This window comes from Providencia sp. PROV268, assembly GCF_028477805.1.
Taxonomy (GTDB): Bacteria; Pseudomonadota; Gammaproteobacteria; order Enterobacterales; family Enterobacteriaceae; genus Providencia; species Providencia stuartii.
In genome coordinates, this window is the sequence record NZ_JAMPLW010000001.1 from 57,672 (window position 1) to 115,342 (window position 57,671).

Here is a 57,671-nt window from a genome sequence, read left to right on the forward strand (position 1 = left end):
GTCTGAGATATCAACCAATGATACTCCTGTAAGTTTTACCCCATAATGCTTTCAAGCTGGCCATTCTGACTTGTTCGATAAAATATGAAGTTAGCCTCTAAAACTTCAGTTCACCCTATAAAACATCCAAATATACGTTGAAAGTTTAGAACGGTTTTGCGGGATTCTGAGTACGTTTTTAACATCATGCAAACTAACAGGTAAAACGATGCGAAATCGCTAAAAGGCACAAACTTGTTTTGTGGCAAGAAACGATTTGACCAACCGAGTCAAACGAGGGCGGTAGGCTTTTGTTTTTCTCCTGATGAGCGTTCAGCCGAAGAAAATAGCCAGAGGGCGGAGCCTCATGTTATTTATTTTCTTCCAGAAAATGAGCGGCATTGATATTGAAAGTATGATAGTTGTAGGTTCGTAATACTATGATTCTATCCGTTATACATGAATCGGATAAAATAATAGACAGAACGAACGTCAGCTCACCTTTTCCTCAAGCGGTTTTAGCATCGAAACATCACCTAACAACCGTTGATTTTTACCCGTAAAAAAGATGATTGGACTGACATTTGCATTATCAATACTTCGGCTTAACTGAATCCCCATCGCCTGATAGTCATCATCGTTCGTACAATGATATAACGCTAAAACAAGCAATAAGTTATTTTTGATAAAACGCTTTGCGATCAGCTTCCCAAAATCACCATGTACTCTTTACAAACAATGGATAGCTATAGACAACACTTAAGTTAAACTGTATTTAAATAGTCATATGATTTAACCAAGTCAATGGAAGGCTAATTCAACATGGATGACTTTTCTCCCGCTGATTTAAAAACTATCCTTCATTCCAAGCGCGCTAATATGTACTATTTAGAGCATTGCCGCGTTATGCAAAAAGATGGTCGAGTTCTCTACTTCACCGAAGCGAAAAATGAAAACCTCTATTTCAATATTCCCATTGCGAATACAACAGTTTTGCTATTAGGCACTGGCACCTCTATTACTCAAGCTGCGATGAGAATGCTTTCACAGGCTGGGGTACTGGTTGGTTTTTGTGGTGGCGGTGGCACACCTTTATATATGTCAACGGAAGTAGAATGGTTAACACCACAAAGTGAATATCGGCCAACCGAATATTTGCAAGGTTGGATGCGTTTTTGGTTCGATGATAAAAAGCGTTTAGCTGCCGCTAAAACGTTACAACGATCTCGCATCAGCTATTTACAGAAGACTTGGCAAAGCTCCCGAGAGTTGCAGAATGAAGGGTTTATTTATAATGATACGTTGATCCAAAATGCCTTAGAAACCTTTCATACACGAACTGAGGCGGCGGATGACCCTCAGACGCTATTACTCACAGAAGCCCAATTAACGAAGGCACTTTATAAATATGCAGCAAATAACACGGGGCAAAAAAATTTCACACGTCAACATCAAGCCATGGATAAAGCGAATGCCTTTTTAAACCACGGTAATTATTTGGCATATGGTTTGGCAGCGAGTTGCTTATGGGTACTCGGGATCCCTCACGGTTTTGCGGTTATGCATGGCAAAACCCGACGCGGCGCGCTGGTATTTGATGTCGCAGATTTAATTAAAGATGCCATCGTTCTCCCTTGGTCCTTTATTTGCGCTAAAGAGGGAGCCTCAGAGCAAGAGTTCCGCCAGCAAATCTTACAATCTTTCATCGATAATCACGCCTTAGACTTTCTTTTTGATACCGTTAAAACGATTGCGTTACAAACCGGCTCAGAGCAACAAATTCAGGAGCCTAAATTATGATGGTCACTTTTGTTTCGCAATGTGAAAAACATGCACTAAAAAGAACACGACGTGTATTGGATGCATTTGCTAACCGTATTGGTGATAACACATGGCAAACCCTCATCACTGAAGACGGCTTACAAACAGTCAAAAAAATGCTGAGGCAAAGCGCCAGTCGCAATACTGCTGTAAGCTGTCATTGGATACGCTCTCGATCACGCTCTCAACTTTTATGGGTCGTCGGGAATCGCAATAAATTTAATTCACAGGGGCATGTTCCGGTGAACCGTACTGAAAAATCATTTTTAGGCAGCGAATTTGAAAATGATTGGAAATATCTCTCTTTAATTGCCGCTGTTGCTAGGTTAGCAGCCTTATTCCATGACTGGGGGAAAGCATCCCGCTTATTTCAAGATAAACTGAATCCAGCCGTTAAAATGCCTTTTAAAGGTGACCCTGTTCGGCATGAGTGGGTGTCCTCAATATTGTTTAGTTCATTGGTTAAAATCCATTCAGCGGAAGAGAGTGAGGAAAAATGGCTTGATGCGCTCATTCACCAAGAATGGGATGAATCACAGCTACAGCAATGCGTAAACGATAATTGTTTAGCATCAAATCCACTCGCTGAATTACCCGATGCGGCAGCGTTGTTGACTTGGCTAATTTTAACTCACCATAAGTTACCTTTCTTAGATGAGCAAGAGCTTTGTAATTGGCAGGACAAAGCCATTAATTTGCATACTCAATTATTGGCTAAGATAAAACAAAGTTGGGGCTATAGAAACGGGAATGACGATGCTCAATTTCAACAACGCATCAAGATGTGTTTTGAATTCCCTAATGGCTTATTGAGTAACTCCAAAGCGTGGGTCCAAGCGGTTCAACAAGCGGCAACTGATTTAAAAAATCAACTCCCTTTGTTCCAACAAGCAATGGCAGATGGGAGTTGGCGAGTTATCGCTCACTATGCTCGCCTTTGCTTAATGCTAGGAGATCATAATTACTCATCTCAAGGGAATGACCCACAATGGCACAGTGATATTGCACTTTATGCCAACACACACAAAATCCGCAATATTAACAATATTCCGCAAGTTACATTTAAACAGAAACTTGATGAACATCTCGTCAAGGTCGCTGAAACTGCTCGAGATATTGCAGAAACATTACCTTATTTTGAAAGTGAACCGCCGTTTGCTAGTGATGTTCCAAAGCTTGCATATGATAAAAACAGCACAGGGAAATTTAGTTGGCAAGAAGATGCGGTTAATTCAATTTATCAATACCGCAAAGAGCGTAATGATGACATTAAAGGTTATTTTATTGTCAATATGGCGAGTACTGGCTGCGGTAAAACGCGGGCTAATGCCAAAATCATGCAAGCATTATCTGAAGATAAGCAGAGTCTACGTTATATTTTAGCGTTAGGGTTACGCACATTAACGTTACAAACAGGGGATGAGTATAAAGATCAAAACAAGATTGGGCTAGGCGAAAGGGATCTTGCGGTTTTAATTGGCTCTAAAGCGGTGGCTCAACTGCATCAGAATGCAAAAGAGAATGAAAATGCATCAGAAGCCTCGAATGACACCTCTTCACATCAGACTAATAGCGAATCAAATGATTTGAAGCCTCACCAAACTGGCTCTGAATCACAAGAAATGTTATTTGATGAAAATGAAGAAATGCTCAGATGGGATGAGAATAAATGGTCAGGTATTCTGCCAGAAGAAGTATTATCCACCGTACTGACAAGGGAGAAAGATAGGGCTTTACTCTATGCTCCTGTATTAGCTTGTACTATCGACCATATTATAGGGGCTACTGAAACCATTCGTGGCGGCCGTTATATTCTGCCTTGTTTACGTTTAATGTCTTCAGATCTTGTGATTGATGAGGTCGATGACTTTATTGAGGCTGACTCGGCAGCCATCGCGCGTCTGATCCATATGGTTGGGTTACTTGGGCGTAAAGTGATGATCTCTTCCGCTACAATAACCCCAGATACTGCTTTGGCTTACTTTCATGCTTATCAATCTGGGTGGCATGCTCATGCAAAAAGCCGTCAACAGTCTTTAGAGATTGGTTGTATGTGGATTGATGAGGGGGAATATGACCCCGTAAAAGAGAAATGTAAATCTTCAACGCTAGCTGCTACGCTTGTGGCTAATGATGAAAATACCCCTTACTTTTATCAGCAGTACCATGGCAAGTTTATTGATAAAAGAGCCAAAGTGTTAGGGCAGCAACCTGCACGCCGTAAGGCATTAATAGTTCCTACACCAAAGGATAATACGCAAGAGAGTCAGCAATGTTATTTTAATCACATCCTCAATGCTGTATTAACCCAACATCATTACCATGCTTTTCTTGATAAACGCACGGGTATCCAAGTTTCATTTGGCGTAATCCGTGTTGCCAATATTTTACCTTGTATTGATCTAACGCGTTTCTTACTTGAGTGTGAGTGCCCTGATGAGGTTGAGATCCGCACTATGGCTTACCATAGCCAGCAAGTTCTATTGCTACGGCATGAACAGGAACAACATTTAGATAGTGTTTTAAAACGTAAGGAAAAATCAGGAGAAGAACCTGATGCGCTAAATGATGCAATCATTCGCCAACATATCGCACAAGTCAGTGCAGAGGGGAAAGCTAAGCATCTGATATTTATTCTAGTTGCTACACCAGTAGAAGAAGTAGGGCGCGATCATGATTTTGATTGGGCGGTGGTAGAGCCTTCATCCTGGCGTTCTATTATTCAAATCGCTGGGCGTGTTCGTCGTCATCGAGAAGGGGAAGTGGCACAACCTAATATGGCGTTATTGCAATACAACTTAAAAGGGTTTGAAGAAGGCAATGATAATCCATTTTCTCGACCCGGCTATGAAAATAGATATATTAATTTAGGGTTATCGACTCATGATCTTTACGAACTGGTTGATGAACAACAATTGAACAAATCAGTTGATGCGATCCCTCGAATACAAAAGCAAGCAAGTTATGAAAGTAAAAAACACACTAATTTGGCCTGTTTAGAGCATGCAGCGATAAAGTATACATTTAAAATTGAGCATATTTTCCCGCCTAAACGGGCAGAAAACTCAGCAACATCATCAAGAAGAACCACTCGACGTTCAAATCATCAAACAATACCCAGTAATGCAGCATCTCATATTTGGGGTTATACCCATGGTAATTGGTGGATGACAGCAATATCTCAACAGATAGCATCTTTTCGTAGCGGCGCCCCTTCTTTTCGATTGGTGTTGGAAATCTTACCAAGAGGGGAAATGCAATTTAGTGAATATCATCGCGAAAATGGTTGGGTTAATGTGGGGGCTCAGAATGGAATTCATTTCATAGAGTTCCCTGAGTCAATGAAAAAGAGGCTTTGGTTAGTTCGGGATTATGCGAAATCTCTCGAATCCCAGACAGAGGAAGCAGAGCAAATCACTTCACTTTCACGGTTTTATGGCGAGATAACGTTTTTAAAATGTTTAAATGTACATGATGGATATCGTTATGATGACCAGATGGGGGTATACCCAATAAAAAGGTAGTTTGCATCACTTAGCAAAAAAGGAGTATTTCTACTTATTTTTGAACGTGATGTTTATCAGATGGGGAAATAGGATATAGCTTGAGATAAGTGGGGAGCTATCTGTGTATAAGCTAGATTAATAGATAAGTTAAGTCACAAGGGCCAAAATATGTTAGATCCAGCAATAGAAGCCTTTTTTGCTGAGCGCAAAGAAGGCTGGCTTAAAAAGAATCTAAAAGCTTCTATGAGTGAAGCAGAAGTGCATCAAATAGAGCAACAGTGTGAAGATACTTTTGCTTTATCGCAATGGTTACCGAATGCGGCAAAACGAGCAGGGCAAATATCGCTTTCGACTCACCCGTGTACCTTTAGCCATCCTAGCGCACGTAAAAATAAAAATGGCTATGTTAGTGCAATTATCGCTAATGCAAAGCAAGCGAATGATGGCTTTTTACGCTCAAGCAATGTTGCTGTAGAGCCTGATGCATTAGGTAATGCAGCGGCATTAGATGTCTATAAATTTCTTACATTACAGATGCAAGATGGGGCAACGTTATTAGCGCATATTGAAGCGGAAACGCAACTTGCAAAAACGTTATTAACTCTGAATAACGAGTCTTATCAAGAGATAAGAAATGGTTTTTTGGCAATGAGCGCAACGGATGATTCGGTGGTGACGAGTTCAAAAATCAAACAAGTCTATTTTCCGGTGTGGCTTGATGACGAAGACTATCACTTATTGTCTATTTTAACCCCTTCAGGATTGTTGTTTGAAATGCGCCGCCGCATTGATGATATTCGTTTTTCTGAACAGACTAAGACATTACGTGATCTAAAACGTAAAGGGGAATATAGCGAGGTAGGTTTTAAAGAGATTTATGGGCTCACAACCATTGGTTTTGGTGGCACTAAACCACAAAATATTTCAGTTTTAAATAATCAAAATGCAGGGAAAGCCCATTTATTGCTTTCTTTGCCCCCAGTGTTGAATATTCGAGAAACACGTTTACCAAAAACGAATTTTTTTACTGATACGATAAATCCATGGCACACCAAGGAAACATTTCAAGCTTTCCATGGATTAATTAACTTACCGAAAGATAAACGAGGTAACCGCTTTATTGAATACCGAGATAACCGAATTCAAGAATATGTGGATTATATTATCGTCATGATGTGGAAAGTTCGCCGTGCTTTGGAACAGGAAAATATCACATTACCAAATAAGATTTCCAACTATCAAAAAACATGGTTATTTCCAGATAATCAAGAACAACGAGATAATACGGATGACTGGCTCGAAATATTAATTCCAGAAATTGCTCGTCAATTTATTGCAGGCTATAAGGTAGTTAATGGCAAAAAAGCATTATTTTTAGGTAACGATGAGTTTAATGCCATTGTTGATGTTGTTGCGAGATATAAGGAATTATTGAGATGAACAATTCAATGAATCTAATAAAGCTCTCACATCTGAAAGTTCATAATGCTAATGCGCTATCAAGTCCATTCACTATCGGTTTTCCTGCCATGACAGCATGGCTAGGGTTTATGCATGCGCTAGAGCTTAAATTAAGAAAGATAGGCTTTTTAGAATTACAACTCGAGTCAATCGCGGTTATCAGCCACGAATGTAATTTACAAACGTATAAAGGTCCTAGTGATTTTGTAAGTTCAATCGTCGGTACGGGTAACCCACTCGATAAAGAGGGTAACCGTTCAGCGTTTATTGAAGAAGCCCGGTGTCATTTAGACGTTTCATTACTGATTGAATTTTCAGATAGAAATGATGAGTACGGTAATGTGTTAACGGATAAATCAATCGTTGACCGGATTTATGAGCTAATCCCAATGATGAAACTGGCTGGTGGCGATATTTTGTCTGTGGATCTGCCTCAGATGCATTATTTGCCTGCCAATGATGATATGGGGAAATATAGACGTAGCTTATTCAATAGTTTAATGCCCGGCTACGCTTTGATTGAGCGTAGAGACTTAATGGTATCTGCAATGGAAGATGGTCAAGATGCCATGGATGCGCTTTTAGACTATGTGACTGTCCATAATCAATGCGTTGAAGTAGACAGTCAAAATGAATCAAAAAATAAACACTATGAGTGGAAAGTTCAGCGTAAAACAGCGGGCTGGATTGTACCAATAGCGACAGGTTACCAAGGTATTTCCCCATTAGGTCAGGCTAAAAATCAACGAGACCCAAACGTTCCCCATCGGTTTGCGGAAAGTCTTGTGACGCTTGGTCAATTTGTCATGGTCAATAAGATAGGCCATCCCAATGAAATATTATGGAAATACAGTAATAACTTAGAAAATAGTCTCTATTTATGCCAACAAGTTGAATCAAAATATTTTACGAGCGGAGAGTAACAATGGCGAAGAATAATGATGTAGCATCAGTACTGGCATTTGAAAAAAAATTAGTTCCTTCAGATGGTTATTTTTATGGTACGAGTTGGGATCATAAATCACAATGTACACCGCTCGTGCTACAAGAAAAGTCAGTCCGAGGTACCATTTCAAATCGTTTAAAAGGTCCGGTTAAAAACGACCCATTAAAATTGAACGCTGAAGTAGAAAAAGCCAACTTACAAACAGTTGATGCTTGTGCATTAGGCACTCAACAAGATACGTTAAAGCATCAATTTACACTCAAAATTTTGGGGGGTGTAGAGACGCCATCTGCTTGTAATAATGCCTCTTTTAAAGAAAGTTATACTAAAGCGGCAAAAGAATATATTGCTAGGGAAGGTTTCCGTGAGCTTGGTCGCCGTTATGCGCATAATATTGCTAATGCACGCTTCTTATGGCGCAACCGCGTGGGCGCTGAAAAAATTGAAGTTGAAGTGAAAGTATTAAATAAAGGGCAAGAGCAGCAATGGACATTTGATGCGACACAATACAGCATTCGTAGTTTTGAAAAGCAAGATGATAAAGTGAATGAGTTAGGCGCTAAAATTGCTGCTGCACTGGCAAACAGTGAAGGGGCACTACTTCTTGAAATTACCACCTATGCCCAACTCGGGCAGTCTCAGGAAGTTTATCCTAGTGAAGAGTTGGTATTGGATAAAGGTAAAGGTGATAAAAGTAAGATCCTTTATCATGTGAACGGTCATGCGGCGATGCATTCACAAAAAATAGGCAATGCTCTACGCTCTATCGATACTTGGTATCCTGATTATAACGATGAAGTTAATAGTGCGGGGGCAATTGCTATTGAACCTTATGGAGCCGTGACTAACCTTGGTCGTGCATATCGAACTCCTAGCGATAAACAGGACTTTTATACGCATTTTGATAAATGGGCTCGTGGTGAAAAATTGGCACGACTCGAAGATGAACACTATGTTATGGCGGTCTTGGTGCGTGGTGGTGTCTTTGGGGAAAGTGACAAATAAGGTGAACTATGGACTATTATCAGGAGATCACATTACTGCCTGATTCGACGATACCGTTGGACTTTTTATGGCAAAAGGTCTATCAGCAAATACATATTGCGTTGGTAGAAAATAAGTCTGAGGCCGGTGATAGCGAAGTTGCGGTTGCATTTCCTGAATATGGAAGTGTTGGCTTCCGGTTAGGAAAAAAATTGCGTTTGCTCGCAAAGACTGAAAAAACGCTGACTCAGTTAAATATCAGTCACTGGCTAATGAGGTTAGCGGATTATGTGCATATTAAGTCGATTCAAGCGGTGCCAGAGCATGCCACGCCAATTAGTTATGTGCGTCAACATGTAAAAGGTGCAAAGCGTCTTGAACTGGATAGGTATAAGAAAGCTCAACTGTATTCAGTAAAATCAGGGCAGCCTATTGAAGTCTGTTTAAGCGCAATAAAAGAGCCTCAAACGCGTAGTCGTTTACCTTTTATTTGGATGGAAAGTCAGCAAACAAAGTCTAAAACAGAAGGCGATGGGCATCGTCCATTTCCACTCTTTATTCGGTGTGTTGCTGCGAAGGAAGCAAAGGCAGGCACGTTTAATTGTTATGGGTTAAGTCAGTCTATGGGGAAAGGCGAAGAGGTTGCCACCGTTCCACATTTTTGACCTTTTTTACCCTTGTTTTTTTGCTCTTTAAAAATTAAACATAAAAACAATAAGTTGCAGCAGACTGTAAAAAAGAAGGTATTTTGATAAAAATAGCTTTAACTGTTTGTTGTGACTTATTTTTTATTTGATACGCTATAGTTCACTGCCGCATAGGCAGCTTAGAAATTTAACATTGCATCTGCCGTGGTGGAGTTATTGTTCACTGCCGCATAGGCAGCTTAGAAATTTTGAGAAGCAAGAATGTAGTCCTTTTTAGCGTTCACTGCCGCATAGGCAGCTTAGAAAAAAAGCCTGAACACATCTAGCCTCAAAGTCTTGTTCACTGCCGCATAGGCAGCTTAGAAAACCTTGCGTTTCGTCTAATTGAATAATACTGAGTTCACTGCCGCATAGGCAGCTTAGAAAGAAGTTAAAAAGTGGCAAAACATGGCTGAAATGTTCACTGCCGCATAGGCAGCTTAGAAAATCAAGCAAGTTGCCCGTCCTTTTATTCGTCCGTTCACTGCCGCATAGGCAGCTTAGAAAAATGAAACATCTGCTTGATTTTATAATATTTTTCAAGGTGACCATTTTGGCTTGTTCTATAAAATACAAAGGTAGCTTCTAATTCTTTATTTTCGTCCAAAGTCACCGCTAATAGAGGCGAGGATTTATCAATCGGCTTTGTAAATACAACTGGTTTATATGAGGTACTTTGCTCACGAAAAGAACCATATTAGTTAGCCTCAATCACTTAGACTTCATCTTTATGACCAATTTGATAACGATTATCAATTGAGTTCTGAGATAAGCATCCTACTGAAATAAAACAAATATTTCCTCAGTGCGAGTTTGAAGTTGAGTTAAGGCTTCAAGTATATCATCATGATTGAGTATGCGTTTAGGCTTCTTTTCCGTCCGTTAGATGGCCCATTATCCGGAGGAACACCTTGAGAACGCGTATTACCATTTATCCTGAACCAATTTTATCAATTCTAATGTGCGGCCTAAGCGTTTATTATCAACAATAGTCCCTTGGTCAACTTCGGACAGCCGATCATAAATAGAATAGGGCAAAATTCCACCTTTTAAGCGGAGCTCTTTTTTCGAATTAACTCGAAACACCTCAATATCGCCATTAGCGTTTTTCGGCTCTATCTCTGAATCACGCCGTAGTATCGAAAGATTACAACGTGTACCTGATAAGAGCATCAATCAACGGACTAGGGATATTTTGGATTGCACCGTCAAAAGAAGCCCAACCTAACCAGGCTTAGCTAAGTTAATGGGCTAAAAAGCCATCATCGATAACTGACCTCGGAGAAAAGCAGACGCTGTCGCTTCACTTTTTTTGATTACAAGTCAGTAGGCTACCTATATTGTTGTATAGGTGGTTTGAAAATTAAATATATCCTAAATATAGATTAACAAATTATGATAATTCTCTGATGAGTTTTTTTTAAATAAAGATTTTACTTTTTTGTTTTTAATACTAAATTAGAGAATAGACTGAGATAGCCATAAATATACATTTTGATGCTTAGGTTGAATTATTGGGGAATAACATAGTTACTGACGTAGGTCAGCTTAGAAATCGGTAATTTTACTGTTATTTATATATGTTCACTGCTATATGAGCAGCTTTTAGAATAACCATTATTAGATTTTTATTGTCTTAATAGTATTTAAGACTAGTTAAAATTCAATTATGATTTTTATCTCTGTGTGTTATTTTTTGTGAATAATACCTCGGTAATTTTACTGTTACTATTTTCCCTTGTCTGGTGCAGTGTATAAAACGAGGGATAATTATGATGATTGAAATTTTTATAATATTTTATTTAAAAGAGATGTTATTGCGGATAATGTTATCATTCTTTTGAAAATGTATTTTTTGATAACTCAATAAAAGAACATAAGTAGGATGTTTCTATCCTACTTAATTATTTATGACCATGAATATTTCAATAATTCGCATCTTCTGAATCACCCCCCAAGTAACCCAAACATCAAGGATAGCTGCTCAAAAGCTTGATGAATCAGTCGTTCACTGTAACGAGGAAGAATCGAAATAATTAACCCAAGCATACTGATACCGATAGTTAGAGTCAGTGGAAAACCGACCACAAACACCGATAACTGCGGAGTCATTCGGTTAAGAATACCGAGAGCAAGGTTAAGTATCAGAAACAGCGTGATAAATGGTAATGCCAACATTAATCCATTAATAAAAATGCTACTCGCAAATTGAGCCAATGACCAAAAGCCATCTCGACTAAGAGGGGAAACTTGAATTGGGATCAATTCAAATGAGTGAATAAGAATATAAATTAACCATAAATGCCCATCAAATGAGAGAAAAAGCAGCAACATAATTAAATTTAGAATACGCCCCAAAATAGGCATATTTGGCCCACCGGTTGGGTCGAAGAACGTTGCAAAAGATAGCCCCATCTGTAAACCAATCACTTCACCGGCATGGCGCACAGCCGCAAATGCCATCTGCATGGTCAGTCCAATAGCCACGCCAATCACGATCTGTTGTACGATGACCCATAACCCCATCGCTGAAAATAAGGGAATGTTAACGACAGGAAGTTGCGGAGAAACTATTAAGATTATAAAAAACGCTAAGATAACTCGTACCTTAGTAATGGATTGCTTTTCATTAAAAAAGGGCGCTGTACCAAACAGCGCTAAAAGGCGTATAAAAGGATAGAAACCTTGGCTTAACCAGAGTGTGAGTGTCTCACTGGTAATCGTTAACATGATTAGCCAATAATAAAGGGCAGATTACTGAATAGCGTACGCATATAATCCAGTAATAGGTTGAGCATCCAAGGCCCTGCAATAATAATTACCGCGATGACCGACAAAATTTTAGGGATAAATGACAGCGTCATCTCATTCACTTGGGTTGCAGCCTGCAACAAACTGATCGTCAATCCTGCAACGAGTGCCGCCAACAATAGTGGGGCCGCTAACATTAAGGCAATTTTCATTGCTTCAGTGCCCAGGGCCATAACCGATTCGGGTGTCATTGTGATCCCTTAATTAAAAAAACTTTGTGATAAAGAGCCGAGTAATAATTGCCATCCATCAACCAGAACAAAAAGCATTAATTTGAACGGTAAAGAGACAGTTGCGGGTGGTACCATCATCATCCCAAGCGCCATCAAGACACTGGCAACCACTAAGTCAATGATCAGAAATGGAATGAAAATAGTGAAACCAATTTGGAATGCGGTTTTTAGTTCGCTAGTGATAAATGCAGGTACTAAAATCCGCATTGGAACATCTTTTGCCTCTTGGATCTCACCGACTTTGGCAATGCGTGCAAAAAGAGCCAAATCACTTTCTCGAGTTTGCCCTAACATAAAAGTACGAAAGGGGGCTGTGCCGCGTTCTAAAGCGGTTTCTAAACTGATTTTATCTTCACTAAATGGCTGATAAGCTTCACGATAGGCTTGGTCGGCAACAGGCGACATCACAAAAAATGTGAGAAATAACGCAAGGCCTAATAGTACTTGGTTTGGTGGTGCAGAAGGGGTTCCAAGCGCATTACGCAGCAAACCTAGCACAATGATAATGCGCGTAAAACTTGTCATCATCAATAACAGTGCAGGGATAAAACCCAGCAATGTTAGAAAAAGTAAGGTTTGGACAGGTAACGACCAACTTTGCCCACCATCGGGTAATGTTCGACTGATTACAGGTGGTAATGATGCTAGAGCTTGCATAGGCAGCATCAATAATAACGAAGCGATCATTGCTGGGGATTTCACAGAAAACATGAGCGCTTCCAGTTAGTTATAATTAGAGAGATTTGAAGCCGCATGGTTGGCGGCATCTTGTTTTTTCTTTAGGATAGACTGAAATGTGAGTGGCTCAGTCACTGAAGTGAGTGCAGTTTCATTTTTAGCTGGGCATTGATGGAGTAAATTAACAGATTGTGCCGTGACACCAAGCACCAGCCATTCGTTATTCATTTCAACCACAACAACACGCTCTTTATTGCCTAGTGAGCAACTCGATTTGACTTTTATTAATGAGGGTTTACCTAAATTTCTAGGCGCAAAACCAAGTTTTTTCACTAGCCAAGCACCGGCCAATATCAACAAAATGATGCCACCTAACGCCCCTGAAACTTGCACTAAACTATCGCTATTGCTAATCGCAGGGGATATTTGGCTGCTAGGTTGTTCGGTCTGGCTGATAAAAGGTGTTGTTTTCATTTCAGTCTAGTCTCCGCTGTCTTATTAACGACTTAAACGGCGCATACGCTCTGAAGGTGTAATGATGTCCGTGATACGGATACCGTAATTATCAGAAACGACTACAACTTCACCTTGTGCAATTAAGTAACCATTAATGAGAATATCCAATGGCTCACCGGCTAATCCATCGAGAGAAACGACAGAGCCTTGTGACAAACTTAATAGCTTTTTAATCGTCATTTTTGTGCGCCCCAGTTCGACAGAGAGGCGAACGGGGATATCCATAATAAGATTGATATCAGAAAGCTGATTGAGTGCATTTTGCCCATCAAGATTTGCAAACGCCTGTGCACCGGCAGAGGCGGATTCCGCTTTCTTTTGTTGCTCCAGTGCCTCAGCCCATAAGTCCTCACTGTCGTGATTGGTTGATGCATCAGGAGAATTCTTCGCCTCACTCATTGGTACTTTCCTCATCTAGAGTGTTTAAAACAGGGTTAATCAAATGTTCTACACGCAATGCATATTGGCCATTTTGGGTTCCGTATTGACTGGTCAACACAGGCACGCCATCAACACTAACGATGAGGCGATCTGGCTTCTCAATAGGGATAACATCCCCTTTTTGCAATTGCAGTAAGCGAGATATCCGCAGTGGAATATCGACAAAATTTGCGACTAGCTCTAACTCTGAGCGCTTGACTTGGGTGACTAAATTACTCACCCAAGCTTCATTTTCTTGATGTCCTTGCTCCACAGGTGGGTTAATCAACCGTTCACGTAACGGTTCAATCATGGCAATAGGGATACAGATACTGAATTCACCAATGGTATTTCCTATCTCGACTAAGAAAGGTGTCGTGACCACGATGTCATTAGGCGATGTCGTAATATTGGTAAACTTCACCTGCATTTCGGAACGAACATATTCCACATCAATATCAGCGATAGGCCTCCAAGCATCACGGTAAGCGCTTAATGCCAATTTCAGCATACGATGAATAATGCGCTGCTCGGTATTGGTAAATTCCTTGCCTTCTGAGCGAACAGGAAAACGTCCATCGCCACCAAATAAGTTATCGACCGCGATATACACCAGCGCAGGTTCGAATGTGAATAATGCCGTACCGCGTAACGGTGGCATATGAATAAGGTTCAAGTTTGTAGGAACAGGTAAGTTACGAGCAAATTCATGATAAGGCTCGATTTTTATGCCACCAACAGTAATGTCAGGGCTACGGCGTAACATATTAAACAACCCCATACGGAATTGGCGTGCAAACCGCTCGTTAATAATTTCGAGTGATTGCATCCGCTCCCGAATAACACGACGTTGGGTATTCGGGTCGTAAGGGCGAACCTGCTCTTTGTCTTTAGGTTGTGTCGCTGATTCATTTGACGATGGTGCGTCATCATTGAGCAACGCATCGATTTCAGCCTGAGATAAAATATTATCGCTCATCTGAATTACCGCAAAATAAATGTCGTAAATAACACGTCGGTGATCTCCTGATCGTTTTCGCCGGGGATCACAGTTGGAGACAAAGTTTTTTTAATGGCTTGCATTAATTGCAATTTACCGTCATGAGTACTGAGTGCTTTCGGCTTCTGCTCTGATAGCAATAACAACAAACGGCTACGGACTTCAGGTAGAAAATCATGCAGTTGCTTGCGTGATTTCTCATTTGCTAATCGTAACGTGATATTGATATACAGAACCCGATCGGGGGATTCGTTCAGTCCCGGAAGGTTGACGGTAAAAGGTTCTAAATCCATAAAAATAGGTTGGGATAGCTTAGGTGATTTCTCTTCCTCATTAACTGAATTTGCCGTCTGTTGCGTTGTCCACCATGTATAACCACCAAAACCCGCACCGGCAATGGCGAGAAGGGCGAACAGCACGAGCAACCCTTTGTTTGAATTCTTAGATGTATTGCTTGAAGACGACATGTTAGCAAAATTCCTATTTATGAAGACCAAACCCACCTCGGGGTTTTTTACTTTGTTATCTTTAGCATTATGGCTTGATTGAGCCAGACTAAAGGGGGGAAAAACGAAACAAAAAGGGGGTAACTCGGCGCTTTAATTACGAAATCACCACCTCTCGTTTAAAAATTAAGCGAATGTATCGATCCCACCTCGTGTGCGAATGGTGGAAGTCGTCGGTGACACTGCCGCCATCTCAGTACTTGTCACGCTGCTAAGCGTTTGTCCGCCATACAGATTTTTTTCGTGACCTTGCTCTGAGTGCGTATCCGCATTCGATTGATCACTAAAGTTATCTTGCCCAACCGAGCCTTGAGCCAAATGGATGCCACTTTCTTGTAACGCATTACGTAAGATTGGCATCATGGTTTCCATCGCGGCACGTACTTGACTGTGAGGCGACACAAAATGCATAACGGCTTGGTTATCTTCAATGCGTAGGTGAACATTTAACGAGCCAAGCTCTTCCGGATGTAAGCGAATTTGTGCATGTGAGACTCCTTGGCGTGAGAAAAACAGCATATGTTGGTTCAATTGCTGTTGCCAGGCTTCACTGCCTAATGGTACTCCCGGCTGCATGGGGATAACGGGCACATTCGTCGAAACTATTTGAGAACTGTTAGGCAGCGGCGTTAAGCTGACCGTTTGAGTGGGTGATGAAGGTGCCATTTGAATGGCATCACTGCCCGTTGTCGGGGTAAATGCCCCTTTAATTAGGGCGCCGTTATCTGCCGCCGCAAAGGTAGGCACGATGGAGTTTGGTGCCTCTTTATCCGCCAGTTTTTTATTTAATGGCATAAAGTCTGAGGATAAGTTTTTGGTTAAGCTCTCGCGGCCTTCATTGAGTGAGAAAAGTGGTTGATCTTTACGCGGCTCTCGCTCATTTTTAATGAAAGCCCCTAATGATGGCGATTCTTCTTCGCCGGCTAATTGCATTTGAGCACTTAGGTCAATTGGCTCATCCATTGTTGCCATCGCCACCAACGAGTCATTTAAAGGTTGAGTTTTTTGGGCAAATGGCACTAAAGCCGCTCGCTGACCATCAGCAAATTTTGTTGTTGCTGACGACAGGGTTTGCTGATCAACGGCATTTTTCAGGTTAGCTAACCACACTTGCTCAACAGCGTCTGATTGCGCCAATAATTGCGATTGTAAAGCAGGTTGCTCGCTACCGTTGCGTAAGTGGCGGCTATAATTTAGTTGCTCAATTGCCTGCTCTGCCTGTTCCTTTTCTTTTCCCGTGGATGGCTCATGGGCTTTGGTTGTTAAACGCTCATCAGCACTTGCAGGTTTTTGATTAGCCTGCTTGTCCATCGTTGGTTCAGACGTAGACGCTTTTTGTGGCGTGGGTTGCTGGCTTTCCAACGCGGCTTGAAAAGGCACCACCGCCTCTTGGTTATCATCAGCACGTGATTGATTTGGCTGCGTATGGCCGTTTTTAGCGCCATTTGCTGCCGTAATGGCTGGAGAGCCTGTATTATTGACGTCCATTTATTGATTTCTCCGTAACATTGCGCGCTGAGCATATTCATCCATCTGCTTTTGCTCTAGGCGGTTTAAACGTTGGTTTTTAGTTTGCTCAGCACGTTGAATTAAAGTGTCGAATGCATTGACGCGTTGCTGTTTTTCTTGCCAATGGCGGTTAGCTTCGCTAACACGTTGCTCCCATAATGAAAGCTGTTGCTGCTGTTGCTCAATGGTGAGTTCTAATGTGACTAAAAACTGCTGGTAGTTTTGCCATTTATCAGCATCTATCCCACTGTGCAGTGTTTGGTTTAATTTTTGCCGATATTCAGCCTGATAGTTCTCTAACATATTGAGTTGTTGAGTCATTTGTACCTGCGTTTGTCGAACTTGGGCCAACACCTTTGCGGCTTCTTCAGAGGCCTCAACGGCTAAACTCAATAATGTATCTAACGCATTGTTTTTACTCATTTAACCCTCATTACTCATTTGGAACAGCATGCACCAATTGTTCGCAAGCACTTTGATAATCGCAGCGCTCATCAATGTCTTGTTGTAAAAACTTCGACATACGGGGGTAATATTGGATTGCCATATCTAACAGCGGATCACTGCCTGTTGCATACGCACCCACATTAATCAGATCGCGGTTGCGTTGATAACTGGAGGTGAGCTGCTTGAAGCGTTGGATTTGGCGATAATGTTGTTTATCAATTAACTCTGTCATCGCTCGGCTGATTGATGCCTCAATATCGATAGCCGGATAGTGGCCTGATTCCGCCAGTGATCTTGATAGCACGATATGCCCATCGAGAATGGCGCGGGCAGAATCTGCGATAGGATCCTGTTGGTCATCCCCTTCGGTTAATACGGTATAAAAAGCGGTAATAGAGCCACCATTTTTGCCGTTACCTGCCCGTTCGACTAATGCAGGTAATTTGGCAAAAACAGAAGGTGGATAGCCTTTTGTTGCAGGAGGTTCACCGATGGCTAAGGCAATTTCTCGTTGAGCCATACTGTAACGGGTGAGGGAATCCATGATCAGCAATACGTTTTTTCCTAGGTCACGGAAGTACTCGGCAATCCGTGTCGCATAAGAAGCCCCTTGCATACGTAATAGTGGCGAGACATCAGCAGGTGCCGCAACCACAACGGCACGTTTTAAGCCCTCGGCCCCTAAAATATTTTCGATAAAATCTTTGACCTCACGACCACGCTCACCAATCAAGCCAACCACAATAATGTCAGCCTGAGTGAAACGCGCCATCATGCCGAGTAAAACACTTTTTCCGACCCCTGAACCTGCAAATAGCCCCATGCGTTGGCCTCGCCCAACGGTCAGTAAGGCGTTAATGGCGCGTACGCCCACATCCAAAACACTATGGATAGGCGTGCGTTCTAATGGGTTAATAGGAGGCGTGATCAATGGCGCCCGTTGCTTGGCGTCTAATGGGCCTTTTCCATCGAGCGGTGTACCTTGCGCATCAAGAATACGTCCTAATAGTTCATCCCCTAATGGCAACAAACGACTGGTTTGTCCATCATCACCGTTAGTTTGTGCATAGACGCGCGCGCCCGGCGCAATCCCTTCTAGGTCAGCAAGTGGCATCAGTAGCATGCGTGGGCCATTAAAACCGACAACTTCACAAACCACTTCGTCATGGCGATCGTTAATGGCTCGTTCGACAAAGCAGGTGGCGCCTAATGGCATCTTGATCCCTTCTGCCTCCATGACTAACCCGGTTATTTTTGTCAGTCGTCCATAGCGACGTATCATTGGGATCCCTTTCATTCGGGATTCAAAGCCTTCAAGTGCAGCAATCCAGCGACTCATTCGTACGGTCATGAGAGTGTCTCCGGCGCGTAGAGGCGGCATAGCTCTTGCCAGCGCGTTGCCACTGTCATATCGATTTCGCCATCTTCAGCGACGACACGACAACCACCAAGATGCAGCTTCGGATCGCCAACTAAGCGCCAGCCATTCAAATTCAGCAGCGAGCCTAAATGTTGCTCGATCAATGCTGTGTGAGCTGGGTTAACGTGTAGTTCAGGTTGCCCAGAAAACAGCGGTTTTTGCTGTAACAAATGGCTGATCTCTTCCAGCAAGGCCGTGCCATCACAAATGGTGGATTGACCGAGCACTTGTTTTGCGGCAGTTAAAGCAATTTGTAAAAGCTTAGTGGTGATCACGGTATCGAAACTATCTAATGAATAATGAAATTCAGATAGCAGCTTTTGCCATGTATCAATAATTGGTTGCTCTTGAGCCAGTGCTTGCTGGCGGCCTTGCTCTGTACCTTCGCGTTGGCCTTGCTCAAAACCAGCTTGATAGCCTTCTTTTTTACCTAGCTCATAACCTTGTTGGAAACCTGTTCGTTGAGCTTCTTCTTTTAAGTTATCAAGAATATTAATTTGTTCGAGTACCTCTTGGGGTTCAAGACACGGTACTGCTGGTTTGGTTGGCTCAGGGAGTTCCTCCGGTGAAGAGACACCGGAGGCGTTGAGATCCCATTGATTCAGTTCGCGCAACTGCCAAGGTTGCCATGCTTCTGGATTAATCGGGGATTTAGACATAGACATCGTCTCCACCACCGATGGTGATCTCGCCTTTTTCTGCTAGGCGACGGACAACCATAAGAATAGCTTTCTGCTCGTTTTCCACTTGAGACATGCGTACTGGTGAACGGGATTCCAAATCATCGCGCACAATTTCAGCCGCACGAACAGCCATATTGTTGAGGAAGTGGTCGCGTAGAGCTTGATTGCAGCCTTTGAGCGCAATAACCAGAGAGTCGTTGGAGATCTCTTGTAGGATGCGTTGAATACTGCGATTGTCGACTTCGATAAGGTTTTCAAATAGGAACATTTCATCAATAATGCGTTGTGCCAATTCACCATCGTAATCGCGCATTGCGTTGATAACGCTTTCTTCTTGCTGATTTTTCATTAAGTTAATAATTTCAGCCGCTGTTCTTACGCCACCCATTTTGCTGCGTTTGAGATTTTGTCCATCAAGCAGATTATTGAGGACTTCCGTCAGTTCTGCTAAAGCAGCAGGTTGCACACCACCAAAGGTTGCGATACGCAACATAATGTCATTGCGTTGACGCTCTTCGAACAGCTCTAAAACATCGGCAGCAAGGTTACGCTTAAGGTGAACTAATATGGTTGCGATAATTTGTGGATGCTCATCACGAATAATATCGGCCACAGTTTGTGGCTCCATATAGTTAAGACTTTCAATACCCGATGTGCTCTCTTGCTTATCGAAAATATCTTCAAGTAGGCTAGCTGCGCGCTCTTCACCCAGCGCTTTAACCAGTACCGAACGGAGATAATCATTGGTATTGATATTTAATGCCGCAAATTGAATCGCCGATTCTTCAAACTCAGTGAGCACTTCTGCTAACTCATTGTTAGAGATTTGGCGCATGTTTGAAACAGCCATACTTAGTTGCTGCACTTCTTTTGGGTTCAAATGCTTAAAGACCTCAGCGGCCTGATCTTCGCCGAGAGTCATTAGCATCACGGCACTTTTTTCGGTTCCACTTAACATTATTGTGCTTTTCCTAACCACTGACGGATAACCATTGCCACGACTTGTGGATCTTTTTCAGCCATTTCACGAATACGCTGACTTTGGATCTCTGCACTCACACGTTGGCGAGTTAAGCGACGACGGGTTTGTTCGTCCATATCTTCATTAATTTCTTCATCGACCACGAGAGGGGTTTTAGGCTGAGCCGCCACAAACACTTCTGCCGCCGATTGGGCTTGTTGAGTTTGACGATATTTCACCCATTGTGGTTTGACGCCGAAACGCCACATCAACCAAGCAATGATGGCTATCAAGATGATTTTGCCGTAATCCAACACTTGAGCGATAAATTGAGGGTTTTCAAGCATGGATGGTTGTTCTTCAACGACAGTATTGTTGGTAAACAATGAGTTAGTGATACTCAGTGAATCGCCGCGTGTGCTGGAATAGCCCATCGCTTCACGGGTTAACGACTCAATTTGCTGCATCATTTCTGGTGATAATGGTTTCATCTGTTGTGTGCCATCTTCACCATCTTGCGGCAAATAGTTGATGATCACAGCTACGGATAGTCTGTCGATAACGCCAATTTGACGTTGGGTATGGCTAATTTTGCGATCGACTTCGTAGTTTGTGGTTTCATCACTTTGTGAAAGGCTAGATCCATTATTAGAAGGGCTATTTTGTGCCGAATTTGCACCTTTATTATCGGTAGAAATAGGGGCACTTGGCGCACTTGGTGGCTGATTAGATAGCGCACCTGGCACACCGCCTACACCACTGGTATTGTTTTGCGAGCTTTGGCTATTTTGGCGAGAGCGTACGGCTGCGCTATTTGGCGTTTGATTAGGCTTATACTCTTCGGAGGTTTGTTCAACCTTCGAAAAATCCATTTGTGCCGTGACTTGGGCATGCACATTAGCGCGCCCCACTAAAGGCGAAATGATGTCTTCAATGCGCTGTTTTAGATGGGATTCCATCTCTTTGGTCATTTTAATTTGCGCATTGTTGGCAGATTGTTGGCTATTATCATTATTTGTGAGCAAGCGACCCGTTTGATCAACGATGGTCACGTTAGCCGCCGTTAGGCCAGAGACACTGCTTGATACCATATGGACAATTGCCGTGATTTGTCCTTCGTCTAGCATGCGTCCGGGCAATAAGCCGACGGTCACCGAAGCGGTGGGGAGTTTCTGTTCACGGACAAATAATGTCGGTTTGGGGATAGCTAAATGCACTCGTGCATTTTGAACAGGACTGAGTGATTCAATCGTGCGCGATAATTCACCTTCTAATGCACGTTGATAGTTAACTTGCTCACTAAATTGGCTAATCCCAAACTGCTCTTTATCTAATAGTTCAAAGCCTGTATTGCCACCTTTAGGTAATCCTGATTGTGCCAATTTCAGACGAAGTTCATGAACTTTTTCGGCGGGTACTAAAATTGCACTGCCGTTATCCGCAATTTGATACGGTACGTTCATTTGGGTTAATTGGCTGACAATATCACCGCCATCTTTTGCGCTGAGATTGCTTAACAATACACGATAATCCGGACTGCGTAGCCAAAGAAGTAGGGCGACAACGACGGCAATCGCTGCGGCGCCAGCAATCATTAATGGGATTTTTGGGGATGCTTTGAAGCGTGCTGCAATAGATGCAAACCCTTTTGAAGCTTCTCCCGTCTCTTTCGATGCGGCACTCATAGATATTCCCTGCCTTGCAGAATCAACAGATGAAAACACTTTTGGCGAAACAATGTTATTCCCTCTTCGTAACGTCACTTTTTTACGCTGCTATTATTGATGACTCTGATAAATCTAATGACGGAATCAGCCTATCATTTTGGTGTTATTTATCGGCTTCAAGTTAAAAAGGCTGTGTTAGGGTATGCAGCTATATAAAACAGCGATGGTTGTTCGCACAGACATTGAAGAGAAGAAAATGACAATCCAAGCAATTGAAGGGGTGTTGTCGCAGCTACAGACAACGGCATTACAGGCCGCAAACCATCAAAAACCGGTGGTTGAACCCGTTGGATTTGCCGATCATCTGGTTTCAGCGGTTAATCAAATCAATACCGTGAGAAACCAATCGGCAAAACAGATAGAAGACTTTACATTAGGTAAAAGTAATGTCTCGTTAAATGATGTTATGGTGGATATGCAAAAAGCCAGCTTGAGCCTACAAATGGGGATCCAAGTGCGTAATAAGTTGGTTGCGGCGTACCAAGAGGTGATGTCGATTCCTGTTTAGCAGTCGCCCTCGCTCGTCACCTTTTTCACCTAACGATGTTGTCCACACTCGTTCGCCCTAGTGACATGCTTATGTATGCTCCTAGGGTTTCTTGCCTTTGCTATTTTGTCGGAACACTAATGTTATAGCGCTAGCTTGCCACTGTTTGCACCCTCGTGTGTTGGCGACGCTCGCCCTCGTTACATACTTGTGTATGCTCCTAGAGTCTCTTTCTTTTATTACTTTGTTGGAGCACAAAAGTCATAGAGCTAGATATTGGGTCAATTATACCTTGCAAAAGAAGGCACAGAGGTATTGGCTCCGCGAGTGAAAAACTTAAATGGAACGCTACATTAATAAATTAAAGATAAGCTATGTCATCATATATTGGGTTGAGGGATTAATTTACGTGTTTTTTTAGACAACTACTCTGTTGATTAAATTGTTTTGAACATTTTTGGGGTGGATAAATAAATATTTTAACTGTTTCTTTTTACTTTCAATTGAAGCAGAAAGTTGAGAAGGCGCTCAGTAAATGGAAACAGTTCATTGTATATAGAAAACCCCAGCTAGGCGGGGGGGCCGTAAAGCTTTCAGCTTTGAATAAGATATAAGACCCCCTTTTGATTTGTTAAAACATCTTGCGGCCTGGCAACGGCAAGAGTCAAACAAGAAATCAAAAGGGGGGTTCCAATGGGAGACGAAAAGAGCTTAGCGCATACACGATGGAATTTGCACCCAAATATAGAAGACAAGTTTTTCACGGTGAAAAACGTAGAGCGGTAGGCAGTATTTTAAGAAAGTTATGTGAGTAGAAGAATGTCAGAGCCGTTGTGCGCCTGTTAGGGCGCGGCAGGTAACAAAGCCTTATCGGCGCATATTAAAAACCTCCGGCTACGCCGGAGGATATTTTTTACTTAAGCATAAGTATCATCAAAAATGATGAGTTACCAACCAATGGCGATACCTGCACCAACAACCGCACTATCGGCATTATTCCATGCGATAGAGCTACGCAGATTCAGATCCTTTTTTAATTGGTATTGTGCTCCAGCAGCAATAGCATTGCCATTACGGTAATGACCCAAGCCAATGCCAGCACTAAAACGTGTATTTAACGAATAAGGGATATTAGACATAGCCGCCACAGAAGCGATACCTGAGTTGGCCTGTTTTTCCATTTTAGTGATTTTTTTATCTAGCTGGGTAAAACGTACTTTATTGAAGGCTTGTGTGTTATCGAGATTTTGCTGGAAATGGGCAAACCTATTTTGATTTTCAGCTTGGATTGTACTGTGTTGTGAATCGAGTAACTCAAGCTTATTGTCTAAATCACGGTGATGCTCAATCAATCGGTTATCAATATAATCATTGTTAATATTAATCGACTGTTGGATCTTTTCATCAATCTCCGTGATCGTCGGCGTCACTTTTTTATCTTGTTTGATGAGTTGTTGATACACTAACTCTTCTAGGGTAGGTATTTCGATATTTTTTGCTTGTTCTGCCCTGTAATGTTTGAATAATTCAGCGGCTTTTTGGAACTCAGCTAGTGACTCAGCGACATCGAAGGCAACCTCTGTTGCGCTCGGAAATAGGGGGGCCGCCTGTGCTGAATGTGAAAGTGCTAATACCGCCATTGAACTCGCCAATAACGTTTTTTTCATGTTGATATCCTTATTAATGAAATAAACGCCTCTAATTTTTGCTTCTATTACATTCAAAAAGAGGCATTAATTTATATTAGAGTTAATGGCCACTTTTGAATATTCTAATATTACTCTCAATGATATCGTAAAAAGTGATTTGGTATGAATTAAGCGCGGTTTTATACACTTTATAAATGATAAAATAAAAGCAATATGCCATGATATTTTAATTTTACTATTATCATAAATAACGGAGATTAAAATATTAGCATTTTGAATGTATTTTCTGAGATAACGATTTTTATTAATTTATATTATTAATTAATCATATGGTTAAAACCTTAGCATAGTTAGGGTTGCTAAGCTGCGATGGGGCGACGATAAACGATGTAGCAATAAAAATAAACGGCTATTATTTTTAGTGTTTTTTTCTAGATAACATGTTATTTTTCTGTGAAATTATAGGGTGTTTTATTTTTAGGTCAACCTAGTTGATCTTGATGTGATTTTTTTAGCTAGTGGGTAATGCCATTTTTTGCATCTTATCGTCAATTTAAAAAGACGATAATGCGTAATAGTTTGAATAAAGAGTATGACAGATAGGATTTTTGAGATATGGCAGTAAGAGCTATTATTGAGATACCCGATGAGCGGTTACGCGTTAAATGTGACCCAGTCACCGACATTGCGGCAGCACAGCCATTAATTGATGATTTATTGGATACCATGTACAGCACCGATAATGGTATTGGCTTAGCAGCGACGCAAATTGGCGCAACATTATCGGTGATGGTGATTGATATTTCTGAAAACCGTGATCAGCCTATGGTATTTGTTAACCCTGAAATTATTGAAAGTGAAGGGGAAACGAGCTACCAAGAAGGTTGTTTATCCGTGCCTGAAATTTATGCTGATGTGGCACGTTTTAAGCGCGTAAAAGTTAAGGCGCTAGATAGAGACGGGAAGGCGTTTATCACCGATTCTGATGAATTTTTGGCGATTGTGATGCAGCATGAAATTGACCATTTGCATGGAAAGGTTTTTCTTGATCATTTATCGACCTTAAAACGCAATATGCTGTTGAAAAAACTAAAGAAACAGCAGCGTTTAAGACAGTAATCGATCCATAAGTGTCAGGTAGGCCGCCTGACACACATGGCTATTCAATGGGTTTTATTGTTATTGGCGTATCTGGCTCATTAAATTGGCCGTAGCTATTATTGAGTGCTCGTTTTTGGTCCAGTTGCTTCATTTCTTTACTTAAAAAATCTAAGTGCTGTTGTAAATGTGTTTTCGTGATCTGCTCGTTCTCAATAATTTGATGTAATAACCTAACCAACTCATCGGTGATGGGTTGGTGTGCTTCAAACTCATGAGTTAGCTGCGTTAAATTTTCGACGGCATAAACATATTCTGTTTCGTGGGCAACTAACTGTTCCCACTGTTGTGCTTCTGCGAGTGCGACTAAATTTTCACTTAATGCTAAGACATCACGATAGATTTCATATAAATCGGTAGGTTTTTTATTATTCACCTGGTTATCTTTCATCCACATTTGCCCCGATCTGTTGCCAAGCTGACGCGATATCGGAGAGTAATTGGTAAACTTCTTGGATATAAGCCACATTATTTTCAAGATTAGCATTTAATAGGCGCATGATCATATAGTCATAAAGACTTGCAAGATTATCAGCGATTTCACCTCCGGCCTCATGGTTGAGCGCCTGTTTCAAACCTGTGTCAATAATATCGATTGCTTTAGAAAGTTCTTTGCCTTTTGCAGCGATATTATTTTGTTGCATAAAAATTTCAGCACGTTTGAGGGCGCTTAACGCCCCTCGATAGAGAATGCTAATCAGTTGGTATGGGGTCGCATTGGCAATTTCACTTTCCAAATCGACTTGTTGGTAGGCTTGTTTTGCTTTTTGCTGATACATAATTATTAACCTAACAGTCTGCCTAATGAGTTACTGGTGCTATTGAGTGAATTCATCATTTTATCTAAATTTTGGAATTGGCGGCGGTATAAATCCATGGTGTTTTCAATCTGCTTATTAGTTTGTTCAATACGCTTATCAAGGCTTTTCTTTTTCTTTTGTACGCCATCAGTCGCGTTATGCAGTGTGCCTTCGCGGGCATCGAGGGTATCTTTTAAGAAATTAAAGTTCTCGGTTGCAAAGCCTGTCTCTTTACCATCCCCCATAAAGAAACTTTTGACGCTACCAGGATTCTCTTTTAACGCTTTTTCGAACTTTTTATCTTCTATCTCTAATGTGCCATCAACTTTTTGTGTGATCCCCATTTTATTTAATAAATTAATTTCACCACTATCTTGTGCTGAACGTATTTGAGTACGTAATTGGCTTTGAATTGTGCGTAATGTCGAATCACCGATAAGTGGACCATTGGTTTTATCTGGGGCGGTTCCTTTCGTTGTTGGCGTATATTTGGTCAATTCTTTGGCTAAATTCTGGAATTCGTTATAGGCGTCTACCCACGCTTTAATTTTTGCTTTAGCGGGCTCAATATCTTCAGAAATGATCAAATGGTCAGGTTTTTTGTCTTCACTCTCTTTTTTCAATGTCAAAGTGAGTCCAGGAAAGAGATCTTTTGCTTCATTGCTTTGTGATTCAAGTTCAAAACCATCAATATTTAGCAAGGCATTTTGCGGGGGAACTTTTTGCTCCATGCCGATGTTTTCTTTATCTTTTAAAACGACATTTCCACCACTGTCTAGTTCAGACTCAACATTCAGTATTTTAGCGAGCTCGTCATCACCTTCAACTTTGATATTAATACGGTGTTCAGTACCTTCTTTTTTGGAGGTAACGACAAGATGATAACGATTACTTTTATCTTTGATCACCGCGGCGGTGACCGTTTTATCTGTTTTATTGATAGCATCAGCGATTTCAACCAAAGAGGTGTGTTCATTATCAAGTTTGATAATAATGGGATCTTCTTCAGCAGGCTGAGTAATAGTGATAGTTCGCTCTGCGTTACCGTTACCTAATAATTTTTTATTATCATCATGGCCTTCAGTCGCAATAGTTTGTGCTTTCGCAAGTTGAGTGACTAGGACATCATGAACCCCAGCTACGGCCTTGCCATCTGTTTTAACGTCGAAGCTTTTATATTCACCGTTCACTTTGGTGGTGCTGATATCATTGTATTTTTTAAGATCTTCCGCCGCTTTTTTTAATTTTTCTAGAGATGACTGCATCTTACCAAAAGCGCTAATCTGTGCATCATAGCTGGCTTTTTGTGCCGTTAATGGCTCAAGGCGACGTTTTTCCATCGCTTCAAGTTGGTCCATTTGGTTATTTAAGTCTAAGTTTGCCCCGATACCGAGTGTCGATATACCAGCCATTGTTCTCTCCTAAAAAATTATTCTCATTTACAGGGTTATCGGCGAGAAGAACGGAAATCTTAGACTAAGTCGATAAATAATGATGGCAGGAGTTGACCCTACAAAACAGGGTATTTATCTCTATTGATAATCAATAATTTAAAATTTGCGGTTTATAAATTTATTTTGACAAAATAATTTACCGCTTGGAGCGGGGCGGTAGCTGGGTTTCTCGCTTTGAGATAAAAAATTTTTGTCGAAATCCCTAAAGCCCTTTTTTATGCCGCCGATAATGGTATTGCTGGCAACAAACTGTAAAGCCTAACAGATTGGCTAACTTTATTATTACGGAATAACAAGGACATATATTATGGCACAGGTTATCAACACTAACATCCTGTCTCTGACAACTCAGAACAACCTAAACCGTTCACAAAGCGTACTGGGTACTGCAATTGAGCGTCTATCTTCAGGTTCACGTATCAATAGCGCAAAAGACGACGCAGCAGGTCAAGCGATTGCTAACCGTTTCACTGCTAACATCAAAGGTTTGACCCAAGCTTCTCGTAATGCGAGCGACGGTATTTCAATGGCGCAAGTTGCTGAAGGCGCAGTTAACGAAATCAACGAAAACTTGCAACGTATCCGTGAACTGACTGTTCAAGCAGCTAACGGCAGTAACTCTGACAGCGATATCACTTCAATTCGTGATGAAGTACAACAACGTCTGGATGAAATCGACCGTATCTATCAACACACTGAATTTAACGGAACACAAATTCTAAATGGTGACACTGTTTCTTACCAAGTGGGTGCGAAAGATGGTCAAACTATCAGCATGGAAATGCAAAAAATGGATCTTGATACATTAGGTATCAAAGATTTTAAAGACAAAGTTGAGAAGGTTTCTGCGGCTGCAGCTGGTCCAAAAGAGCCAGCAAGTAAAGGCACTGAGGTTATTTTGGATACTAAAAATGTGGCTGTTGATTTAGCAGAAGCAACACCAAAGTCTGTAGCTGAATACAAAGTGTATAAGGATACGTCAGGTACTGACCAATTCTTTATTCATGATACTAAAGAAAATAAATGGTTTAAGGCAACTAAAGATGATTCAACAGCATCAGGTACGGTTCAGTATGTGAAAGGTGCTGAGATCACTGGTCTAGGTGGTGGTACTGCTGCAAAATCTGACGCATTAGATACTTTAGATACTGCACTGAAAAATGTGGATTCATACCGTTCTAAACTGGGTGCATTCCAAAACCGTATGCAATCTACTATCAATAACCTGAACAACTCAGTCAACAACTTGAGTGCAGCACGTAGCCGTATCCAAGACGCTGACTTTGCAACAGAAGTGTCTAACATGAGCCGTGGTCAAATCCTGCAACAAGCAGGTACTTCAGTTCTGGCACAAGCAAACCAAGTTCCACAAGGTGTTCTGAGCCTGTTACGTTAATTCGTCACGGATTAATATCAGTGATTGAAGGCCAGACGTTGTTCTGGCCTTTTTGTTTATCATTCAGGCATCACATTATATACTCACAGTGTAATTGTCTTCGCTAAATTTATTTAGGTTAGGATAAATAGCACTAATTTACCTCATTACTCTACGGATTGAATTATTGTGCAGCTAGCATAATGAATACCTTTATATAAGTTTTAAAGGGTGATTCCGGTTGTGAGTGATTTGTATACTGCCGAAGGTGTAATTAATAAAAATAGCCTATGGGAGCGTTATTATCCCTTAATACGACATGAGGCCCTAAAATTACAAGTGAGATTGCCTGCGAGCGTCGATATTGATGATCTTATTCAAGCTGGCGGTATCGGGTTATTGCATGCGTTAGAGCGCTTCGATGCTTCTCAAGGAGCATCATTTGCCACTTATGCAGTGCAGCGTATTCGCGGCTCCATGCTAGATGAATTGCGCAGCCGAGATTGGGCACCGCGTAGTGTGCGCAGACAGGCTCGTGAAATGGCTAAAGTCATTGGAGAATTAGAGCAATCATTGAGTCGCAGTGCGACGGAAAGTGAAATTGCCCAAGCACTCAATATTGACGTTACAGAATACCGTCAAGCCTTACTTGATACCAACAACAGTCAACTTTATTCCTATGATGAATGGCATGAAATTCATGGCGAAAGCTGTGAGCCTGCTATTGATGAAAGTGATGGAGGCAATCCATTAAGTTTACTGATGGAGTCTAATCTACGCGCACAAATCATTGAGGCAATTGAGCAGTTACCAGAGCGGGAGAAACTGGTACTTACCCTCTATTATCAAGAAGAATTGAACTTAAAAGAAATTGGTGCGGTTTTGGAGGTCGGAGAGTCGCGAGTCAGTCAGCTCCATAGCCAAGCCATAAAACGTTTACGCGGTCGCTTAAAATCATTAACGGAGTCGTAGGCTATTTACGATTAAAAGAGCAGACAGGGAAGTGGCTAGCTAAAGGATGAGAGTATCAATAATGTGACTGTAATTTATTGCGTATTATCGCTACGCTTCTATAAGTTGGCGCTCTTGACTTAAGATAGTGTAAAGAGCGCCAGAGGCGTTGGTTAAAGGCTCGCAGCGTCAGCAATTAATTGGCCTAAAGCTTGCCAATTTTCATTATCGATCAGCTCATTAGGCACCATCCACGAGCCACCACAAACTAATACAGATGGTAGTGCTTTATATTCTTTGATATTTTTGGGGTTGATCCCACCCGTTGGCATAAAGTTAACAGGATAAACCGCGCTCATTGCTTTTAGCATCGCTACGCCACCAGAAGCTTCTGCTGGGAAAAACTTCACTGTGGTTAAATTAAATTCTAATGCCTGCTCAACTAAGCTTGGGTTATTGAGCCCAGGGATAATAATGACATTTTTTTGTTGGCAATAAGCGACGATTTTAGGGTTAAAACCTGGACTTACGATAAAATCCACGCCAGCGTCAATGGCTTGATCAACCTGTTGCGTGGTCAATACCGTGCCCGCCCCAATAAGGATTTCGGGGTATGCTGCTCGCATATTTTTAATCGCTTGTACTGCGGCGGGAGTGCGAAAGGTGACCTCAGCACAAGGTAGACCATTTTCCATTAGCGCTTGTGCGAGAGGCGCGCCATGTTCCGCCTTGTTGATTGTGATTACTGGCACCACACTGATTTTTTTTAGTTTTTCGATTAATTGATTCATGTTTAGATCCCTTTGATATTGTTTAGCTCTATGATAGGCATCGCTTCACGCGGAATAATGGCGCCTCGGTGTTGGATCACGGTTCCTGCAAGTAAATGGCCTGTGCGAGCCGCTTCTTCAGGAGAGCCACCTAGAATTCGACAGGCAAGATAGCCTGCACTGAAAGAATCGCCAGCGGCGGTGGTATCAATGACGTGAGTCACTTTATTCGCAGCCACTTCGAATTGTTGATCGTGAATGATGATATAGCAGGGTTTTGCTCCGCGTTTAATAACGATCTCTTCAACACCCTGCTGCTGTGCACGTGCAATGGATTGGCTTTCTTGCTGATCACCATACAGCAGTTGCTCATCATCAAAAGTTAAAAATGCAATATCAGTCAGTGATAACATTTGTTGGTAGGCTTGCTGTGCCGCCTCGACAGAAGGCCATAATGCAGGGCGATAATTATTGTCAAAAATGACCTTAGCACCTGATTGGCGAGCCGTTGCTAACAGTGTAAACAGTAATTGGCGAGCGGGTTCAGGTAAAATGGCTAAGCTAATCCCACTTAGATAGATATATTGCTGTTGATTGAGTAATTGTTGAGTTCGCTCGGCGGTTTGCTCATTCAACCAAAATTTGGCCGCTGAGTTATCACGCCAATAAAAAAAACGGCGCTCGCCATCCTCTGATGTTTCAATTAAATACATACCGGGAAGGTGTTTTTCGGCGATCACGACATGGTCGGTATTGATCCCTTCGGCTTGCCAACTTTCTCGCATTTGTTGGCTAAAGGGATCTTGACCAAGCCCCGTTAAATAGCGAGTGACAACACCTTGTTTGTGGGTTAAACGTGCAAGGTAGAGTGCACTATTTAGGGTGTCTCCGCCAAAAGTCTGCTTAAATAATTCCCCTGATTTTTGTAACTCAACCATACATTCGCCAATCACGGCAACTTGCAAAGCTGTAGCCATTTTTACCACCTATCGTTTTTATTTTTTATAACCGAATTGAGTCAAACCTCATTAGCTAACAGCATTAAAACCTATTTTTTAGACAAGTTCAAATAAAAATGAAACGCTGTTTTAAAAATATCAAATCACCGTTCTTGTTTTTCATGAAAGTGATCTTTATGCTGTTGAGTAAACATAAAGTCAGCACATCAAACCATCTGATATGGCTATCATATTGATTTGAATAAATAGGAAGGTGAATGGTGGATAAGGTCACGCAAACGGATGCCGTTTCGTCAGTAGTAAAAGTATTCAGTATTCTCAATGCATTAGGAGAACAAAAAGAGATTGGTGTGTCTGAGCTTTCACAACGACTGCTGATGTCAAAAGCGACTACCTATCGTTTCTTGCAAACCATGAAACAATTAGGTTATGTGGCACAGGAAGGGGAAGCGGATAAATATTCATTGACGCTTAAACTATTCGAGCTGGGTGCTAAATCTCTAGAGTATGTTGATTTAATTGAAATTGCTGATAAGGAGATGCGCCATATTGGACAGTTAACCCATGAAGCGCTGCACCTTGGTGCTTTTGATGATAATGCGATTATTTATATTCATAAAATTGATTCTAGCTACAACTTGCGCATGTACTCACGGGTTGGACGGCGTAATCCATTGTATTGTACCGCGATCGGTAAGGTGCTTTTAGCATGGCAGGATGAAGCAACAGTAACAGGTATTTTAGCGCAGATTGAATTCGTCAAAAAAACCGATGCAACACTATTGAGTATTGAGGCGTTAATGGCTGAATTAGCGGTGGTGCGAGAGCAACATTATGCAGAGGATAGGGAAGAGCAAGAGTTAGGGTTACGTTGCATTGCCGTACCTATTTATGACCGCTTAGGGCATGTGATAGCAGGACTATCAATCTCCTTTCCTACAATTCGTTTTGATGAACAGCAGTTGGAATATTATATCCGTTTGCTAAAGGCTGCCGGACGTCAGATTTCAGAAAAAATGGGATACCACGCTTATCCGTCATAGTCAGGGTTTAAACCAGTTATTTTTCATTGAGCTTTATATGATTGACTATTTGATATTAAAGTTTAATTAAATCAATCGTTTGATGCTTGGTTAAACTATCACTTATTTGCGGATAAAAAGACCAATCACGCGAGTTTTTACTGATAAAACTCGCCATCTCATTTGTCATATTTATAATTTTGGCATTATTTTGTAATGAAAATATGATGATGCTTAAAAATTTATTGATATTTAGCCTATTTATTATGTCTCCCCAAGCCATAGCAACGGATTATACCTTCACAGAAAAAGCGCCTGCTGACCGTGTGTATGATGAAGATTATCAAGGTATTGATGCTATCAAGCAGCAGCAACGCTTCATGTTTGATCCAAACAAGAAAGTCGCTGAAGAGGAGCGCAGCTATGAAGATTTACTTGCTCAAAAACAACAAAATGATGCGTGGGATAGTTGGGGTAATGATGTCTGTCATCGCTCTTTCACCACGATGGGATGCACTAGTGAGCCAGCATGGTTGCATGATCCGCAACAGCTTAAACACATGATTGAACAAGCAGGAAAATAAGGTGAGGCAATGTATCGCCTCACCTTGGGCCGTTATTTCAGTGCGTTAGTGAAGCGTTCCGTGTATTCAAAATCTTTGGTTTGCTCGGGGTTACCTGAATAAGAGGCTGATGCGGACTCGCCGACGCCGACCCTATCGCGGGTTAAGCTCCACATTGAAATTAAGTTCACACCATTAGTTTTTGCAAAATTACTTAATGTATTGATATCGTTAAAATTAAACATAGACCTATCATCATTAAGGCCGATCATCGGTGTGACTTGTACTAAATCATACAGCTCAGCATCTGTCAGTGTAGGGTAGTAGGTTTTTAATTGATTTTTTAGACTGGTTGCCACATCTACGGCGGCCTGCCCCATATTTTTATCCGTTCCTTGACCATAATCCATCGCCATACCATTCACTTTCATTTTTAAACCTGCGTTAACCGATTTTTGTACTAGCGCTAACCCTTTTTCGACAAGGCCATACGGCATAACAGGTAACGTTAGGCTCAAGGTGATATCAGGGTTATTTTTCACGATGGTTGATAGTGCGGTAAAGGTTTTATCGGCATCGTATAAATCATTTTCAAAATCAAAATCCAGTTGTGAGGCACCAAGTATATCAATGACTTCTTGGTAAGTTGCAATCAATTGGTCAACAGTTTGCCTTGCAGAGACATCATAGTTAGCCGCACCTCCGAATGACACAATCACTTTGATATTGGCTTCAATTAACGCATCACAAAATGGCTTAGCCCAAGCGATAGGCATACTCGAATATGCTCCCCATGCGGCATTATTATTAGGATCAGCGGTTAAAAAAGCCAAGTAAACACCATCAACGCTGTGACTAATTGCAGCTTGGCTATATTTAGGGTTTGGTTTGCCGTTAGGAGAAAGTGGGTCATTCCAAATCGCATCAACGGTCACATCCAAATAAGGGGCAAATAGTGTCTTGTTCATCATCATTTCTCCTTGAATAGGGGGAATTTTAGCCATCTGGCATCGCGCCATTAATGAACAAAATACGCCATATTTATTGGTCAAATGATGAACAGATTAATCACTTGTCATGAAATTTATTTCAAAAACACGTGTATTGTTGCAGCTTAAAAAGGGGCCTAATTGGCCCCTTTGCAGTAAAACGATTAATTAGTTTCAGGAAAAGTTAATGTTGCCCCTGGCGCTTCTCTGCTTAAGTGAATGAAATTAAGATGTTTTTCATATTGATCTAAAATATCACTGATCACCTGTTCTTTGGTGTAATCCATTAAGTCATTGCTTTGTGTTCCCTCCCAAAGGAAGGTTTCTAGGCGATAGTAATGGGATTTACCTGAACGTGCGCGGTAGGTAAAGGCAGGAACAGAGTAACGTTGCGGCCAAATTTGATAGATAAAGTTCTGTTCTTCCCCTAAATCAACCACGAGCTCTAGGTGATTTAAACGCTCATCTTCGGCTGGGGGCAGAATATTAAATTCCACATTAGCGCCGCGTAGTGATAGCTCTTTTGCCACTTCTTGCATGGCAGGCGTACACACTAGATCCAACATACGTTGAGTGTAAGTGGTACCGGGGAAGTTCATCACACGGCCCAACCGCTGTTTCCAATTTAACTTACCATTGCCATATAAAGGCGCTGGCGCATTGGTGGTGAGTGAACTGACGCGCCTGAAATCTTCGACTTTTAGCGATTTATACAGCCCCGCCATAATAAAAAAGATCACAAAACTAAAAGGTAACCCCATGATCACGGTCGTATTTTGTAGTGCGGCAACCCCATCGGTCATCAACATACCTAGGGTTAATAAACCAATCGCCACTGACCAGAAAATACGTAACCAGTTAGGCGCATCATTATTGATATCGCTTAGGTTTGAGGTGAAATTCCCGAGTACGAGTGACCCAGAATCCGCAGAGGTCACATAAAATAGTAGGCCAGTGATCGTTGCCACCGATGCGGTCAAACCAAACCCGGGATAGAGCTCTAGTAAGGAGTAAAAGCCTTTTTCAGGGGCGGCAAGCACCGTTTCTGCCAATTCTTTGTTGCCATGAATGATTTCGTATAAGGCGCTGTTACCAAAAATAGATAACCAAAGTAGGGTGAACACGAAAGGGATAATCAGCGTGCCAATGACAAACTGGCGAATTGTCCGTCCACGGGAAATTCGTGCGAGGAATAAGCCCACAAACGGCGACCATGCAACCCACCAAGCCCAGAAAAATAGCGTCCAGCTATTCATCCAATCTGTTGGTCTATCAAAAGCAAAGCTGTTAAGCGTCATTCCCATAAAGCGATTAATGTAATCACCCACGTTAAGCACTAACGCATTGAGTAAAAATTCCGTATCACCAACAAACAAAATGAATAAAATCAACCCTAATGCGAGCAAAACATTCAGTTCGGATAAGATACGGATCCCTTTATTAACCCCAGATGTGGCGGAAATAACGGCCATAATGACCGAAAGTAAAATCAGGCCACCTTGTACGCCAAGCCCTTGGGGGAGATCAAACAGGACTTTTAAACCATAGTTAAGCTGTACCACACCGATACCTAATGTGGTCGCAATACCAAAAATTGTACCAATAACGGCGGCAACATCGACAGTATGGCCGATTGGCCCATAGATACGTTTACCAAAAATAGGGTAAAGGGCAGAGCGAATGGTTAAAGGCAAATTATATCGGTAACTAAAGTAACCGAGCGCAATCCCCATCAGCGCATACATAGACCAGCCCGTCAGGCCATAGTGGAAGAGAGTCCACACCATCGACTGACGAGCTGCTTCTAATGTTTCCCCTTCGCCAGTGGGTGGCAGCATATATTGCGTGACAGGCTCGGCAACAGAGAAAAACATTAGGTCGATACCGATCCCTGCCGCAAACAGCATGGCAGACCAACTTAATACGCTAAATTCAGGTTTTGATTGCTCCGGCCCTAATTTGATATTACCAAAGCGTGATGTCGCCACAAATATCACAAAGACAATATACAGCGTTGCGGCTAACAAGTAGTACCAACCAAACGTTTTTGATACCCATCCGAGAGTTGCGACGATCCATTGGTTGGCGGTTTCTGTCATGAGTATGGTGAAAAATGAAAATGCTAGTATTAGACCAGCAGAAGTGAAAAAAACCACAGAGTTTAATTTGTCTTTCTGCTGATTTTTTGGACTATTTTGAGTTGTCATCGGCAGTTTCCACAATTTTATTTATTCAAAAGTTAAAAGTTACATTCTTTGCTAATTAATTGAATTAATTGCAAAGAGTTGTTTTTTTACATCTATCTTTCTCCTGATTTTGTAAAACAATTGTGATAAAATATAGTTAATATTGATTGAATGTTCAATTAAAAAAAAGTTTAATAACAGGGTTCACTGTATTTTTTTGGGTCTAGAGGTTATGCCGAAAATAGGAATGCAATCGATACGTAAGCAGCAGTTAATTCAAGCCACACTTGAAGTGATTAATGAAGTGGGCATGCAAGAGGCCAGTATCGCGTTAATTGCTCGAAAGGCGGGTGTATCAACAGGGATCATCAGCCATTACTTCCGCGATAAAAATGGTCTGTTAGAAGCCACCATGCGTCATATTCAGTACCAACTTGGGATCGCCGTGGCAATGCGTTTAAGAATGCTGAGTCATGCCCAACCTAAACAGCGCATTCAAGCCATCGTTGAAGGTAACTTTGATTCTTCGCAAATCAGTGAGGCGGCGATGAAAACATGGTTAGCCTTTTGGGCAAGTAGCATGCATCAACCGAATTTAAATCGGTTGCAGCAAGTGAATGATAGGCGATTGTATTCCAACCTAACGTATGAGTTTGCTCGAGTACTCGATAAGCACGCCGCGCGTATGGCCGCAAAAGGGCTGGCGGCGTTAATTGATGGGTTATGGTTACGTAGTGCATTGAGTAATGAAGCTTTCCCATTACAGGATGCGTTGACCATCACGAATGAGTATATCGATATGCAGCTCAATCGGCCGCGGGATAGCTAAACCAAAAGAAACGTTTTAATAGGAGGGAGATATTATGCACGAACCACAATTACATAAACTTTATATTCATGGTGGTTATGTAGATAGCTCACAACCGGAATGTGGGCAGTTTGATGCAATTAACCCAGCGAACGGTGAAGTGATCGCTCGTTTACAATCGGCGACACATGAAGACATCGATTGGGCGGTGGAAAGTGCCAAACAAGGGCAAAAGATATGGGCATCAATGACGGCAATAGAGCGTTCACGCATCTTACGTCGAGCAGTTGATATTTTACGTGAACGTAATGACGAGTTGGCTCAGTTAGAAACATTAGATACTGGCAAGCCACTTTCAGAGACGCGTTATGTGGATATTGTGACGGGGGCGGATGTTCTCGAATACTACGCCGGTTTGATCCCCGCTTTAGAAGGCGAACAGATCCCATTACGCGATAGTTCATTTGCCTATACGCGCCGTGAGCCGTTAGGTGTTGTCGCTGGTATCGGTGCTTGGAACTACCCTATCCAAATCGCACTTTGGAAATCTGCTCCTGCTTTAGCCGCAGGTAATGCCATGATCTTTAAGCCAAGTGAAGTGACCTCATTGACCGCACTCAAATTAGCGGAAATTTACACAGAAGCAGGGCTACCTGCCGGTGTGTTTAATGTGGTGACAGGAGGAGGCGCTGATGTGGGCCTATGGCTGACGGAGCATCCGGGCATTGCCAAAATTTCCTTCACAGGTGGCGTGCCTACAGGTAAAAAAGTGATGGCAAATGCCTCTGGGTCAACTCTAAAAGATGTCACGATGGAGTTAGGGGGGAAATCACCACTGATTATTTTTGATGATGCAGATCTGGATAAGGCTGCTGATATTGCCATGATGGCTAATTTTTACAGTTCGGGGCAAGTTTGTACTAATGGTACGCGGGTCTTTGTTCCAGAACATTTAAAAACGCAATTCGAAGAGAAGATCCAACAACGTGTTGCACGTATCAAAATAGGCTCGCCTATTGATGATGAAACCAATTTTGGCCCGCTAGTGAGTTTTGCTCATATGGAAAATGTGTTGCGTTATATCGAAATTGGTAAACAACAAGGGGCGAAACTGCTTTGTGGAGGTGAACGCCTCACAGAAGGTGAGTTTGCTCAAGGCGCGTATGTATTACCTACGGTATTTACCGACTGTTCTGATGATATGCAAATCACTCAAGAAGAGATTTTTGGCCCTGTGATGAGCATTCTCAGTTACCAATCTGAAGATGAGGTGATTGAACGCGCGAATAACTCGCTATATGGCTTGGCAGCGGGGATCGTGACTTGTGATTTATCCCGCGCGCATCGTGTCATTCATCAATTAGAAGCCGGAATTTGTTGGATTAATACATGGGGTGAATCACCCGCGCAAATGCCTGTCGGGGGCTATAAGCACTCAGGGGTTGGCCGTGAAAATGGCTTAGTCACACTACAAAATTATACTCAAACCAAATCAATACAAGTCGAACTTGGGGAGTTTGCATCCGTATTTTAATTTCTTATTTTTAATTTGACTGAAACAGAGGAGATAACAATGGTCTATGACTACATTATTATCGGTGCTGGTTCAGCCGGTAACGTTCTTGCTACCCGCCTGACAGAAGATTCTGATGTTACTGTGCTGCTCCTTGAAGCTGGAGGACCGGACTACAGGTTCGATTTTCGTACACAAATGCCAGCGGCATTAGCATATCCATTACAAGGTCGACGCTATAATTGGGCCTATGAAACTGATCCTGAACCTTACATGAACAACCGCCGTATGGAGTGTGGGCGCGGAAAAGGGCTTGGGGGGTCATCGCTGATCAATGGTATGTGTTATATCCGAGGTAACGCATTGGATTTTGACGGGTGGGCGCAAACTCCAGGTTTAGAAGACTGGAGTTACCTCAATTGTTTACCTTATTTTCGCAAAGCGGAAACGCGGGATATCGGTGCAAATGATTATCATGGTGGCGATGGTCCTGTCAGTGTGACTACGCCTAAAAATGGTAATAACGTCTTGTTTCATGCCATGGTTGAAGCGGGGGTTCAGGCTGGCTATCCAAGAACAGATGACCTAAATGGTTATCAACAAGAGGGCTTTGGTCCAATGGATAGAACGGTAACACCAAAAGGGCGTCGTGCGAGTACGGCTCGAGGTTATCTCGATCAGGCTAGAAAACGTAAAAATCTGACCATTATTACCCACGCCACTACAGATGTTATTGAATTTGAATCGAAAAAAGCGGTTGGCGTGAAATTCTACCAAGGGAGCAGTAAAACTGCCGTGCATGCCAAAGCCCGTAAAGAGGTGCTTTTGTGTGCTGGCGCCATTGCTTCACCTCAAATATTGCAGCGTTCAGGTGTAGGGCCAGAAGATGTGCTCAAAGAGTTTAATATCCCCGCGGTGCATGTGTTGCCTGGGGTAGGGCAAAATTTGCAAGATCACCTTGAGATGTATTTGCAATATGAGTGTAAGCAGCCCGTTTCGCTCTATCCAGCATTAAAATGGTATAACCAACCCGCTATCGGTGCGGAGTGGTTGTTTAAAGGAACGGGTATCGGTGCTAGTAACCAATTTGAGGCGGGCGGATTTATCAGGACAAGTGATAAGTTTGCATGGCCAAATATCCAGTTCCACTTTTTGCCTGTTGCAATTAATTACAACGGCAGTAATGCAGTAAATGTACATGGTTTCCAAGCTCACGTAGGATCTATGCGTTCGCCGAGTCGAGGGCGTGTGAGGATAAAGTCAACGGATCCTTACCAACACCCGAGTATTTTGTTTAATTACATGTCGAGTGAGCAGGATTGGGAAGAGTTCCGTGCCGCCATTCGCATTACCCGCGAAATTATGGCTCAGCCAGCATTAGACCCGTACCGAGGTGAGGAAATTAGCCCCGGTAAGCATGTTCAATCAGACGACGAGCTTGATGCTTTTGTCCGCGAGCGCGCTGAAACGGCATTCCATCCTTGTGGCTCTTGTAAGATGGGATACGATGAAATGGCGGTCGTTGATGGTGCAGGTCGTGTACATGGCCTTGAAAATCTAAGAGTGATTGACGCTTCAATCATGCCTTTGATTATTACAGGTAACTTGAATGCAACGACAATTATGATTGCCGAAAAGATGGCGGATAAAATCCGTGGGCGTGAACCCTTACCGGCAAGTCAGGCTGATTATTATGTTGCAGGGGATGCCCCTGTTCGCCAGCTATAGTTGCATTAATCTATCAATGGCCCCAGCCAGCGAAGGGGTCATTTTTTCGACCGACCAAAAAAAACCATCGAAAAAAGCCCTCAATAAAGAGGGCAAATAAAGCGAAAACGAGAACTTCTGTATAGCATTTATTTTTTACTTACCATAGCAGACCAGTTAGCGAATCCATCGGTAACGCCATGGAGAGTGGAATATTGAGAACAACCTCACTATTTAACACCATGATGACGCTTATTTGACTGATTTAACTAACCACGCCAAATATCCACTGTCGACCTGATCCAAATCGAGGCTAATCAATTCAGGAGTTTCGTATGGGTGGATTTCCTTGATAGCAGAAAACAATTCAGCTTGGTTTTTATTAGTAGATTTAATGAGTAACAGTACCTCTTTATCTTGTGCGATCTCGTTCTTCCATTGATAAATGGAGGTTATCTCAGGCAGTAATGAAACACAGGCCGCTAAGCGTCTATCTAATAACTGTTGAGCAATCTTGACCGCATTATTTTGGCTGTTTGTTGTACATAAAATAATGCAAGGTTGGTGCTCTTTATAACAATTTACATCATGCTTTATCATCTATATTTCCTTAGAATAGTTATCTAATTCAGAGTGTCCATGATTAAGATTAGATTAAATAACCACAATATGTATGAAGTTTAATCAAGTGATAATTGTAATGTAGTGGTAAATAGTTTCCTACTAGACTATCTAATAAGATATAAGGTTATTAAAACATCTAAGTACGTATTGATGAATAGCATGTTATTTGTACATTTAACTCGAAATTTTTGAACTTGTTATTTAATGCTATTTAGCAAAATTAAGATTATTTGTATGAATAATTCGATTCAGCCTGCATTTTTACCTATTGTAATATAAATAAATCATTGGGTTTTGTATATTGTTGATGTTTCAACGTCTATTTTAAATTAAATAAACAATGTTTTTTGTATGGTTAATTATTTAAGGCAATAAACGTGCTTTTTATATGAATGTTATACATTGTCGTTGTCGTTTATAAAATAAAAGTTAATATTATGATGGTTCCTTGTTAAATACTATTAGTAAATTGTTGTAATTACTAATTACTCTTTGTTACTAAATTTAAATCGTTTTTTATATGTAAAAATAGCTATGTCAATGATAACGATCAATGTCTGCCAAAGATATTTAGTTAACATATTTGTAATGATAAAAAATATATTGCTAAGAATTTTTTATTTCCATCTTAAAAACATGTATGGATGCCCGATATGAATAAACTGACCCCATTAAAACCTATACCTACATTGATAGCAGTTGCAATCACACTTATTATTTGGTTCCTAATCCCTGTTCCCGAAGGTGTTAATCCCGATGCTTGGCATCTATTAGCACTCTTTGTTGGAACGATCGCCGCAATTATTGGTAAAGCCCTTCCTATTGGCGGTGTTTCCATTATTGCCATTGCTTTAGTGGCTGCAACGGGAGTGACTAATCCAAACTCCACAAAGGATGCGATAGCGGATGCGTTAAGTGGTTTCTCAAATGACCTGATTTGGTTAATCGGTATTTCTATTATGGTTTCAATGAGCCTAAATAAAACCGGATTAGGCGCGAGGATTGGCTATTATGTTATTTCCTTATTTGGTAAAAAAACATTAGGTATTGCTTATTCACTGGCGATTGCAGAAACAGTACTTGCGCCAGTGACCCCAAGTAATACTGCGCGTGGCGGGGGGATCATTCACCCTATTATGCGCTCCATTGCGGATAGTTTTGGCTCTAAGGCCGATGATGGTACTGCCGGTAAAATAGGGCGTTATCTCTCTTTGGTTAACTATAATATTAACCCGATTACTTCAGCGATGTTTATTACCGCGACGGCGCCAAACCCTTTAATTGTCAGTTTGATTGTCAGCGAAGCTGGAGGAGCAAATGAATTAACTTGGTCAATGTGGGCGCTAGCAGCATTTGCACCTGCTTTGGTGTCGTTAATTTTGATGCCGTTAGTTATCTATTTCATGTATAAACCTGAAATTACTTCAACCCCTGATGCGCCTAATTTTGCAAAACAGCGTTTACAACAATTGGGCCCAATTTCATTACCAGAAGTTATTACGCTTGGTGTGTTTGTGCTATTACTGGTGATGTGGGCAGGTGTACCCGAACACGTATTTGGACCTGCTTATAAGATTAACGCAACAACCGCCGCATTTATTGGACTGGGTATTTTATTAGCCACGGGCGTCATCAATTGGGATGATGTATTAAAAAACAAAGGGGCTTGGGATACCGTTGTTTGGTTTGCTGCTTTGGTGATGATGGCAAGTTTCTTAGGTAAGCTAGGTTTAATTAAATGGATGTCCATCTCAGTAGGGACTTCAATCGATAATATGGGATTGAGTTGGGTTTGGGGAGCATTAATCCTTGTGCTTATCTATGTCTACTCACACTACTTCTTTGCGAGTACAACCGCCCACATTACCGCGATGTTTGCTGCTTTCTTTGCGGCTGGTTTAGCGCTTGGCGCTCCACCGATGTTACTCGGCTTAACCTTAGCATTCTCCTCTTCTTTGATGATGTCTCTGACCCATTACGGCACAGGAACTGCCCCCATTATTTTCGGTTCAGGCTACGTAACACTCGGCGAATGGTGGAAAGCCGGATTTGTGATGAGTGTCGTCAACCTTATTATCTGGATTGGTTTAGGCAGTATTTGGTGGAAAGTCTTAGGTTTCTGGTAATTCATTACTCAAACAAAAACCGCAATGGCCGGAGAAGATCCCGGCCATTTTTTTGTTTAGTAGGATGTCAACAGTAATACAATAGCGGTAGAGATACACGCCGTTAACATTACTTTAGACCAACTGAGATTGAACGATGAGTTCATGGCATTTTTCCATAACAAGCTAATTTCAGCAGGATGAGCATATTTGCGTGTATTAATAGCGCTTTTTATCTGACTAATTTTCTCTGAATCGTTATATGGATGTTTATGTGTGATTGACATATCGACCTACCTTTTTGAGCTGATGCGTAATGTGCTCACTGCATCAAGCCATTGATTAATTATCTATTTGCATTATGTCACCCCAAAATTTCAGAAAAATTGACCAGTTTAATGGCATATTTCCCCATTTATTCGATGAGAAAACAGTCAATAGGAAGGAATAGTGATTGATAACTGTATTTTATTAATGTCATTGGCGTGTTAAGAGGAAATGAAGAGGTTTTCAAAGCCCTATTTAATCAAGGAGGCAAAATAGAGATTGGCATAAATGGTATAGACAGTATGATGATGACAATAATGTCGTGATTGATAGGTAAAATAAAATATGCAGTCGCAAAGGAAAGCCGAACTATTTTTAGTGCTGACCACTTTTATTGCCGCATGGGGATGGATTTTTTCTCGTGAAGCTGTACAAGGCATGCCAATATTTGCTTTTTTAGGTAGTCGTTTCTTATTGGCGGCGATCATTCTAGCCCCTTTTTGTTGGGGGAAACGCCATCATATTCGCTTGCAACAACTACCGAGTATTTTGATGACGGGGGGATGGATGGCCCTCAACCTCGTTTTATGGATTTATGCCGTTGCTACAACAGACTCGCTAGGTGAGGGCGCGTTTATCATGAGCCTAGCCATGCTGTTTGTGCCATTAGTGGGTTGGGTGCTTTTAAAAATACGGCCGACACGTTATTTTTGGCAAGCGTTACCTGTTGCAGTATTAGGCTTAGCGTGTTTAACCCTGTTTAAGGGGCAAGTTCAGTTTAAGAGTAGTCAACTTTGGTTTTTAGCTGCCGCAATCGTTCAAGCCATTTATTTCTGCTATACCAGCGTCTATGCGCGTAGTGTTCCTGTTTTACCTTTAACGGCTATTCAGTTGGCTTGTACGGGCGTGGTTGGTTTGACGTTATCTCTTTTATTAGAGGAGTGGCCAACCACGTTAGCGCCATCGATATTGATGTGGTTTATTGCCAGTGTGGTGATAGCAACCAGCTTACGTTTTATTTTGCAGTTGATTGGGCAAAAAAATACCACTGCCGCGAACGCTGCCATTATTATGATTTTAGAACCGGTGATGACCGTGTTTGTTGCTGCCATTTGGTATCATGAACGGATGCCAATGATCCAAATAATAGGTTGTATTCTTATTTTAAGTGCTCTCTTTTATTATCGATGGCGCTCTTTTCGTGCATTATCAAAATAAGACTTTTACTAAAAATAGTCCTTATAATAGAGATTTTTTAAATTAAAGCAGCTATTATTATTTACATGAGAAAGGTATGGGTAATTAATCTAAATATGACTCTCTTATTTAAATTTTTTAGATTAATAGTAATGCAAACTAAATTTATAATAGGCTAAAGATGAAAAAGATCGCATTAATTTTGGGTATGGCAGGCATTATGACATTATTAGCAGCATGCTCGGACGATAAAGCCGAAATCGCTGAATCTAAAAAAGTTTTTGTGAGTGATTGTGTGAAAGCGTCTGGGAGTCCAGCCGGTGAAACCGCAGATGCTATTAGCGCAATTTGTGCCTGTGCATATGACAAAACAATCGAAAAATACGGTTTGAAAGAATATAAACGTATTGAAGGTGAATTAGCGAAATCAGCAACAGCAGAAGCTGATTTTCAAAAATCAATGGTTGAATTTGTTAATCAGTGTACAAAAGCTGAGCGTTAATTAAGATATATCACAGCGGTAAGTGTCTTGTTACCGCTGTGACTATTATTATGCGCTAAATAACTTTTTATATTGATAAGGCGCACTGCGTAAATATTGTGGTGCAACACTGATATTTTGCCCTAGTTGTGCTGCCGCATGCCAAGGCCAACGAGGGTTAAAAAGTATCCCTCGACCGATTGATACAAAATCCGCTTGCCCAGTAGCGATTATCGCTTCGGCTTGATTAGGCTCAGTAATAAGGCCGACGGCAATCACCGGCATCATTGTATGCTCATGAATAGCTTGAGCGAGTGGCACTTGGTAATTGGGGCTAATAGGGATCTGCTGCTCAGACGATAACCCCCCTGACGAGACGTGTATATAATCACAGCCTAGTTCTTCGAGTTGTTCAGTAAGTTCAATGGATTCAGGAACCCCCCATCCACCACTAACCCAGTCGGTTGCAGAAATTCGAACGCCAACAGTAATATTGGGATTAACTGCATCTCTAACCGCACGAAATACATCGATTAATAGACGACTGCGGTTTTTAAAATTGCCCCCATATTCATCTTGGCGCTGGTTCGCGATTGGCGATAAAAATTGATGCAATAAATAACCGTGGGCTGCATGGATTTCAATAACATCAAATCCCGCATATTCTGCACGTTTAGCCGCATCGACAAATTGTTGTTGGATGTCGTGGATCTCTTGTTTGCTCAGTTCTCTTGGCGGGTGTGAATGACCAAAAGGCAAGTTTGACGCAGAGACCGTTTCCCAGCCATTTTGTTCTTGTTTAGAGAGGCTCTGACCACCCAGCCAAGGGAGATCTGTTGAGGCTTTTCTACCTGCATGAGCGATTTGAATACCTAAGCGTGCATCAGCAAATTGCTTGATATCTGCTAACATGTTTTTTAGGGCGGTTGCCTGTTCATCATTCCAGATACCGAGATCTTTATAGGTGATACGCCCAGCGGGGGTGACTGCGCTAGCTTCGACAATAACTAACGACGCCCCTGAAAGCGCGAGATTCATATAGTGTGAATGATGCCAAGCGGTTGGCATGCCGTCGATGGCGGAATATTGGCACATCGGTGGAACAATGATCCTGTTTTTTAGGGAAATTTGCCCCAAAGCTGCGGGGGAAAATAGGAAGCTCATCTGTCTTGTTCCTTAGTGATCATGATTAATTTATCCATGATACAAGTAAGTTCAGTATCATTTTGTGCTGTTCATGTGGTTTTTTACAGTTAAAGCTCAATTCTATTAGTCACAGAATAATGCAAGTAGATAAGTATAAATTTGAGAACTATGTGAAAAAGTATAATTTTCTGTCTGTTTCTCCTCATTGTGAAAATAAAACACTAAAAAAAAATAGAAAACATAAACTAGTTTGATAATTAAAAATAATTACCCTCTTATAATCGCCAGCTTAGCAATTAAGTAAATAAAAAACAATTAATATTGGTATTAATTTTAATTAATGGTTTTAATGGTGCTAATAGCGTTTTGCTCTAAATTTTTATCTTAAACGCTGATTTTTATGGCTAATTTTTAGGTTGTTATTCAGCAAAAAAATGATTTGGCTCTTGCGAAAATTAATTTTGATTTATATAAGTTCAGGGAGATAGATGTGTATTTACCGTATATTCAAAATGCATATCGCAACATTGAAAATATACAATGGAATAAATTAATACTCGTTTAAGTGTATTTAATTTTCACCTTAAAAATATAATTCTAATAAGGAACTCAATGTGTTAACAATTATCGGTATATTGATCATTCTTTCCATCGTCACCTTGCTTATGATGGGAAAAGTTAGCCCTATCATTGCAATGTCTTGTATTCCTTTTATTGGTGCCCTGATTGCAGGGTATTCAATCCCTGAAATTTCAGCTTTTTTTGAAAGCGGTATTAATAAAGTCTCTAAAGTGGCGGCGATGTTCCTGTTCGCTATTTTATTCTTTAGTTTGATGAAAGATTTGCATATTTTTGATCCTCTTATCCGTTTGATGGTCAAAATGACGCGAGGCAATGTGATCATTGTGTGTGTGATGACCACACTAATTGCGGGTGTCGTGCATTTAGATGGCTCTGGTGCCGCGACATTCCTGATTATTATTCCAGCACTGCTGCCTTTATATCGCCAGCTCGGCATGAGCCCTTATTTAATGTTGTTATTGATGTGCGCCAGTATGGGGATTATGAACATGGTGCCATGGGGTGGCCCATTAGGCCGTGCTTCTGCGGTGACAGGCATTGATGCCGCAACGTTATGGCAAAGCTTGATCCCTGTGCAGATCATCGGTATGGCTGGTGCTGTGGTATTCGCAGTAATTATGGGTTTACGTGAGAAACGCCGTATTGCCGCTGCTGCACTTAAAGGCACAAGTCCGTATCTGATGGACTCTTTATTACCTGCTAATGAGCAAATAGCGGATGTGAATGAACAAATAAACAAGCCACAAAAGCCATGGATTAACGGTGGGTTAATTGTCGCTTCTATTATTTGTCTGGCATTTGGACTGTTATCGGCGCCTTATGTGTTTATGATTGCGTTATCAATCGCCTTGCTGGTTAACTTTCCTAATCCGAAAGATCAAATGAAGGTTCTCTCTGAACATGCCCCACAAGCGTTAGGCATGGTCGCGATTATTCTCGCTGCGGGTGCTTTCCTCGGTATTTTGTCGGATGGGGGAATGCTAAAATCGATCGCTGAAGATTTAACGGCAATATTACCAACAGAATGGGTCTCTAAAATCCATATCTTTGTTGGCATCCTCGGCGTACCGATGGATATTTTCACCAGTACCGATGCGTATTACTTTGCTCTGCTACCTATTATTCAGCAAATCGCTGAAACGGCTGGTGTAGACCCCTCTTCGGTCGTATATGCAATGGCAATTGGTAATAACGCCGGAACATTTGTTAGCCCATTCTCACCAGCTGCATGGTTGGCAATGGGGCTTGCTGGAATTGATATGGGGCGCCATCTGCGCTATTCATTCGGTTGGATTTGGCTGTTTAGCTTCTTCACCTTAGCGGTAGGTGCTGTACTCGGCTTATATTAAGCCACAGGTTAGCCTTTTAATGCATCGGTGTGCCCCTTAAGATAAGGGGCACATTGTCATTTTTAACGTTTAAAATTGAGGGAAAAGGGCTAAACAGCGCGACACAGTAAAAGTGAAAGTGGGCTGATACGCGATGAAAGCCACTCCATTACCGTCATAGATTCAGATTAAATTGATAGCCTTTTACTTGACAGTTAGGCTAGAATCGGCCTGTTTTTAAATGAATTTGTTACTTTTGAATAAGTAACCCCCCATAACGAGGCCGTTCCGCGGAAGAGATATGTAATACCAACTCTTGATTTCTCACACAACACAGAGGCAAATCTTGCTAAAGGATTTGTTGTTTTTCCTATTTCTGTAGAGAAAGCATGATGAATATGCAATCAAGAAAGTATGGTAGAACGTATCACTATCCGTTCTCACCTGGCACCACCAGTGATGATCGTATCAATAGCGATTGGTGGTCGCACATCCAGAATATTGAACAACTGGTACATACCGAAAAACTCGATGGTGAAAATAATTGCTTAAGCCAATATGGGGTTTTTGCTCGCTCGCATGCTGCGCCAACACAGTCAGCATGGAGCCAACAGATCCGCCAGCGCTGGCAGTTAATTAAAAACGATTTAGGGGATATCGAACTGTTTGGCGAAAACCTCTATGCGATACACTCTATTGAATATCAACATATTGAAGATTACTTCTATGTTTTTGCCGTGCGACAAGGTGACTATTGGCTTAGCTGGGAAGAGGTGAAGTTTTATGCCGCTCTATTTGATTTTCCAACAGTGCCGGAGCTAACCCTCAAGATTGATAGGCAACTTGGGCCACAGGCTTATGCGGCTCAGCTTAGTGAGGCCGCTTCACAAGATAGCCTTTTTGGGGCTTGTGATACGTTTACTCAGCAACCTTGTAGTATGGAAGGCATTGTGACTCGCGATAGCCGCCGTTTTTTGGTCGCTGATTTTATGCAGCATGTCTTTAAATATGTGCGAAAAAACCATGTTAAAACCGATATTCATTGGAAAAGACATTGGCAGCGAGCGAAGTTAGCGTTCGAACGCCAAAAGGGGGAAGTATGAGTTGGCAATTGACTGAACAACGCGCATGGTCACAGCTAGAGGCGCAATTTGATTTTGTGCGTGATATGCGAGGCGTACCGCAAGATGCGCTGCATCATGCCGAAGGTGATGTGGCAACACATACACAAATGGTTTTAGCGGCACTCGAAGCATTACCTGAATACCAACAACTCCCTGTTTTACAGCAAAATATCGTTTGGGCAGCAGCACTGCTGCATGATGTTGAAAAGCGTACGACAACACGAGAAGATGAAAACGGGCGTATTATCTCCCCTGGTCATGCGAAAAAAGGTGAATTATCTGCTCGACGCATTCTTTATCGAGAGGTTGAAACCCCGTTTGCGATACGTGAACAAATCGCCGCTTTAGTTCGCTATCATGGCTTACCTTTATGGTTGATGGAAAAAGTCGATCCTGAGCGGGCGCTATTTGCTGCTTCTTTACGTGTTGATATGTCACTGCTGTGTTTATTAGCAAAGGCGGACGTATTGGGGCGCATATGCCAAGATCAGTCGGAACTCTTGTCTCGCATTGAAATATTTGAGCTATTTTGTCGCGAACAGGGGTGTTGGATGCAACCAAAAGCTTTTGCTTCGGCGGCTGGGCGTTTCCACTATTTTCATCACCAGCGTGGCACTACGGATTACGAGCCTTTTGAGGAGCAAGGAAGCGAAGTGGTTATGCTGTGTGGCTTGCCGGGAATGGGAAAAGATCACTTTATTGCTCAGCATTATCCGCAATGGGAAGTGGTCTGCCTTGATGAAATTCGTCGCGCGCATAAAATCGATCCTGCCGATAAAAATGCGCAAGGTTGGGTCGCTCAACAAGCGAAGGAGCAGGCGAAAGTCTTGTTACGTGCAAAAAAGGACTTTATTTGGAATGCAACTTCACTAAGTGCGTCATTAAGAGCCAGTATGATCGGTTTGTTTGCCCGCTATCAGGCGAAAATCCACCTTATTTATTTGGAAGTTCCCTACAAGCAGTGGCAACAACAAAATCGTCAACGTGACTACGCCGTGCCAGAAAAGGTAATGGAGCGTATGGCAAGTAAATTAGAATTTCCAACACCCGATGAGGCTCATCAAGTTTCTTATGTGATCCAAGGGGAATTTCAGTCACACTAGTTAGAGAAAGGTGACGCCTATAATAGATAGGCGTCATGTGTCAGAGAGATAACCGATTAAGGAACATACACATCCCCGGAAAATAGCTTTCGCGCCGTTCGAATAATGGAAGCTTGTAACCCTTCTGGGAAGTCGCCTTGCTGATTGAGCGAAACATCAAAATGACCACTGAGGTGTTCAATCGAGATATGTTGCATATCGGCATTTTTTGTTAAATAACGCTTGATGACGCTATTTTCTAAGATGGTGCCTGTCGCTATTGCAATGGCGCCTGTAACAGCTAATGCACCGTGACACTTATGAGGCATAAAATAGCGAACGTTAACCGTTCCACCATGAATTGCAGGGGAAACCAGAACAGGCTTGGGGATCACTTTTTGGCTGACATCACCTAATCCCATCGCAAGGCCAGCTTGGCGGCGAATGCTCTCTAGGCGCTGCATAAACGCCTTATCCGCTTCAAGTTGAGCCGCGCTCTCATAACCCGTTTTGTTTAATTGAGGGGCGTCAATGAGCACAACTGGCATCGCCATATCGATACAACTGACTTCGACGCCATCGAAAGTATCAATGGCATGGCCCGTGGGGAGTAGTTTTCCAGTTTTTGTACCACACGCATTTAAAAATGTGAGGGCGATAGGGGCAGCATGACCAGGAACGCTTGCAATGGTGGTATCACCTTCATAAACAATATGACCATTTGGTGTTTGTACTGTGGCGTTGACGAAAGTATTCGTATTGATATTACGAATTCGGATTGTTGTTTCATCACCTGTTATAGGCATTAACCCTTTTTCGATGGCGTAAGCGCCAACGGCACAGAGAATATTGCCACAATTAGGCGCAGTATCAACAATACGTTCCGTCACTGAAACTTGAGCAAATAAATAATCAATGTCGGCATCAGGGTGGGGGGAGCGGCTAATGATTGCCACTTTACTGGTTTGAGGGCTACCACCACCAATACCATCAATTTGCAGTGCGTGGCCCGATCCCATAATAGCTAATATGAGTTCATCGCGCTCTTGGATATTCTTTGGTAGGTCATCTGCTAATAAAAATACGCCTTTAGATGTGCCGCCACGCATCAACATACAAGGTATTTTTTTCATGTATTTTCCTATTTAGAGTATTGCTCATTTATTATTTATGCTGTTGATGGCATGAAATAAAAACAATCGCTGCCGGTAGCACAGCAAAATAATAGGAAGAGGGCATTTTATATTTAAATGGGATCTCATAAGCTCAGATCCCATTGTTAATTTAATTTGTATTCAGATTATTATTTTCTAAATTAAACCGGAGCTGATTAATATTTCCCACCAGCCTAAACCAATTGTCATATGTACCAGTAAACTTAAGAATGCAACGATACCACCTATAATCCACCAAGAACGAATATCGTTGTAGCCAGCACCGAAGACGATTGGTGCTGCCGCGCCTCCGTAGTGGGTTAAGCTGCCACCGTAAGCATTCGAGAAGAGTAGACCGAGGGCTAGCAGCATTGGTGGTGCACCCGCAACCATACCGACAGTTGCAAACACAGGCACCATTGCAGCGACATAAGCACCGCCAGACGCGAAGAGGTAACGTATCGCAACACTGATAAACATAATCACAAAGAAGGCGAGCATGGTTTGATCACCGAATGAGAGGTGTTGACCCATAACATTGGCTAACCATTCGAAAAAGCCAGCTTTTGTCAGTACACCAGACATCCCGATGATACCGCCGTACCAAATCAAGGTATTCCAGCCACCTTTATTTTTTAGCACATCATCCCAAGTCACAACGCCCAGAATTAATGTCAAAGCCATAACACAAATCGCAACAGTGGAAGCACTGACACCAATTTTATCGGCAAAGATCCAACCCGCTAAAGCTAATAGGAACACAATACTCAGCAGCTTTTCTCTTACCGTCATGGGGCCAAGCTCTTCTAAACCTTTTGCGGCGATCTCTTTGTTGTTGACCTTTTTTAACTCAGGTGGATAAAGCTTATAGATAATGAATGGCGTTAAAATGAGCATGATAAGACCCGGAACTGCGGCTGCAAGCGCCCAGCCTCCCCAACTCAAACTAATCCCCATAATATCGCTCATCATCGCCAGTGCTAACGCATTCGGAGCCATAGCTGTTAGGAACATATAGCTGGTGGTTTTTGTCACCATATAAACGTTCACTAAAAGGTAGTGACCTGCTTTTCGAGGGCTTTTTTCGGGATCTGAACCCAGAGCCACAGCCACACTGTTAATGATAGGGAAAACAATCCCACCAGCACGCGCGGTATTGGAGGGGGTTGCAGGCGCGATAATTAAGTCAAGGATGGCAGTCACATAGCCAAGACCTAATGTCGTACTACCTAATTTACCAATTAAAACATAGGAAAGTCGTTTACCTAACCCAGTGATCACGAAAGCAGCACTGAGAGTAAACGCTGCAAAGACTAACCATGTTGTACCCGAAGCATAACCACTTAAGACCTCGCTCACTTTGACATCTTTAGTGCCAGTCACACCGATGATCGTCGCACTTGCAGCAATGGTGGCTAACAATATTACAGGTTCAGAATAAGGTTTTAGTACCAGCCCGACGATAGCGGCTAAGTAGAGACCAAATAGTAACCAAGCAATATGGGGTAGCCCCTCCGGCGTGGGAATAAGCGATATGATTATGGGAATCGCTATTAGAATAAATAGCTTCCATATTTTATCTTTTTGCATAGGCCAGTTTCCTTAATATTAATACTAAACTTAATTAATATTAAATTTTATGAACTTTAATATTATGAATTTGTTTAATGACAAATTTGGCATGCAGAGATTCGTTGAAGAGTGTCAATCTCTTCTTCAATACCAAATAAGTTATAAATTCGTTAAACTAATAATCAATATTTAATTAACATATCTTTATTAAAATGATTTTTAATTTTCCTATGTTGATTTAAATTTATTTTTTATTAATGAGTAAAATGGATCCTGTCTTTTGAATAAGGTAACCGAGATAAAAACCACGTTAAAATAAGTAAATCAGCACTTCCTCCAGGACTTAAATTTTTTGCGATACATTGATTATCGAATGATTTAATTTTTTCTAAATCAGCAGAGGTTGTTAATCCACCTTGGTCGAGTAAAGTTTGCGCTTGTGTTTTTAACCATGCTAACCCTTCCAATCCACCACGATTGGCAACATTGGTATCATCATTGTTCGCCATTAATAGGATTAACGTTTCAAGTAATGCGAGTTCTTGTGGTTTACCTTCAACAAGTTGTTTTAAATAGTAGGGGAGCGATAAATTGACGACTAATTGATAACCACTTTCAGCTTCACCGCGCGCGCCTGTCAAACCGAAAGATTGATATAACCGCTGGCCTGCTGTAGGACGGCTCGTTTTATGTTTTAGTTCCGCGGTAATGCCTCGGCACATTTGTGATACCCCATTACTGATACTCATGGCTGAAACGGGTTCATGCAGTGCTAATTGGCGACCAATAACGGTTAGTAGTAATCCAAGAGAAAATATTGATCCTTTATGGGTATTAACCCCTTTGGTGGATTGGAACATCGACTTTTCACAAGCTATACCAATAGGGCGAATAAGCGTCAAAACTTGCTCGATGGGGTACTGCTTATATTTGGCGCCTGCCAGTAAAAAGTCAGGAAAATGTTGTGCAATAGCATGAGCACTAAGATGAAAATCGGTCAGCGCCATGTCTTTATGAGCGCCAGTATTGAATTTATCAACTAACCCTGGTTTGGGGGTTAAATTGACTTCTGCCATCATGGCTTGCCAGCCGAGTTGGCTGTAGTAGTGCACGATCTCTTGTGTGAGTTGCTCTGTTTGCTCAATCGTGATTGGACGCATTGGCTAGCACCTCTATCTGATGAATAATTTCACTTAATGAATGAGCACGCTCTCGCGCACAGATCTTAGCTTCTTTTTCGCAGATTAAGCAGCGTCTAGGAGGAAGTTGCAGCTCAGAGCGCGAATATTGCCGTCCTTGTGCATCAAAGACATCAAAATCCCACAGACGACCGACCGCTGATAACTCTTCTGCCTCAATTAAGGCAGTTTTAACCTCAATGGCATCGGCATCGACTGCCACGAAACATTCAGGGCCTGTTGGTAAAGCGAAAGATTGTTGTGCTAAAAGTACCCACTGCCTGCATTGAGCCACCTGTTTAAGCGCATTTAATCCCTGATTAAAGATTTGCCTGACAAGATGATTATCTTTAACAGGTCCAGGAAAAACGACAGTAAATGAAATCAGGGTTACCTGATGGAGACCAATCCATTGTTGTTGCCGAGCCTGACGAACATCACGGCTTGCCAACAATTCAGATAAAGAAATTTCAGGTTGCTCTATCGTATCAGGCAGTGGGTAAAACATGGTGTTACTCCTTAACCTGATGCACGACATCAATTACAGAGCCATCGCGATAACGAACTACTGCCACGACTTTGTCTGTAAATTCAATCGGATTAGGTTTACCCGTTAACAGTTCAGCACGTTCGCGTAACCAATCAATGGAGACCGTTTTTATGCCCTGACTTTCCAATTGCTGTTTTAGCTCAGGACGGGCAGGGTTGACGGCAATACCATGGTCAGTGACGAGAATATCGACGCTAGAGCCGGGGGTAACACAAGTGATCACTTCATCGACTAAAGTCGGAATGCGACCACGTACTAAAGGTGCAACAATGATTGACAGTTTTGATGCAACCGCGGTATCACTGTGACCGCCAGATGCACCGCGGATCACGCCATCTGAGCCAGTTAACACGTTGACATTAAAGCGTGTATCTATTTCGAGGGCGCTGAGTACAACAACGTCAAGCATATCAACAGAGGCCCCTTTTGAGTCAAAGCAAGCGTATTGATTGGCGCTGATTTCGATGTGATTCGGGTTGCGGGCGAGTGACATTGCCGCAGCGCGGTCAAAACTCTGCACATCAATTAACTTGCGAATAAAGCCTTTTTCATGCAGATCAACAATCGTGGATGTGATACCCCCTAATGCAAAACCTGCACAGATGTTATGGCGACGCATTTTGTCTTCAAGGAAACGAGTGACGGCAAGTGAAGCACCGCCAGTCCCCGTTTGTAGTGAAAAACCTTCTTTAAAATAGCCTGATTTTTCGATGACGTCTGCGGCTGTTCGCGCAATCAGTAATTCACGCGGATTAGAGGTCATACGAGTTGCATCGGCACCGATTTTGTCGGCATCCCCCACACGCGCTACTTTGACGATATAATCGACTTCATCTTGTTTGATGCTAGCAGGGTTATGTGGATAAGGGAGTAACTCTTCGGTTAGCATCACGACTTTATTTGCCGTTTCGGCATCAATTTTTGCATAACCTAATGAACCGCAACAAGCTTCACCGGTATAGCCATTGGCATTACCGTATTCATCACAAGATGGAACACCAATAAAAGCCACATCGATATTCAGTTCGCCGCTATGGATCAGGTTAGCTCGCCCACCATGCGAGTGAATCTGTACTGGTTCAGCTAATTCACCACGGGAAATGGCTTCTGCTAATGGCCCACGAATACCGGATGTGTAAATTTTGCGGATAACACCATGGCGAATATGTTCTACTAATGGGGAATGGCAAGCACTCAACGAGCTAGAAGCCAGAGTGAGATTACGGAATCCCATCTCTGCAATCACTTGCATGACAAGGTTGATGGTCAAATCACCGCCACGAAAAGCATGGTGGAATGAAATGGTCATGCCATCTTTTAAACCTGAACGGCGGATGGCGACTTGCAAATCATCACACAGTTTGCGATTGCGGGGTTTTTGAACTTGTTGTTGTACTTTGCCAATATCTTTAAATTGACGAGGGGCATCGTCAGTTATATGGTCAAAATAGGCTGATACGCGTGCCTGGCGCTGTGTTATCGTTGTCATTTTCAATGCCTCACTCTTCTCGAATACCTGATAATGCCGCTCGTGAAAGCACTAAGCGTGCTCGGTCAATGACAGGGCCATCAACCATTTTTCCGTTCAGTGAAACCACACCACGGCCTTCTTGTTCCGCGGCATTGGCGGCATCAACAACGCGTTGGGCGTGATCCACTTCTTTTTGTGTCGGCGCATAAAGGTTATGAAGGAGTTCGATTTGACGAGGATTAATTAAGGATTTGCCATCAAAACCAAGTTGCTTAATGTGTGCGGCTTCTTTTAAGAAACCTTCTTCATTATTGGCGTCAGAGTATACGGTATCAAATGCTTGAATACCGGCTGAGCGTGCAGCTTGTAAAATGGCGCACCGAGCATAGAGGAGTTCAATACCGTCTGGAGACCGCTCGGTACGCAAATTGCGGACATAGTCCTCGGCACCTAATGCGATGCCAATAAGTCGGGGTGATGAGTGAGCAATGTTGACTGCCTGTGTGATCCCCATCGGTGATTCAATAGCAGCAAGCAAACCGGTGCTACCAGGTTCGCGACCACAGCTTTTCTCAATACGTAAAATTTCATTTTCGATATCAATAACATCTTGTGCTGTATCTGTTTTGGGTAAACGCACAATATCAGCACCACCGCGAACAACGGCTTCTAAGTCTGCGACGCCGAAAGCGGAATCCAGTGCATTGACACGAACAATGGTTTCAACATCCTGATATAAAGGGTGTTGTAGCGCATGATAGACCAAACGACGAGCCGTATCTTTTTCGCGCAAGGCGACGGAGTCTTCAAGGTCGAACATCAACGCATCGGCTTTGTAAATAAATGAGTTACTCAGCATTGCGGCATTAGAGCCGGGGACAAACAGCATGCTTCTACGCGTCCGAGTTTTTCTTTCCGGTGTCATTATTTGTCCTCCCAAGGCAATGCAGTGATATCACATGCTCTTGCAAGCAAGGCTTCTAGGCGCGCTCTAAGAACACATTCAAGGGCACCCTTATCATCAATAATGATTTGAGCGCCTTCAATTTCATGTTGTTCAATCAATTCAAGGACAATTTTTTCAATCGCATCACCAAACTGTTTCTCAACACTACTGCTGATTTG

General features: G+C 42.0%; 52 protein-coding genes, 3 pseudogenes and 1 CRISPR repeat array (1 of these 56 only partly in view). Of the genes and pseudogenes, 22 read left to right on the plus strand and 33 right to left on the minus strand.

The window, feature by feature from the left end; genetic code table 11:
* Nucleotides 1-801 precede the first annotated feature (801 nt).
* From cas1f to cas6f, 6 genes are all read left to right on the plus strand, one after another.
* The gene (cas1f, locus tag PR699_RS00295) at nucleotides 802-1,779 is read left to right on the plus strand and encodes a type I-F CRISPR-associated endonuclease Cas1f (RefSeq protein WP_004918636.1); all 978 of its coding nucleotides are present in this window, start codon (nucleotides 802-804) and stop codon (nucleotides 1,777-1,779) included.
* The gene (gene cas3f / locus PR699_RS00300) at nucleotides 1,776-5,324 is read left to right on the plus strand and encodes a type I-F CRISPR-associated helicase Cas3f (RefSeq protein ID WP_014658068.1); all 3,549 of its coding nucleotides are present in this window, start codon (nucleotides 1,776-1,778) and stop codon (nucleotides 5,322-5,324) included. Before cas1f ends, cas3f begins: the two co-directional genes overlap by 4 nt.
* Before the next feature lie 150 nt (nucleotides 5,325-5,474).
* The gene (locus tag PR699_RS00305; protein ID WP_272572871.1) at nucleotides 5,475-6,746 is read left to right on the plus strand and encodes a type I-F CRISPR-associated protein Csy1; all 1,272 of its coding nucleotides are present in this window, start codon (nucleotides 5,475-5,477) and stop codon (nucleotides 6,744-6,746) included.
* On the plus strand, nucleotides 6,743-7,690 hold the full coding sequence (csy2, locus tag PR699_RS00310) for a type I-F CRISPR-associated protein Csy2 (RefSeq protein ID WP_014658070.1): 948 nt from the start codon (nucleotides 6,743-6,745) through the stop codon (nucleotides 7,688-7,690). Before PR699_RS00305 ends, csy2 begins: the two co-directional genes overlap by 4 nt.
* Before the next feature lie 2 nt (nucleotides 7,691-7,692).
* Entirely contained in the window at nucleotides 7,693-8,718 is a 1,026-nt protein-coding gene (csy3, locus tag PR699_RS00315; RefSeq protein ID WP_004918643.1) for a type I-F CRISPR-associated protein Csy3, read from the plus strand.
* A gap of 8 nt (nucleotides 8,719-8,726) precedes the next feature.
* On the plus strand, nucleotides 8,727-9,362 hold the full coding sequence (gene cas6f / locus PR699_RS00320) for a type I-F CRISPR-associated endoribonuclease Cas6/Csy4 (protein WP_004918644.1): 636 nt from the start codon (nucleotides 8,727-8,729) through the stop codon (nucleotides 9,360-9,362).
* Between the two features lie 140 nt (nucleotides 9,363-9,502).
* Nucleotides 9,503-9,890: direct repeats of the CRISPR family, unit length 28 nt; unit sequence GTTCACTGCCGCATAGGCAGCTTAGAAA.
* 25 nt (nucleotides 9,891-9,915) lie between these two features.
* On the opposite strand, the pseudogene PR699_RS00325 reads toward cas6f, so the two are convergent.
* The 15 genes and pseudogenes from PR699_RS00325 to fliF form a co-directional block, all read right to left on the minus strand.
* Nucleotides 9,916-10,053, minus strand: a pseudogene (locus PR699_RS00325) (type VI secretion system tube protein Hcp); the annotation flags it as partial.
* 107 nt (nucleotides 10,054-10,160) lie between these two features.
* Nucleotides 10,161-10,475 (minus strand): annotated as a pseudogene (locus PR699_RS00330) (ISNCY family transposase); the annotation flags it as partial.
* A gap of 855 nt (nucleotides 10,476-11,330) precedes the next feature.
* Nucleotides 11,331-12,113, minus strand: coding sequence for a flagellar biosynthetic protein FliR (gene fliR / locus PR699_RS00335; RefSeq protein WP_004918654.1), 783 nt, complete (start codon nucleotides 12,111-12,113; stop codon nucleotides 11,331-11,333).
* Between the two features lie 2 nt (nucleotides 12,114-12,115).
* On the minus strand, nucleotides 12,116-12,385 hold the full coding sequence (gene fliQ, locus PR699_RS00340; RefSeq protein WP_004918656.1) for a flagellar biosynthesis protein FliQ: 270 nt from the start codon (nucleotides 12,383-12,385) through the stop codon (nucleotides 12,116-12,118).
* A gap of 9 nt (nucleotides 12,386-12,394) precedes the next feature.
* Nucleotides 12,395-13,138, minus strand: coding sequence for a flagellar type III secretion system pore protein FliP (gene fliP / locus PR699_RS00345; RefSeq protein ID WP_014658072.1), 744 nt, complete (start codon nucleotides 13,136-13,138; stop codon nucleotides 12,395-12,397).
* Between the two features lie 12 nt (nucleotides 13,139-13,150).
* Nucleotides 13,151-13,579 carry a flagellar biosynthetic protein FliO gene (fliO, locus tag PR699_RS00350; RefSeq protein WP_004918662.1) on the minus strand — a complete coding sequence of 143 codons (429 nt, stop codon included), beginning with the start codon at nucleotides 13,577-13,579 and terminating at the stop codon, nucleotides 13,151-13,153.
* Between the two features lie 24 nt (nucleotides 13,580-13,603).
* A complete protein-coding gene (gene fliN, locus PR699_RS00355) occupies nucleotides 13,604-14,020 on the minus strand; it encodes a flagellar motor switch protein FliN (protein WP_004918665.1) in 417 nt (138 codons plus the stop codon).
* Nucleotides 14,013-15,020, minus strand: a complete 1,008-nt coding sequence (gene fliM, locus PR699_RS00360; protein ID WP_004918669.1) for a flagellar motor switch protein FliM — start codon at nucleotides 15,018-15,020, stop codon at nucleotides 14,013-14,015. Before fliM ends, fliN begins: the two co-directional genes overlap by 8 nt.
* Before the next feature lie 5 nt (nucleotides 15,021-15,025).
* The gene (fliL, locus tag PR699_RS00365) at nucleotides 15,026-15,508 is read right to left on the minus strand and encodes a flagellar basal body-associated protein FliL (protein ID WP_004918672.1); all 483 of its coding nucleotides are present in this window, start codon (nucleotides 15,506-15,508) and stop codon (nucleotides 15,026-15,028) included.
* 165 nt (nucleotides 15,509-15,673) lie between these two features.
* Nucleotides 15,674-17,035: a flagellar hook-length control protein FliK gene (locus tag PR699_RS00370; RefSeq protein WP_014658074.1), complete on the minus strand. Its 1,362-nt coding sequence runs from the start codon at nucleotides 17,033-17,035 to the stop codon at nucleotides 15,674-15,676.
* Nucleotides 17,036-17,479, minus strand: a complete 444-nt coding sequence (gene fliJ, locus PR699_RS00375; protein WP_004918676.1) for a flagellar export protein FliJ — start codon at nucleotides 17,477-17,479, stop codon at nucleotides 17,036-17,038. It abuts the gene before it with no gap.
* Nucleotides 17,480-17,489: 10 nt separating this feature from the next.
* On the minus strand, nucleotides 17,490-18,854 hold the full coding sequence (gene fliI, locus PR699_RS00380) for a flagellar protein export ATPase FliI (RefSeq protein ID WP_004918680.1): 1,365 nt from the start codon (nucleotides 18,852-18,854) through the stop codon (nucleotides 17,490-17,492).
* Nucleotides 18,851-19,582, minus strand: a complete 732-nt coding sequence (gene fliH / locus PR699_RS00385) for a flagellar assembly protein FliH (RefSeq protein ID WP_014658075.1) — start codon at nucleotides 19,580-19,582, stop codon at nucleotides 18,851-18,853. Before fliH ends, fliI begins: the two co-directional genes overlap by 4 nt.
* Nucleotides 19,575-20,567 (minus strand): flagellar motor switch protein FliG, encoded by a 993-nt coding sequence (gene fliG / locus PR699_RS00390; protein WP_036944176.1) that lies wholly within the window; start codon nucleotides 20,565-20,567, stop codon nucleotides 19,575-19,577. The genes fliH and fliG overlap by 8 nt, the downstream gene beginning before the upstream one ends.
* Nucleotides 20,564-22,252, minus strand: a complete 1,689-nt coding sequence (gene fliF, locus PR699_RS00395; protein ID WP_014658076.1) for a flagellar basal-body MS-ring/collar protein FliF — start codon at nucleotides 22,250-22,252, stop codon at nucleotides 20,564-20,566. The genes fliG and fliF overlap by 4 nt, the downstream gene beginning before the upstream one ends.
* Nucleotides 22,253-22,490: 238 nt before the next feature.
* Here fliF and fliE point away from each other — a divergent pair, with 238 nt between their 5' ends.
* On the plus strand, nucleotides 22,491-22,802 hold the full coding sequence (gene fliE, locus PR699_RS00400) for a flagellar hook-basal body complex protein FliE (RefSeq protein ID WP_014658077.1): 312 nt from the start codon (nucleotides 22,491-22,493) through the stop codon (nucleotides 22,800-22,802).
* Nucleotides 22,803-23,474: 672 nt separating this feature from the next.
* Nucleotides 23,475-23,593: pseudogene (locus PR699_RS00405) on the plus strand (IS200/IS605 family transposase); the annotation flags it as partial.
* A gap of 135 nt (nucleotides 23,594-23,728) precedes the next feature.
* Here PR699_RS00405 and PR699_RS00410 read toward each other — a convergent pair.
* Complete coding sequence (locus tag PR699_RS00410; RefSeq protein WP_014658078.1) at nucleotides 23,729-24,448, minus strand: YadA-like family protein; 720 nt, start codon at nucleotides 24,446-24,448, stop codon at nucleotides 23,729-23,731.
* A gap of 597 nt (nucleotides 24,449-25,045) precedes the next feature.
* On the opposite strand from PR699_RS00410, the gene def reads away from it, so the two are divergent.
* A complete protein-coding gene (gene def, locus PR699_RS00415; protein ID WP_004918698.1) occupies nucleotides 25,046-25,549 on the plus strand; it encodes a peptide deformylase in 504 nt (167 codons plus the stop codon).
* A 40-nt stretch (nucleotides 25,550-25,589) separates the two neighbouring features.
* Here def and fliT read toward each other — a convergent pair whose 3' ends face one another.
* From fliT to fliD, 3 genes are read right to left on the minus strand one after another with little or no spacing between them, the layout of a single operon-like run.
* The gene (gene fliT, locus PR699_RS00420; protein WP_004918700.1) at nucleotides 25,590-25,979 is read right to left on the minus strand and encodes a flagellar protein FliT; all 390 of its coding nucleotides are present in this window, start codon (nucleotides 25,977-25,979) and stop codon (nucleotides 25,590-25,592) included.
* On the minus strand, nucleotides 25,969-26,367 hold the full coding sequence (gene fliS, locus PR699_RS00425; protein ID WP_004918702.1) for a flagellar export chaperone FliS: 399 nt from the start codon (nucleotides 26,365-26,367) through the stop codon (nucleotides 25,969-25,971). Before fliS ends, fliT begins: the two co-directional genes overlap by 11 nt.
* A gap of 5 nt (nucleotides 26,368-26,372) precedes the next feature.
* Nucleotides 26,373-27,800 carry a flagellar filament capping protein FliD gene (fliD, locus tag PR699_RS00430; RefSeq protein WP_014658079.1) on the minus strand — a complete coding sequence of 476 codons (1,428 nt, stop codon included), beginning with the start codon at nucleotides 27,798-27,800 and terminating at the stop codon, nucleotides 26,373-26,375.
* 349 nt (nucleotides 27,801-28,149) lie between these two features.
* Here fliD and PR699_RS00435 point away from each other — a divergent pair, with 349 nt between their 5' ends.
* Both PR699_RS00435 and PR699_RS00440 read left to right on the plus strand, forming a co-directional pair.
* The gene (locus PR699_RS00435) at nucleotides 28,150-29,238 is read left to right on the plus strand and encodes a FliC/FljB family flagellin (protein ID WP_014658080.1); all 1,089 of its coding nucleotides are present in this window, start codon (nucleotides 28,150-28,152) and stop codon (nucleotides 29,236-29,238) included.
* A gap of 222 nt (nucleotides 29,239-29,460) precedes the next feature.
* The gene (locus PR699_RS00440) at nucleotides 29,461-30,189 is read left to right on the plus strand and encodes an RNA polymerase sigma factor FliA (RefSeq protein ID WP_042116490.1); all 729 of its coding nucleotides are present in this window, start codon (nucleotides 29,461-29,463) and stop codon (nucleotides 30,187-30,189) included.
* A 152-nt stretch (nucleotides 30,190-30,341) separates the two neighbouring features.
* Here PR699_RS00440 and PR699_RS00445 read toward each other — a convergent pair whose 3' ends face one another.
* Nucleotides 30,342-30,959, minus strand: coding sequence for a bifunctional 4-hydroxy-2-oxoglutarate aldolase/2-dehydro-3-deoxy-phosphogluconate aldolase (locus PR699_RS00445; RefSeq protein WP_014658082.1), 618 nt, complete (start codon nucleotides 30,957-30,959; stop codon nucleotides 30,342-30,344).
* A 2-nt stretch (nucleotides 30,960-30,961) separates the two neighbouring features.
* Entirely contained in the window at nucleotides 30,962-31,915 is a 954-nt protein-coding gene (locus tag PR699_RS00450) for a sugar kinase (protein ID WP_004918712.1), read from the minus strand.
* Nucleotides 31,916-32,154: 239 nt separating this feature from the next.
* Here PR699_RS00450 and kdgR point away from each other — a divergent pair, with 239 nt between their 5' ends.
* A complete protein-coding gene (gene kdgR, locus PR699_RS00455) occupies nucleotides 32,155-32,940 on the plus strand; it encodes a DNA-binding transcriptional regulator KdgR (protein WP_014658083.1) in 786 nt (261 codons plus the stop codon).
* 245 nt (nucleotides 32,941-33,185) lie between these two features.
* On the plus strand, nucleotides 33,186-33,503 hold the full coding sequence (locus tag PR699_RS00460) for a hypothetical protein (RefSeq protein ID WP_227698412.1): 318 nt from the start codon (nucleotides 33,186-33,188) through the stop codon (nucleotides 33,501-33,503).
* Nucleotides 33,504-33,535: 32 nt separating this feature from the next.
* Here PR699_RS00460 and PR699_RS00465 read toward each other — a convergent pair whose 3' ends face one another.
* On the minus strand, nucleotides 33,536-34,453 hold the full coding sequence (locus PR699_RS00465; RefSeq protein WP_158002582.1) for a chitinase: 918 nt from the start codon (nucleotides 34,451-34,453) through the stop codon (nucleotides 33,536-33,538).
* A 182-nt stretch (nucleotides 34,454-34,635) separates the two neighbouring features.
* On the minus strand, nucleotides 34,636-36,678 hold the full coding sequence (locus PR699_RS00470) for a choline transporter (protein WP_004918722.1): 2,043 nt from the start codon (nucleotides 36,676-36,678) through the stop codon (nucleotides 34,636-34,638).
* Between the two features lie 211 nt (nucleotides 36,679-36,889).
* On the opposite strand from PR699_RS00470, the gene betI reads away from it, so the two are divergent.
* From betI to betA, 3 genes are read left to right on the plus strand one after another with little or no spacing between them, the layout of a single operon-like run.
* Entirely contained in the window at nucleotides 36,890-37,486 is a 597-nt protein-coding gene (betI, locus tag PR699_RS00475) for a transcriptional regulator BetI (protein WP_014658086.1), read from the plus strand.
* A 34-nt stretch (nucleotides 37,487-37,520) separates the two neighbouring features.
* The gene (gene betB, locus PR699_RS00480) at nucleotides 37,521-38,999 is read left to right on the plus strand and encodes a betaine-aldehyde dehydrogenase (protein WP_014658087.1); all 1,479 of its coding nucleotides are present in this window, start codon (nucleotides 37,521-37,523) and stop codon (nucleotides 38,997-38,999) included.
* A gap of 39 nt (nucleotides 39,000-39,038) precedes the next feature.
* The gene (betA, locus tag PR699_RS00485) at nucleotides 39,039-40,706 is read left to right on the plus strand and encodes a choline dehydrogenase (protein WP_004918727.1); all 1,668 of its coding nucleotides are present in this window, start codon (nucleotides 39,039-39,041) and stop codon (nucleotides 40,704-40,706) included.
* Nucleotides 40,707-40,937: 231 nt separating this feature from the next.
* On the opposite strand, the gene cutA is transcribed toward betA, so the two are convergent.
* Entirely contained in the window at nucleotides 40,938-41,285 is a 348-nt protein-coding gene (gene cutA, locus PR699_RS00490; protein ID WP_004918729.1) for a divalent-cation tolerance protein CutA, read from the minus strand.
* A gap of 677 nt (nucleotides 41,286-41,962) precedes the next feature.
* On the opposite strand from cutA, the gene PR699_RS00495 reads away from it, so the two are divergent.
* On the plus strand, nucleotides 41,963-43,435 hold the full coding sequence (locus PR699_RS00495) for a DASS family sodium-coupled anion symporter (protein WP_014658088.1): 1,473 nt from the start codon (nucleotides 41,963-41,965) through the stop codon (nucleotides 43,433-43,435).
* A 56-nt stretch (nucleotides 43,436-43,491) separates the two neighbouring features.
* Here PR699_RS00495 and PR699_RS00500 read toward each other — a convergent pair whose 3' ends face one another.
* Nucleotides 43,492-43,701 (minus strand): 3-oxoacyl-ACP synthase, encoded by a 210-nt coding sequence (locus PR699_RS00500; protein WP_071821184.1) that lies wholly within the window; start codon nucleotides 43,699-43,701, stop codon nucleotides 43,492-43,494.
* 325 nt (nucleotides 43,702-44,026) lie between these two features.
* Between PR699_RS00500 and PR699_RS00505 the strand changes: the two genes are divergently transcribed.
* Nucleotides 44,027-44,899, plus strand: coding sequence for a DMT family transporter (locus PR699_RS00505; protein WP_004918734.1), 873 nt, complete (start codon nucleotides 44,027-44,029; stop codon nucleotides 44,897-44,899).
* Between the two features lie 160 nt (nucleotides 44,900-45,059).
* Entirely contained in the window at nucleotides 45,060-45,380 is a 321-nt protein-coding gene (locus PR699_RS00510) for a hypothetical protein (RefSeq protein WP_004918736.1), read from the plus strand.
* Nucleotides 45,381-45,428: 48 nt separating this feature from the next.
* Here PR699_RS00510 and PR699_RS00515 read toward each other — a convergent pair whose 3' ends face one another.
* Complete coding sequence (locus PR699_RS00515) at nucleotides 45,429-46,523, minus strand: NADH:flavin oxidoreductase/NADH oxidase (RefSeq protein ID WP_014658089.1); 1,095 nt, start codon at nucleotides 46,521-46,523, stop codon at nucleotides 45,429-45,431.
* Between the two features lie 596 nt (nucleotides 46,524-47,119).
* Between PR699_RS00515 and PR699_RS00520 the strand changes: the two genes are divergently transcribed.
* The 3 genes from PR699_RS00520 (at nucleotide 47,120) to PR699_RS00530 (ending at nucleotide 50,642) form a co-directional block, all read left to right on the plus strand.
* Entirely contained in the window at nucleotides 47,120-48,436 is a 1,317-nt protein-coding gene (locus PR699_RS00520) for a CitMHS family transporter (protein WP_014658090.1), read from the plus strand.
* A gap of 371 nt (nucleotides 48,437-48,807) precedes the next feature.
* Complete coding sequence (locus PR699_RS00525; RefSeq protein ID WP_014658091.1) at nucleotides 48,808-49,518, plus strand: RNA ligase family protein; 711 nt, start codon at nucleotides 48,808-48,810, stop codon at nucleotides 49,516-49,518.
* Complete coding sequence (locus PR699_RS00530; RefSeq protein ID WP_014658092.1) at nucleotides 49,515-50,642, plus strand: AAA family ATPase; 1,128 nt, start codon at nucleotides 49,515-49,517, stop codon at nucleotides 50,640-50,642. The genes PR699_RS00525 and PR699_RS00530 overlap by 4 nt, the downstream gene beginning before the upstream one ends.
* A 56-nt stretch (nucleotides 50,643-50,698) precedes the next feature.
* On the opposite strand, the gene PR699_RS00535 is transcribed toward PR699_RS00530, so the two are convergent.
* The 7 genes from PR699_RS00535 to citD all read right to left on the minus strand — a co-directional run.
* Nucleotides 50,699-51,754, minus strand: coding sequence for a 4-oxalomesaconate tautomerase (locus tag PR699_RS00535; RefSeq protein ID WP_004918746.1), 1,056 nt, complete (start codon nucleotides 51,752-51,754; stop codon nucleotides 50,699-50,701).
* A 177-nt stretch (nucleotides 51,755-51,931) separates the two neighbouring features.
* The gene (locus PR699_RS00540) at nucleotides 51,932-53,365 is read right to left on the minus strand and encodes an anion permease (protein WP_004918749.1); all 1,434 of its coding nucleotides are present in this window, start codon (nucleotides 53,363-53,365) and stop codon (nucleotides 51,932-51,934) included.
* Nucleotides 53,366-53,601: 236 nt separating this feature from the next.
* Nucleotides 53,602-54,507, minus strand: coding sequence for a triphosphoribosyl-dephospho-CoA synthase CitG (gene citG, locus PR699_RS00545; protein WP_014658094.1), 906 nt, complete (start codon nucleotides 54,505-54,507; stop codon nucleotides 53,602-53,604).
* The gene (gene citX, locus PR699_RS00550; protein ID WP_004918752.1) at nucleotides 54,488-55,033 is read right to left on the minus strand and encodes a citrate lyase holo-[acyl-carrier protein] synthase; all 546 of its coding nucleotides are present in this window, start codon (nucleotides 55,031-55,033) and stop codon (nucleotides 54,488-54,490) included. The genes citG and citX overlap by 20 nt, the downstream gene beginning before the upstream one ends.
* Before the next feature lie 4 nt (nucleotides 55,034-55,037).
* Entirely contained in the window at nucleotides 55,038-56,564 is a 1,527-nt protein-coding gene (gene citF / locus PR699_RS00555; protein ID WP_004918753.1) for a citrate lyase subunit alpha, read from the minus strand.
* A gap of 10 nt (nucleotides 56,565-56,574) precedes the next feature.
* Nucleotides 56,575-57,471 carry a citrate (pro-3S)-lyase subunit beta gene (citE, locus tag PR699_RS00560; RefSeq protein WP_004918754.1) on the minus strand — a complete coding sequence of 299 codons (897 nt, stop codon included), beginning with the start codon at nucleotides 57,469-57,471 and terminating at the stop codon, nucleotides 56,575-56,577.
* Nucleotides 57,471-57,671: the 3' portion of a citrate lyase acyl carrier protein gene (gene citD, locus PR699_RS00565; RefSeq protein ID WP_004918755.1), read on the minus strand. The gene runs 96 nt beyond the window's last position; only the last 201 of its 297 coding nucleotides appear in the window; its start codon lies beyond the right edge, outside the window — the gene reads right to left on this strand; the stop codon is at nucleotides 57,471-57,473. The genes citE and citD overlap by 1 nt, the downstream gene beginning before the upstream one ends.

What these genes read in the sequence shown, in the direction of transcription:
- cas1f (WP_004918636.1), top strand. Translation starts at nt 802, where the DNA reads ATGGATGACTTTTCTCCCGCTGATTTAAAAACTATCCTTCATTCCAAG.
- cas3f (WP_014658068.1), top strand. Translation starts at nt 1,776, where the DNA reads ATGATGGTCACTTTTGTTTCGCAATGTGAAAAACATGCACTAAAAAGA.
- PR699_RS00305 (WP_272572871.1), top strand. Translation starts at nt 5,475, where the DNA reads ATGTTAGATCCAGCAATAGAAGCCTTTTTTGCTGAGCGCAAAGAAGGC.
- csy2 (WP_014658070.1), top strand. Translation starts at nt 6,743, where the DNA reads ATGAACAATTCAATGAATCTAATAAAGCTCTCACATCTGAAAGTTCAT.
- csy3 (WP_004918643.1), top strand. Translation starts at nt 7,693, where the DNA reads ATGGCGAAGAATAATGATGTAGCATCAGTACTGGCATTTGAAAAAAAA.
- cas6f (WP_004918644.1), top strand. Translation starts at nt 8,727, where the DNA reads ATGGACTATTATCAGGAGATCACATTACTGCCTGATTCGACGATACCG.
- fliR (WP_004918654.1), bottom strand. Translation starts at nt 12,113, where the DNA reads ATGTTAACGATTACCAGTGAGACACTCACACTCTGGTTAAGCCAAGGT.
- fliQ (WP_004918656.1), bottom strand. Translation starts at nt 12,385, where the DNA reads ATGACACCCGAATCGGTTATGGCCCTGGGCACTGAAGCAATGAAAATT.
- fliP (WP_014658072.1), bottom strand. Translation starts at nt 13,138, where the DNA reads ATGTTTTCTGTGAAATCCCCAGCAATGATCGCTTCGTTATTATTGATG.
- fliO (WP_004918662.1), bottom strand. Translation starts at nt 13,579, where the DNA reads ATGAAAACAACACCTTTTATCAGCCAGACCGAACAACCTAGCAGCCAA.
- fliN (WP_004918665.1), bottom strand. Translation starts at nt 14,020, where the DNA reads ATGAGTGAGGCGAAGAATTCTCCTGATGCATCAACCAATCACGACAGT.
- fliM (WP_004918669.1), bottom strand. Translation starts at nt 15,020, where the DNA reads ATGAGCGATAATATTTTATCTCAGGCTGAAATCGATGCGTTGCTCAAT.
- fliL (WP_004918672.1), bottom strand. Translation starts at nt 15,508, where the DNA reads ATGTCGTCTTCAAGCAATACATCTAAGAATTCAAACAAAGGGTTGCTC.
- PR699_RS00370 (WP_014658074.1), bottom strand. Translation starts at nt 17,035, where the DNA reads ATGGACGTCAATAATACAGGCTCTCCAGCCATTACGGCAGCAAATGGC.
- fliJ (WP_004918676.1), bottom strand. Translation starts at nt 17,479, where the DNA reads ATGAGTAAAAACAATGCGTTAGATACATTATTGAGTTTAGCCGTTGAG.
- fliI (WP_004918680.1), bottom strand. Translation starts at nt 18,854, where the DNA reads ATGACCGTACGAATGAGTCGCTGGATTGCTGCACTTGAAGGCTTTGAA.
- fliH (WP_014658075.1), bottom strand. Translation starts at nt 19,582, where the DNA reads ATGTCTAAATCCCCGATTAATCCAGAAGCATGGCAACCTTGGCAGTTG.
- fliF (WP_014658076.1), bottom strand. Translation starts at nt 22,252, where the DNA reads ATGAGTGCCGCATCGAAAGAGACGGGAGAAGCTTCAAAAGGGTTTGCA.
- fliE (WP_014658077.1), top strand. Translation starts at nt 22,491, where the DNA reads ATGACAATCCAAGCAATTGAAGGGGTGTTGTCGCAGCTACAGACAACG.
- PR699_RS00410 (WP_014658078.1), bottom strand. Translation starts at nt 24,448, where the DNA reads ATGAAAAAAACGTTATTGGCGAGTTCAATGGCGGTATTAGCACTTTCA.
- def (WP_004918698.1), top strand. Translation starts at nt 25,046, where the DNA reads ATGGCAGTAAGAGCTATTATTGAGATACCCGATGAGCGGTTACGCGTT.
- fliT (WP_004918700.1), bottom strand. Translation starts at nt 25,979, where the DNA reads ATGAAAGATAACCAGGTGAATAATAAAAAACCTACCGATTTATATGAA.
- fliS (WP_004918702.1), bottom strand. Translation starts at nt 26,367, where the DNA reads ATGTATCAGCAAAAAGCAAAACAAGCCTACCAACAAGTCGATTTGGAA.
- fliD (WP_014658079.1), bottom strand. Translation starts at nt 27,800, where the DNA reads ATGGCTGGTATATCGACACTCGGTATCGGGGCAAACTTAGACTTAAAT.
- PR699_RS00435 (WP_014658080.1), top strand. Translation starts at nt 28,150, where the DNA reads ATGGCACAGGTTATCAACACTAACATCCTGTCTCTGACAACTCAGAAC.
- PR699_RS00445 (WP_014658082.1), bottom strand. Translation starts at nt 30,959, where the DNA reads ATGAATCAATTAATCGAAAAACTAAAAAAAATCAGTGTGGTGCCAGTA.
- PR699_RS00450 (WP_004918712.1), bottom strand. Translation starts at nt 31,915, where the DNA reads ATGGCTACAGCTTTGCAAGTTGCCGTGATTGGCGAATGTATGGTTGAG.
- kdgR (WP_014658083.1), top strand. Translation starts at nt 32,155, where the DNA reads ATGGTGGATAAGGTCACGCAAACGGATGCCGTTTCGTCAGTAGTAAAA.
- PR699_RS00460 (WP_227698412.1), top strand. Translation starts at nt 33,186, where the DNA reads ATGTCTCCCCAAGCCATAGCAACGGATTATACCTTCACAGAAAAAGCG.
- PR699_RS00465 (WP_158002582.1), bottom strand. Translation starts at nt 34,453, where the DNA reads ATGATGAACAAGACACTATTTGCCCCTTATTTGGATGTGACCGTTGAT.
- PR699_RS00470 (WP_004918722.1), bottom strand. Translation starts at nt 36,678, where the DNA reads ATGACAACTCAAAATAGTCCAAAAAATCAGCAGAAAGACAAATTAAAC.
- betI (WP_014658086.1), top strand. Translation starts at nt 36,890, where the DNA reads ATGCCGAAAATAGGAATGCAATCGATACGTAAGCAGCAGTTAATTCAA.
- betB (WP_014658087.1), top strand. Translation starts at nt 37,521, where the DNA reads ATGCACGAACCACAATTACATAAACTTTATATTCATGGTGGTTATGTA.
- betA (WP_004918727.1), top strand. Translation starts at nt 39,039, where the DNA reads ATGGTCTATGACTACATTATTATCGGTGCTGGTTCAGCCGGTAACGTT.
- cutA (WP_004918729.1), bottom strand. Translation starts at nt 41,285, where the DNA reads ATGATAAAGCATGATGTAAATTGTTATAAAGAGCACCAACCTTGCATT.
- PR699_RS00495 (WP_014658088.1), top strand. Translation starts at nt 41,963, where the DNA reads ATGAATAAACTGACCCCATTAAAACCTATACCTACATTGATAGCAGTT.
- PR699_RS00500 (WP_071821184.1), bottom strand. Translation starts at nt 43,701, where the DNA reads ATGTCAATCACACATAAACATCCATATAACGATTCAGAGAAAATTAGT.
- PR699_RS00505 (WP_004918734.1), top strand. Translation starts at nt 44,027, where the DNA reads ATGCAGTCGCAAAGGAAAGCCGAACTATTTTTAGTGCTGACCACTTTT.
- PR699_RS00510 (WP_004918736.1), top strand. Translation starts at nt 45,060, where the DNA reads ATGAAAAAGATCGCATTAATTTTGGGTATGGCAGGCATTATGACATTA.
- PR699_RS00515 (WP_014658089.1), bottom strand. Translation starts at nt 46,523, where the DNA reads ATGAGCTTCCTATTTTCCCCCGCAGCTTTGGGGCAAATTTCCCTAAAA.
- PR699_RS00525 (WP_014658091.1), top strand. Translation starts at nt 48,808, where the DNA reads ATGAATATGCAATCAAGAAAGTATGGTAGAACGTATCACTATCCGTTC.
- PR699_RS00530 (WP_014658092.1), top strand. Translation starts at nt 49,515, where the DNA reads ATGAGTTGGCAATTGACTGAACAACGCGCATGGTCACAGCTAGAGGCG.
- PR699_RS00535 (WP_004918746.1), bottom strand. Translation starts at nt 51,754, where the DNA reads ATGAAAAAAATACCTTGTATGTTGATGCGTGGCGGCACATCTAAAGGC.
- PR699_RS00540 (WP_004918749.1), bottom strand. Translation starts at nt 53,365, where the DNA reads ATGCAAAAAGATAAAATATGGAAGCTATTTATTCTAATAGCGATTCCC.
- citG (WP_014658094.1), bottom strand. Translation starts at nt 54,507, where the DNA reads ATGCGTCCAATCACGATTGAGCAAACAGAGCAACTCACACAAGAGATC.
- citX (WP_004918752.1), bottom strand. Translation starts at nt 55,033, where the DNA reads ATGTTTTACCCACTGCCTGATACGATAGAGCAACCTGAAATTTCTTTA.
- citF (WP_004918753.1), bottom strand. Translation starts at nt 56,564, where the DNA reads ATGACAACGATAACACAGCGCCAGGCACGCGTATCAGCCTATTTTGAC.
- citE (WP_004918754.1), bottom strand. Translation starts at nt 57,471, where the DNA reads ATGACACCGGAAAGAAAAACTCGGACGCGTAGAAGCATGCTGTTTGTC.